The 54,766-nt window shown below is 72.7% G+C and carries 59 protein-coding genes (2 of these 59 running past the window's edge); 26 read left to right on the forward strand and 33 right to left on the reverse strand.

The genetic code is table 11. The features are described from left to right. From OP86_RS10015 to OP86_RS10025, 3 genes are all read right to left on the reverse strand, one after another. On the reverse strand, window positions 1-100 hold the 5' end (the start) of the coding sequence (locus OP86_RS10015) for a deoxyguanosinetriphosphate triphosphohydrolase (protein ID WP_030061189.1). It extends 1,208 nt beyond the left edge of the window; 100 of the gene's 1,308 nt are visible here — the first part of the coding sequence; its start codon is at window positions 98-100; its stop codon lies beyond the left edge, outside the window. A 139-nt stretch (window positions 101-239) separates the two neighbouring features. Beyond that, window positions 240-1,241, reverse strand: a complete 1,002-nt coding sequence (locus OP86_RS10020; protein ID WP_051829908.1) for an SGNH/GDSL hydrolase family protein — start codon at window positions 1,239-1,241, stop codon at window positions 240-242. Window positions 1,242-1,420: 179 nt separating this feature from the next. Beyond that, the gene (locus OP86_RS10025; RefSeq protein ID WP_030258298.1) at window positions 1,421-2,365 is read right to left on the reverse strand and encodes a PAC2 family protein; all 945 of its coding nucleotides are present in this window, start codon (window positions 2,363-2,365) and stop codon (window positions 1,421-1,423) included. 652 nt (window positions 2,366-3,017) lie between these two features. Here OP86_RS10025 and OP86_RS10030 point away from each other — a divergent pair. Beyond that, on the forward strand, window positions 3,018-3,752 hold the full coding sequence (locus tag OP86_RS10030) for a GNAT family N-acetyltransferase (protein WP_030061195.1): 735 nt from the start codon (window positions 3,018-3,020) through the stop codon (window positions 3,750-3,752). Window positions 3,753-3,759: 7 nt separating this feature from the next. Here the strand turns inward: OP86_RS10030 and OP86_RS10035 are convergent, their stop codons facing one another. Then, on the reverse strand, window positions 3,760-5,013 hold the full coding sequence (locus OP86_RS10035; protein ID WP_063832337.1) for an ADP-ribosylglycohydrolase family protein: 1,254 nt from the start codon (window positions 5,011-5,013) through the stop codon (window positions 3,760-3,762). Window positions 5,014-5,122: 109 nt separating this feature from the next. Between OP86_RS10035 and OP86_RS33445 the strand changes: the two genes are divergently transcribed. Beyond that, window positions 5,123-6,118: a hypothetical protein gene (locus OP86_RS33445; protein WP_051829909.1), complete on the forward strand. Its 996-nt coding sequence runs from the start codon at window positions 5,123-5,125 to the stop codon at window positions 6,116-6,118. Window positions 6,119-6,154: 36 nt separating this feature from the next. Here OP86_RS33445 and OP86_RS34265 read toward each other — a convergent pair whose 3' ends face one another. The 6 genes from OP86_RS34265 to OP86_RS10070 form a co-directional block, all read right to left on the reverse strand. Beyond that, on the reverse strand, window positions 6,155-6,655 hold the full coding sequence (locus OP86_RS34265) for a ribonuclease (RefSeq protein ID WP_030258291.1): 501 nt from the start codon (window positions 6,653-6,655) through the stop codon (window positions 6,155-6,157). A 222-nt stretch (window positions 6,656-6,877) separates the two neighbouring features. Further along, window positions 6,878-9,586, reverse strand: a complete 2,709-nt coding sequence (gene ppdK, locus OP86_RS10050; RefSeq protein ID WP_030258289.1) for a pyruvate, phosphate dikinase — start codon at window positions 9,584-9,586, stop codon at window positions 6,878-6,880. Window positions 9,587-10,150: 564 nt separating this feature from the next. Beyond that, on the reverse strand, window positions 10,151-11,320 hold the full coding sequence (dusB, locus tag OP86_RS10055; RefSeq protein ID WP_030061201.1) for a tRNA dihydrouridine synthase DusB: 1,170 nt from the start codon (window positions 11,318-11,320) through the stop codon (window positions 10,151-10,153). 65 nt (window positions 11,321-11,385) lie between these two features. Beyond that, window positions 11,386-12,168: a DUF4097 family beta strand repeat-containing protein gene (locus OP86_RS33455; RefSeq protein WP_051829910.1), complete on the reverse strand. Its 783-nt coding sequence runs from the start codon at window positions 12,166-12,168 to the stop codon at window positions 11,386-11,388. Beyond that, window positions 12,165-12,809 (reverse strand): response regulator, encoded by a 645-nt coding sequence (locus tag OP86_RS10065; RefSeq protein WP_030061203.1) that lies wholly within the window; start codon window positions 12,807-12,809, stop codon window positions 12,165-12,167. Before OP86_RS10065 ends, OP86_RS33455 begins: the two co-directional genes overlap by 4 nt. Continuing rightward, a complete protein-coding gene (locus tag OP86_RS10070) occupies window positions 12,797-14,020 on the reverse strand; it encodes a sensor histidine kinase (protein ID WP_030061204.1) in 1,224 nt (407 codons plus the stop codon). The genes OP86_RS10065 and OP86_RS10070 overlap by 13 nt, the downstream gene beginning before the upstream one ends. 135 nt (window positions 14,021-14,155) lie before the next feature. Between OP86_RS10070 and OP86_RS35740 the strand changes: the two genes are divergently transcribed. After that, on the forward strand, window positions 14,156-14,737 hold the full coding sequence (locus tag OP86_RS35740) for a hypothetical protein (protein ID WP_030258285.1): 582 nt from the start codon (window positions 14,156-14,158) through the stop codon (window positions 14,735-14,737). Further along, the gene (locus OP86_RS33460) at window positions 14,734-15,156 is read left to right on the forward strand and encodes a hypothetical protein (protein WP_051829911.1); all 423 of its coding nucleotides are present in this window, start codon (window positions 14,734-14,736) and stop codon (window positions 15,154-15,156) included. Before OP86_RS35740 ends, OP86_RS33460 begins: the two co-directional genes overlap by 4 nt. 44 nt (window positions 15,157-15,200) lie before the next feature. On the opposite strand, the gene OP86_RS10085 is transcribed toward OP86_RS33460, so the two are convergent. Beyond that, window positions 15,201-16,091, reverse strand: coding sequence for a helix-turn-helix transcriptional regulator (locus OP86_RS10085; RefSeq protein ID WP_030258282.1), 891 nt, complete (start codon window positions 16,089-16,091; stop codon window positions 15,201-15,203). 111 nt (window positions 16,092-16,202) lie between these two features. Here OP86_RS10085 and OP86_RS10090 point away from each other — a divergent pair, with 111 nt between their 5' ends. The 6 genes from OP86_RS10090 to OP86_RS10115 all read left to right on the forward strand — a co-directional run bounded on the left by OP86_RS10090 (window position 16,203) and on the right by OP86_RS10115 (window position 21,558). Beyond that, complete coding sequence (locus OP86_RS10090; RefSeq protein WP_078588931.1) at window positions 16,203-17,657, forward strand: MFS transporter; 1,455 nt, start codon at window positions 16,203-16,205, stop codon at window positions 17,655-17,657. Between the two features lie 177 nt (window positions 17,658-17,834). After that, window positions 17,835-18,341, forward strand: coding sequence for a hypothetical protein (locus OP86_RS37410; RefSeq protein ID WP_199815199.1), 507 nt, complete (start codon window positions 17,835-17,837; stop codon window positions 18,339-18,341). A 20-nt stretch (window positions 18,342-18,361) separates the two neighbouring features. Further along, window positions 18,362-19,990 (forward strand): hypothetical protein, encoded by a 1,629-nt coding sequence (locus tag OP86_RS10100; RefSeq protein ID WP_030061211.1) that lies wholly within the window; start codon window positions 18,362-18,364, stop codon window positions 19,988-19,990. A 292-nt stretch (window positions 19,991-20,282) separates the two neighbouring features. After that, window positions 20,283-20,765, forward strand: coding sequence for a MarR family winged helix-turn-helix transcriptional regulator (locus OP86_RS10105; RefSeq protein ID WP_030061212.1), 483 nt, complete (start codon window positions 20,283-20,285; stop codon window positions 20,763-20,765). Next, the gene (locus OP86_RS10110) at window positions 20,762-21,235 is read left to right on the forward strand and encodes a MarR family winged helix-turn-helix transcriptional regulator (protein WP_030061213.1); all 474 of its coding nucleotides are present in this window, start codon (window positions 20,762-20,764) and stop codon (window positions 21,233-21,235) included. The genes OP86_RS10105 and OP86_RS10110 overlap by 4 nt, the downstream gene beginning before the upstream one ends. Window positions 21,236-21,324: 89 nt before the next feature. Then, window positions 21,325-21,558, forward strand: a complete 234-nt coding sequence (locus tag OP86_RS10115) for a hypothetical protein (RefSeq protein WP_030061214.1) — start codon at window positions 21,325-21,327, stop codon at window positions 21,556-21,558. Between the two features lie 4 nt (window positions 21,559-21,562). Here the strand turns inward: OP86_RS10115 and OP86_RS10120 are convergent, their stop codons facing one another. Together OP86_RS10120 and OP86_RS10125 are read right to left on the reverse strand one after the other, a co-directional pair. Beyond that, the gene (locus OP86_RS10120; RefSeq protein ID WP_030061215.1) at window positions 21,563-22,672 is read right to left on the reverse strand and encodes a serine hydrolase domain-containing protein; all 1,110 of its coding nucleotides are present in this window, start codon (window positions 22,670-22,672) and stop codon (window positions 21,563-21,565) included. Window positions 22,673-22,852: 180 nt separating this feature from the next. Then, window positions 22,853-23,299, reverse strand: a complete 447-nt coding sequence (locus OP86_RS10125; RefSeq protein WP_030061216.1) for an Lrp/AsnC family transcriptional regulator — start codon at window positions 23,297-23,299, stop codon at window positions 22,853-22,855. Window positions 23,300-23,392: 93 nt separating this feature from the next. On the opposite strand from OP86_RS10125, the gene OP86_RS10130 reads away from it, so the two are divergent. After that, window positions 23,393-24,208 carry an LLM class flavin-dependent oxidoreductase gene (locus OP86_RS10130; RefSeq protein WP_030258272.1) on the forward strand — a complete coding sequence of 272 codons (816 nt, stop codon included), beginning with the start codon at window positions 23,393-23,395 and terminating at the stop codon, window positions 24,206-24,208. Further along, the gene (locus tag OP86_RS10135; protein WP_030061219.1) at window positions 24,205-24,642 is read left to right on the forward strand and encodes a nucleoside deaminase; all 438 of its coding nucleotides are present in this window, start codon (window positions 24,205-24,207) and stop codon (window positions 24,640-24,642) included. The genes OP86_RS10130 and OP86_RS10135 overlap by 4 nt, the downstream gene beginning before the upstream one ends. A 51-nt stretch (window positions 24,643-24,693) precedes the next feature. On the opposite strand, the gene OP86_RS10140 is transcribed toward OP86_RS10135, so the two are convergent. Then, a complete protein-coding gene (locus tag OP86_RS10140) occupies window positions 24,694-25,314 on the reverse strand; it encodes a TetR/AcrR family transcriptional regulator (RefSeq protein ID WP_051829912.1) in 621 nt (206 codons plus the stop codon). A gap of 74 nt (window positions 25,315-25,388) precedes the next feature. Here OP86_RS10140 and OP86_RS33465 point away from each other — a divergent pair, with 74 nt between their 5' ends. Beyond that, window positions 25,389-25,970: an RBBP9/YdeN family alpha/beta hydrolase gene (locus tag OP86_RS33465; protein ID WP_051829913.1), complete on the forward strand. Its 582-nt coding sequence runs from the start codon at window positions 25,389-25,391 to the stop codon at window positions 25,968-25,970. A gap of 118 nt (window positions 25,971-26,088) precedes the next feature. Here OP86_RS33465 and OP86_RS10150 read toward each other — a convergent pair whose 3' ends face one another. Beyond that, a complete protein-coding gene (locus OP86_RS10150; protein ID WP_234434978.1) occupies window positions 26,089-26,532 on the reverse strand; it encodes a MarR family winged helix-turn-helix transcriptional regulator in 444 nt (147 codons plus the stop codon). Window positions 26,533-26,681: 149 nt separating this feature from the next. Here OP86_RS10150 and OP86_RS10155 point away from each other — a divergent pair, with 149 nt between their 5' ends. The 7 genes from OP86_RS10155 (at window position 26,682) to OP86_RS10185 (ending at window position 32,959) form a co-directional block, all read left to right on the forward strand. Beyond that, a complete protein-coding gene (locus OP86_RS10155; RefSeq protein WP_030061223.1) occupies window positions 26,682-27,482 on the forward strand; it encodes an alpha/beta fold hydrolase in 801 nt (266 codons plus the stop codon). A gap of 81 nt (window positions 27,483-27,563) precedes the next feature. Further along, a complete protein-coding gene (locus OP86_RS10160; RefSeq protein WP_030061224.1) occupies window positions 27,564-27,974 on the forward strand; it encodes a VOC family protein in 411 nt (136 codons plus the stop codon). 108 nt (window positions 27,975-28,082) lie between these two features. Next, window positions 28,083-28,532 carry a DoxX family protein gene (locus tag OP86_RS10165; protein ID WP_030061225.1) on the forward strand — a complete coding sequence of 150 codons (450 nt, stop codon included), beginning with the start codon at window positions 28,083-28,085 and terminating at the stop codon, window positions 28,530-28,532. Window positions 28,533-28,575: 43 nt separating this feature from the next. Then, window positions 28,576-29,682: a threonine aldolase family protein gene (locus OP86_RS10170; RefSeq protein ID WP_030061226.1), complete on the forward strand. Its 1,107-nt coding sequence runs from the start codon at window positions 28,576-28,578 to the stop codon at window positions 29,680-29,682. Window positions 29,683-30,003: 321 nt separating this feature from the next. Further along, on the forward strand, window positions 30,004-30,582 hold the full coding sequence (locus OP86_RS10175; protein WP_078589525.1) for a riboflavin biosynthesis intermediates N-glycosidase: 579 nt from the start codon (window positions 30,004-30,006) through the stop codon (window positions 30,580-30,582). Then, window positions 30,579-31,730 carry a hypothetical protein gene (locus tag OP86_RS10180; protein ID WP_030061228.1) on the forward strand — a complete coding sequence of 384 codons (1,152 nt, stop codon included), beginning with the start codon at window positions 30,579-30,581 and terminating at the stop codon, window positions 31,728-31,730. The genes OP86_RS10175 and OP86_RS10180 overlap by 4 nt, the downstream gene beginning before the upstream one ends. 68 nt (window positions 31,731-31,798) lie before the next feature. Further along, window positions 31,799-32,959: a hypothetical protein gene (locus tag OP86_RS10185; RefSeq protein WP_157849709.1), complete on the forward strand. Its 1,161-nt coding sequence runs from the start codon at window positions 31,799-31,801 to the stop codon at window positions 32,957-32,959. A 122-nt stretch (window positions 32,960-33,081) separates the two neighbouring features. On the opposite strand, the gene OP86_RS10190 is transcribed toward OP86_RS10185, so the two are convergent. After that, on the reverse strand, window positions 33,082-34,464 hold the full coding sequence (locus OP86_RS10190; protein WP_030061233.1) for a glycine--tRNA ligase: 1,383 nt from the start codon (window positions 34,462-34,464) through the stop codon (window positions 33,082-33,084). A gap of 191 nt (window positions 34,465-34,655) precedes the next feature. Between OP86_RS10190 and OP86_RS10195 the strand changes: the two genes are divergently transcribed. The 4 genes from OP86_RS10195 to OP86_RS10210 are packed head-to-tail and all read left to right on the forward strand — an operon-like array spanning window position 34,656 to window position 37,853. Then, window positions 34,656-35,702: a metal ABC transporter substrate-binding protein gene (locus OP86_RS10195; RefSeq protein ID WP_234435115.1), complete on the forward strand. Its 1,047-nt coding sequence runs from the start codon at window positions 34,656-34,658 to the stop codon at window positions 35,700-35,702. Between the two features lie 11 nt (window positions 35,703-35,713). Further along, complete coding sequence (locus OP86_RS10200) at window positions 35,714-36,478, forward strand: metal ABC transporter ATP-binding protein (protein WP_030260807.1); 765 nt, start codon at window positions 35,714-35,716, stop codon at window positions 36,476-36,478. Then, window positions 36,475-37,407 carry a metal ABC transporter permease gene (locus OP86_RS10205; protein WP_033331513.1) on the forward strand — a complete coding sequence of 311 codons (933 nt, stop codon included), beginning with the start codon at window positions 36,475-36,477 and terminating at the stop codon, window positions 37,405-37,407. Before OP86_RS10200 ends, OP86_RS10205 begins: the two co-directional genes overlap by 4 nt. A 35-nt stretch (window positions 37,408-37,442) precedes the next feature. Continuing rightward, the gene (locus OP86_RS10210; protein WP_030061242.1) at window positions 37,443-37,853 is read left to right on the forward strand and encodes a Fur family transcriptional regulator; all 411 of its coding nucleotides are present in this window, start codon (window positions 37,443-37,445) and stop codon (window positions 37,851-37,853) included. A 73-nt stretch (window positions 37,854-37,926) separates the two neighbouring features. On the opposite strand, the gene OP86_RS10215 is transcribed toward OP86_RS10210, so the two are convergent. From OP86_RS10215 to leuA, 4 genes are all read right to left on the reverse strand, one after another. Continuing rightward, window positions 37,927-38,760, reverse strand: a complete 834-nt coding sequence (locus tag OP86_RS10215; protein WP_030061244.1) for an isoprenyl transferase — start codon at window positions 38,758-38,760, stop codon at window positions 37,927-37,929. A 4-nt stretch (window positions 38,761-38,764) separates the two neighbouring features. After that, on the reverse strand, window positions 38,765-39,511 hold the full coding sequence (recO, locus tag OP86_RS10220; RefSeq protein ID WP_030061246.1) for a DNA repair protein RecO: 747 nt from the start codon (window positions 39,509-39,511) through the stop codon (window positions 38,765-38,767). Between the two features lie 195 nt (window positions 39,512-39,706). Beyond that, complete coding sequence (locus OP86_RS10225) at window positions 39,707-40,369, reverse strand: hypothetical protein (RefSeq protein WP_078589528.1); 663 nt, start codon at window positions 40,367-40,369, stop codon at window positions 39,707-39,709. A 250-nt stretch (window positions 40,370-40,619) separates the two neighbouring features. Beyond that, window positions 40,620-42,416: a 2-isopropylmalate synthase gene (gene leuA, locus OP86_RS10230; protein ID WP_030061250.1), complete on the reverse strand. Its 1,797-nt coding sequence runs from the start codon at window positions 42,414-42,416 to the stop codon at window positions 40,620-40,622. Window positions 42,417-42,750: 334 nt separating this feature from the next. Here leuA and OP86_RS10240 point away from each other — a divergent pair, with 334 nt between their 5' ends. Both OP86_RS10240 and OP86_RS10245 read left to right on the forward strand, forming a co-directional pair. After that, window positions 42,751-43,773, forward strand: coding sequence for a M4 family metallopeptidase (locus OP86_RS10240; protein ID WP_030061253.1), 1,023 nt, complete (start codon window positions 42,751-42,753; stop codon window positions 43,771-43,773). A 125-nt stretch (window positions 43,774-43,898) separates the two neighbouring features. Continuing rightward, window positions 43,899-44,165, forward strand: a complete 267-nt coding sequence (locus OP86_RS10245; RefSeq protein WP_030061255.1) for a protealysin inhibitor emfourin — start codon at window positions 43,899-43,901, stop codon at window positions 44,163-44,165. A gap of 31 nt (window positions 44,166-44,196) precedes the next feature. Here the strand turns inward: OP86_RS10245 and OP86_RS10250 are convergent, their stop codons facing one another. The 13 genes from OP86_RS10250 to OP86_RS10305 form a co-directional block, all read right to left on the reverse strand. Then, entirely contained in the window at window positions 44,197-44,901 is a 705-nt protein-coding gene (locus tag OP86_RS10250; RefSeq protein ID WP_030061257.1) for an alpha/beta fold hydrolase, read from the reverse strand. 143 nt (window positions 44,902-45,044) lie between these two features. Further along, window positions 45,045-45,974, reverse strand: a complete 930-nt coding sequence (era, locus tag OP86_RS10255; protein WP_030061259.1) for a GTPase Era — start codon at window positions 45,972-45,974, stop codon at window positions 45,045-45,047. A gap of 100 nt (window positions 45,975-46,074) precedes the next feature. Beyond that, window positions 46,075-46,242 carry a hypothetical protein gene (locus OP86_RS36505; RefSeq protein ID WP_157849710.1) on the reverse strand — a complete coding sequence of 56 codons (168 nt, stop codon included), beginning with the start codon at window positions 46,240-46,242 and terminating at the stop codon, window positions 46,075-46,077. A 107-nt stretch (window positions 46,243-46,349) separates the two neighbouring features. Next, window positions 46,350-46,703 (reverse strand): cytidine/deoxycytidylate deaminase family protein, encoded by a 354-nt coding sequence (locus OP86_RS10260; RefSeq protein WP_030061260.1) that lies wholly within the window; start codon window positions 46,701-46,703, stop codon window positions 46,350-46,352. Window positions 46,704-46,852: 149 nt separating this feature from the next. Further along, on the reverse strand, window positions 46,853-47,398 hold the full coding sequence (locus OP86_RS10265) for a DUF4383 domain-containing protein (RefSeq protein ID WP_030061262.1): 546 nt from the start codon (window positions 47,396-47,398) through the stop codon (window positions 46,853-46,855). 37 nt (window positions 47,399-47,435) lie between these two features. Beyond that, the gene (locus OP86_RS10270) at window positions 47,436-47,672 is read right to left on the reverse strand and encodes a hypothetical protein (protein ID WP_030061264.1); all 237 of its coding nucleotides are present in this window, start codon (window positions 47,670-47,672) and stop codon (window positions 47,436-47,438) included. A gap of 33 nt (window positions 47,673-47,705) precedes the next feature. Further along, entirely contained in the window at window positions 47,706-49,031 is a 1,326-nt protein-coding gene (locus OP86_RS10275; RefSeq protein WP_030260815.1) for a hemolysin family protein, read from the reverse strand. 19 nt (window positions 49,032-49,050) lie between these two features. Next, window positions 49,051-49,545 carry an rRNA maturation RNase YbeY gene (gene ybeY, locus OP86_RS10280; RefSeq protein ID WP_030061268.1) on the reverse strand — a complete coding sequence of 165 codons (495 nt, stop codon included), beginning with the start codon at window positions 49,543-49,545 and terminating at the stop codon, window positions 49,051-49,053. A gap of 14 nt (window positions 49,546-49,559) precedes the next feature. Continuing rightward, window positions 49,560-50,600 (reverse strand): PhoH family protein, encoded by a 1,041-nt coding sequence (locus tag OP86_RS10285; protein ID WP_078589530.1) that lies wholly within the window; start codon window positions 50,598-50,600, stop codon window positions 49,560-49,562. Between the two features lie 309 nt (window positions 50,601-50,909). Further along, window positions 50,910-51,833 carry a ribonuclease Z gene (locus OP86_RS10290; protein ID WP_030260818.1) on the reverse strand — a complete coding sequence of 308 codons (924 nt, stop codon included), beginning with the start codon at window positions 51,831-51,833 and terminating at the stop codon, window positions 50,910-50,912. Between the two features lie 6 nt (window positions 51,834-51,839). Beyond that, complete coding sequence (locus OP86_RS10295) at window positions 51,840-52,193, reverse strand: histidine triad nucleotide-binding protein (protein WP_030061275.1); 354 nt, start codon at window positions 52,191-52,193, stop codon at window positions 51,840-51,842. A gap of 95 nt (window positions 52,194-52,288) precedes the next feature. Beyond that, entirely contained in the window at window positions 52,289-53,011 is a 723-nt protein-coding gene (locus OP86_RS10300) for an RDD family protein (RefSeq protein WP_030260820.1), read from the reverse strand. A gap of 130 nt (window positions 53,012-53,141) precedes the next feature. Then, window positions 53,142-54,766, reverse strand: the final stretch of a protein-coding gene (locus OP86_RS10305) for a S41 family peptidase (protein WP_030260822.1). The gene runs 1,633 nt beyond the window's last position; the window shows 1,625 of its 3,258 coding nt (coding positions 1,634-3,258); the start codon falls outside the window, past its right edge; it ends in the stop codon at window positions 53,142-53,144.

The following is a 54,766-nucleotide window of genomic DNA, read 5'->3' on the forward strand; positions in this document are numbered from 1 at the left end:
CCGTACGGCCGGGGCGCTTGTCGGGTTCGGGGACCCAGCGGGCCTCGGCGGCGTGGTCGTACGGGATCGGGGCGGCGAGGCGGTGCGTGGTGTCGTCCATATGACGTTCACGGTACGCCGGGCCTCCGACACGCGGGGTGTGCCGCGCACGAAGGGGCGCGGGCCGGGGCGTGAACGCTGCGCGGCGCGCGGGTGCCCGCCCCGGCGGGTGCGGGGTTCAGCCCCGGCGGGTGCGGGGTTCAGCCCCGGACCGCCTTGAGGACGACGCCGGCCACCGCCTCCTGCCCCTTGGCGTTGGGGTGGATCGGTGCCAGGCCGGGGGCCGGGAACGGCGGCTCGACCCAGCGCGTGTCCTCCCCCGCGCACATGTCGTGCCCGGCCGAGGGGCCCGCCGTGTCCACGAACACCGCGCCGGCGTCCTGCGCCCGCTTCCTGAGCATGCCGTTGAGCTGCTGCTCCTTCTCCGCGAGGAAGGCGAGGTCGCCGACGGCCACCGTCCCGCCGAGCACCGGCTGGCAGCTCGACGGGTCGGCCGGGAACAGCGTCGGGTACCCGATCACGTACACCCGGGCCTGCGGGGAGCGCCGCTTGACGTCCTGGAGCACCCGGCCGAGCCGGTCCCCGGCGGCGTCCACCCGGTGCTGGACCTCGTCGGTGCCGTCGCCGGAGGAGTAGTGGTCGCGGCAGGGCGAGGCGGCGCGGGTCTGCTTGACGACGCCCTTGACCGCGTCCACCAGGTTGTCCTTGGCGCACTCGATCACGACGTCCGTGAAACCGGCGTCGTTGCCGCCGATCCCGAGGGTGACCAGTTGGGTCTGCTCGGTCAGCGCGTCCAGCTGCGCCGGGTTGGTGCCGTTGCCGGTGTGCTGCGCCGAGGTGAGGTCCCCGGTCTGCGCGCCGGTGCAGCTGACGTCCCGGAACCGGTCCGCGGCCAGCCCGAGCCCCTTGGCCACCAGGGCCGGGTAGTTGACCCCGGAGCGGGCGCAGCCGCGCGGCTCGGCGGTCTGCGGGGGGATCTGCATGCCCGCCGTGTACGAGTCGCCCAGCGCGACGTACGGGCCGGTCGGCGGCGGGGTGGGGGTCGGCGACGCGGTCGCGCCGGCCTGCGCGCGGCCGGGCACCACGCCCGCGAAGCCCTTCCCCTGGCTGCTGTCCGAACCGCCGCCGCCGGTGCACCCGGCCAGCAGCAGCGCTGCCAGCCCGGCTGTCACGGCGACGGTCGGGCGTGCGGTCCTCGGCATGGCATCCCCCCGGGGGTACGACGAGTCATGGTCGGCTCCTCACGGCAGCCCGTCCCCCGGGCGCCTGCGCCTCCAACGAGCGGCCGGCGCCGATGGCTCCCGCCTGCGCGAAATCCTCGCAAGGGGAATCCGCGCCCCGCAGGAAGCCGTCGGCGGCGGCCGGCGCCCACTCCGTACGGCTACTCCGCGCCGCGCTCGTGCTCGGCCAGGAACTGCTCGAAGCGGCGGCCCAGTTCGTCCGCCGAGGGCAGGTCCACCGGCTCGGCCAGCAGGCTCTCCCGGCCCTCGGCGCCCGCCACCGCGTCGTACTGGCCCTCCATGCCGCGGATCGCCGAGCGCAACTCGCCGTCCCCCTGCGTCAGCTGCTCCTCGATGTCCGCGTAGACCTCGCCGACCCGCTCGCGCAGCCGGGTGCCGGGCAGCACCAGCCCGGTGGCGGACTGCACCGACTCCAGGATCAGCACGGCCGCGGCCGGGTAGGCCGAGCGGGCCACGTAGTGCGGGACGTGCACGGCGAAGCCCAGCACGTCGTGCCCGGCCTCGGCCAGCCGGTACTCCAGCAACGCCTGGGCGCTGCCCGGGACCTGCGCCTGCTCGAACCACTGCGGGAAGCCCGGCGCGAGGTCGAGCCGGTTGCCGTGCGGCGTCAGGCCGACCGGGCGGGTGTGCGGCACGCCCATCGGGATGCCGTGGAAGTCGATCGAGAGCCGGACCTCGAAGCGCTCCACCAGCTGGCGCACGGCGCCCGCGAAGCGCTCCCACTCGACGTCCGGCTCGGGGCCGGTGAGCAGCAGGAACGGCGCGCCGGCGGCGTCGTGGACGAGCTGGAGCAGGATCTCCGGCGGGTCGTAGGACGTCCAGCGGTCGCGGTCGAAGACCATCGCCGGGCGGCGCGCCCGGTAGTCGACCAGCCGGTCGTGGTCGAAACGGGCCACCACCTGCGGCGATCCCGTCTCCAGCAGGTGGTCCATCACCTGGCCGCCGGCCTCCCCGGCGTCCATGAAGCCCTCGAAGTGCTGGAGCAGCACCAGGCCGGCACCGGTGTCGCGCAACTGCGCGTTGGCCGTGGCCACCGCGGCCACGCCCTGCTGATCCAGCTCGTACAACGCCTGGAAGTCACGCACCGCGCACCCAACCCCGTTCTCTACTCGTCCCGGCCGACCGTCTTCTCGTCGTGTCCAGCGTGCCGGGCGCCGCCGGAATTCCCGCCGCGCCCGACGACTCCTCCGACGACCGCCTCCGCCCCCTCCGGACCATGATCGCACCCGACGGAAGAAGCCCTGGTCACAGGGGTGCGAGGGCCCGCTCCCGAGCCCCGCCGAACGGCCCGCGCGGCCATTCGCGTGCCGCGAAGTGACGCACCGCCTTCTGGCGGGTATCGTCCTCTCGCTGCCTCGCATCGTCGCGTCGTCGTCACGTCGTCCGTAACGCCGTCGACCACGTCCCGGTCCGATGCTCGGCCAGCCCCCACGACGCACCTTGCCTTCACCTGGCCGCCTGCTTCCCTTCGCGCTCTCGTTTCCTCTTCGGCCATTTCGCGGACGCACACTGTCCCCTCGCTCTTCCCGCCGGACCGGTCCGAGGACCCGTGTCCGTTCCGGCACCCCGCGCCGCCCGTTCCGGGCCGCCGCCCCCGCCCCGCCCGACCGGATCTCCTCCGGCGTACGCGGACACCCGGGCGGCCGGACCCGGGCCGGGGCGAAACCAGTCCACCGCACCCCGTGCCGTACCCCGGCGCGGGAGGCACCCTCCGACCGATGAAGGACCGAAGGTTCCGTGCCCGTACCTGTCATCCTCACCGGCCGCACCGTGCGGCTGGAGCCCCTCGCCGCGCACCACGCCGAGGCCATCGCCGAGGCCGGCGCCGAGGACCGTACGACCTACGCCTTCACCCCCGTCCCGCACGGCCTGGAAGCGGCCCGCGACTACATCGCGCGTGCGCTCGCCGACCAGGCCGCGGGACGGTCGCTGCCGTTCGCGACGGTGAACGTCGCCGACGGCCGGGTCGTCGGCTCCACCCGTTTCCTGGAACTCGACTACTGGCAGGGCCCGATGGTGTGGCCGCCGGCACCCGGCGTCCCGTTCGGCGATCCGGCCACGGCCGTCCCGGACGCCGCCGAGATCGGCAACACCTGGCTCTCGCCGCGCGCCCAGGGCACCGGCATCAACACCGAGGCCAAGCTGCTGATGCTGCGCCACGCCTTCGAGACCTGGGGCGTGCAGCGGATCTCGCTGCGCGCGGACGCCCGCAACCTGCGCTCGCGCGCCGCGATCGAGCGGCTCGGCGCGACCTCCGAGGGCGTGCGCCGGGCCCACTCGCGCGGGCTGGACGGGGTGGTCCGCTCCACCGCGTTCTACTCGATCCTCGACGCCGAGTGGCCGGCCGTCCGGGACATCATCGAGCTGCGGATCGCCGCCGCCACCTCGCCGAGCGCCCCGGATCCGGCGATCAACCAGGAGTGCCTTAGACAGGGCGGCAGCGGCGCCGGGCAGCTGATGATCACGGCGTGAGCGGGGGCTACGGTCGCCCGTAGTCCCCGGCCAGCAGGCGGAGGAGGGCCCGGGGGACCTCGGGCTCGCCCGTGTAGTGCTCGGGGTACGCCTCGACCAGCGCGGACACGGGCCGCCAGCCGCCGCCCTTCACCGGGGCCACCCGGACGTTCCAGATCGCCAGGCCCGTCCAGCTGCGGTGCAGGTGCAGGACGCCCTCCGAGGTGTAGAACTCCCACCGTCCGTCGAGGTCCCCGGGGATCCGCCCGGACCTCACCCGCTGCCACTGCTCGTCGGTCCAGACCAGGTCCGGCACCGGGCACGGGCGGGGCAGCAGCAGCGGCTTCAGCCGGGACTCGCCGGCCGGGGCGGGCCGGACGCTGCCCGGCTCGGTGAAGGTCCAGTCCGGCAGCGGTTCGCGGGCCGCCAGCCACGCGGCCGGGATGCCCCGGGCGCCGGTGTGCGCGGCGACCACTCCCCCGGTGATCGCGGCCACGGTGTCCATGTCGCCGCCGGGCGCGATCGCGTCCAGGACCGCGGCCCGGTAGTCGCTGAGGTGCCGGGCGGCGCACCACAGGGCGTACGGGACGGTGTCGGCGGCGGAGGTCCGGCTGCCGTTGCCGAGCACCTTCGCGGCGGCCGACGGGTCGGGCTCGGCGAGCAGGCCGATCGCCTCGGTCAGGCCGTCGCGGACGACGCCGTACGGGGTGAGGGCGGCCACCGCCGTCAGGAAGGCGTGCGGCGTCATGGCCTCGGTCCGCGCCCGGGCCGCGTACGCGGCCGCCACCGCGACGGCGATCGCGCCGTCCACCGCCTGCGGATGGGTGTGGGTGATCACGGCGGTGTCGGCGGCGGGCCGCACCACGGCCGCCGGGTCCTCGGCGTACGCGGCCCCGAGCGGGGCGACCCGCATCGCGGCGCCGTTGCCGTAGGAGCCCTGGCCGTCGAAGAGTTCGGCCGCCAGTGCCTCGGCGTCGCCGCCCTCGCGGATCAGCCGCAGCATCCGGTTGGCGGCCGGGCCGTAGCCGCGGTCGAAGTCGTGGCGGCGGGCGAAGGCGTGGGTGAGGTCGAAGGTGTCGATCGCGCCGCGTTCGGTGTGGGCGGCGTACACCGAGCAGGCCATCTCGGTGTCGTCGGTCCACGGCCAGGGGCCGGGCGGGTCGGTGCGGTCGGCGAGGTGGGCGCGGGCGGTTTCGGGGACGAAGAACTGGGCGCCGAGGGCGTCGCCGACGGAGAGGCCGAGGAGCGCGTCGAACGCGGGGCCGGTGCGTGGAGTCGTCATATGGACACCAGCTCAGCGGCCGGGCCGTCGCTTCGTCAACCTGTTTGCCGGGACGCCACCGACGGGGGATGTTTCGCATACCTCCGATCCGGGCGGGCAGCACCCAGGCATGACCCGCACGAACCCCCTCGACCCGGTCGCCCTGCTGGGCGCCGACCAGCAGCACATCGCCACCCGGGCGCAGCTGCGCCGGCTCGGCGTGCCCTCCGGCACCATCGCCCACCGGCTGCGGCCGGGCGGGCCCTGGCAGCAGGTGCTGCCCCGGGTGATCTGCCTGCAGAACGGCAGATTGACGCATCATCAGAAACTGCGGGCCGCCCTGGCGTACGCGAGCCCGAAGGGGCGCGAGCCGCAGGCCGGGGAGGTGCTGCTGACCGGCTTCGCGGTGCTGGCCGCCGCCGGGCTGCCGACCGCCGGACACCCGGCCGACCTCGGCGCGGTGGATGTCCTGATTCCGGGCCAACGCCGCGTCTGCGAGAGGGAGTTCGTCCGGATCCACCGGTCGCCGGGGGCGATGCCGGGCGGGTTCGAGCGGGACGACGGGCTGTGGAGCACCACGGTCGCGCGGGCGTTGGCCGACCTCGCGCCGCGGGAGACCGGGCAGCACCGGTTCCGGGCGCTGTGCGCGGAGGCCGTCCAGCGGCGGCACTGCGAACTCGGCGAACTGCTGGACCAGTTGCTGGCCAGGCCCGGCGCGCTGGGGCTTCCGCACGTGGCCCGGGTGGTGGAGGACCTGACCGCCGGGGTGCGCTCGGTGGTCGAGGGCGAGGCCCGCGAACTGCTGGCGCACGCGGGCCTGCCCGAACCGCTGTGGAACCCGGTGCTCTTCCTGGACGGCCGGTTCCTCGCAGTCCCGGACGCCTACTGGCCGCACGCCTGCGTGGCGTTGGAGATCGACTCCCGCGCCTGGCACCTGCGCCCGGCCGACCACGAACGCGGCCTGGCCCGCGCCAACCGCCTCACCGCCGCCGGCCTCCCGGTGGTCCGCACCACCCCGGTCCAGCTCCGCCGGGACGCGTCGCCGGTGCTGCACGAGCTGACCGCCCTGGTGACCACCGGCCCGCACGGTCCGCACCCCCGGATCACCTGGCGCCGGGCGAGGTGAGGCGGGGTGAGGCGGGGCGAGGGGGCGGAGGGCGCCTCAGCAGCGGGGGTCGATCTCCTGGAAGGTCGCGTAGTGGTCCGCGGACCAGTACTGCTCGCCGGAGTTGCCGGTGACGACCCGGCGGGTGCCGCGGTCGTTGGAGCCCGGGGTGACGACAGTGAACTCGTGGTAGTAGCCGTCGGCCTTCCTGGGCAGCCGGCTCTCGCGGTTCTCGAAGACGATGCCGTCGCGGTTGTACGGGTAGGGGCCGCCCTTGGCGATCAGGCCGAGGGTGTCCTGGGCCTGGCTGGGGAGCTTGGTGCGGCAGACGTCGGCCAGCGCCGGATCGGCGGGCGCCCAGGTGCCGGCCGGGGCGGGGGTGGCGCCGGAGGGCGGGGACGGCTTGGGGGCCGAGGGCTTGGGCGCGGCGGTGGTGGCGCTCGCGGCGGCCTTGGGGTGGCTGCTGCCGCCCTTGCCGGCGAGCAGGTAGCCGACTCCGGCGAGGACCGCCAGGATCAGGACGGCCACGACGACGAGCGGGCTCTTGCTTCTGGTCATGCGGACCAGCTTGGCAGGCACGGCCGCCCGGGCGGCCGTGTCACCCACGTGGCCGAGGCCACAGAGACATACGGCCGGGCGGGGACGGACGCCGTTGTCCGTCCCCGCCCGGCCGTGTTACGTACGCCGGTTCTCCTGCGCCGAGCTCCGGTGTACGCCCTCCCGACGGGAGGGGGAGCGGTCAGTCGTGCCCGCGCGTGAGGAGGGGATGCCTACCCTCTCTCAGCGCGAGTCGCTGCCCGCCGACTCGATGGCGGCGCGGCCTGCCTCCAGGCGCGCCACCGGGATCCGGAAGGGGGAGCAGGAGACGTAGTCCAGCCCCACCTCGTGGAAGAAGTGGACCGATTCCGGGTCGCCGCCGTGCTCGCCGCAGACGCCGAGCTTGAGGTCGGGGCGGGTGGCCCGGCCGGCCTCGACGGCGTGCTTGACCAGCGAGCCGACGCCGTCGCGGTCGATGGTCTCGAACGGGGAGACCCCGAAGATGCCCTTCTCCAGGTAGGCGGTGAAGAACGAGGCCTCCACGTCGTCCCGGGAGAAGCCCCAGACCGTCTGGGTCAGGTCGTTGGTGCCGAAGGAGAAGAACTCGGCGGCCTCGGCGATCTGGCCGGCGGTCACCGCGGCGCGCGGCAGCTCGATCATGGTGCCGAGCTTGATGTCCAGCTGGACGCCGGTGGACTGGGCGACCTCGGCGAGCACGCGCTCGCACTCGTCGCGGACCAGCTCCAGCTCCTGGACGGTGCCGACCAGCGGGATCATCACCTCGGGGCGAGGGTCCCCGCCGGCCAGCCTGCGCTCGGCGGCGGCCTCGGCGATGGCCCGGACCTGCATGCCGAACAGGCCGGGGATGACCAGGCCGAGGCGCACGCCGCGCAGGCCGAGCATCGGGTTCTGCTCGTGCAGCTTGTGCACCGCCTGGAGCAGGCGCAGGTCGTTCTCGTTCGGGTCCTTGCGGGCCTCGGCGAGGGCGACGCGCACCGACAACTCGGTGATGTCGGGGAGGAACTCGTGCAGCGGTGGGTCGAGCAGGCGGACGGTGACCGGCAGGCCGTCCATCGCCTGGAAGAGCTCCAGGAAGTCGCCCTTCTGCAGCGGCAGCAGGGTGGAGAGGGCGAGCTCGCGGTCCTTGTCGTTGTCCGCCAGGATCAGGTGCTCGACCTCCTTGCGGCGCTCCTCGCCGAGGAACATGTGCTCGGTGCGGCACAGGCCGATGCCCTGGGCGCCGTAGCGGCGGGCGCGCGAGCCGTCCTCGGCGTTGTCGGCGTTGGCGCGCACGGCGAGCCGGCGGCGGCCGTCGGCGTGCGACATCAGCCGGTGCACGGCCTGGACCAGACCGCCCTGGACGTCGGCGCCGGCGTGCAGGGTGCCCTCGAAGTACTCGACCACGGGGGACGGCAGGACGGGTACCTCGCCGAGGTAGACCTTGCCGGTGGCGCCGTCGATCGAGACGACGTCGCCCTCGTGGACGACCAGGCCGTCGGCGGTGGTGAACTTGCGGGCCTTGGTGTCGACCTCCAGCTCCTCGGCGCCGCAGACACAGGTCTTGCCCATGCCGCGGGCGACGACGGCGGCGTGCGAGGTCTTGCCGCCGCGCGAGGTGAGGATGCCCTCGGCGGCGATCATGCCGTCCAGGTCGTCCGGGTTGGTCTCGCGGCGGACCAGGATGACCTTCTCGCCGGAGCGGGACCACTTGACGGCGGTGTAGGAGTCGAAGACGACCTTGCCGATCGCGGCGCCCGGCGAGGCGGCGAGGCCCCAGGCGATCTGCTTGGACTCGGCGGTCGGGGCGAAGCGCGGGAACATCAGCTGGGCCAGCTGGCCGCCGGTGACCCGCATCAGGGCCTCGTCCAGGTCGATCAGGCCCTGGTCGACCAGCTGGACGGCGATCCGGAAGGCGGCCGCGGCGGTGCGCTTGCCGACGCGGGTCTGCAGCATCCAGAGCTTGCCGCGCTCGATGGTGAACTCGATGTCGCAGAGGTCCCGGTAGTGGTTCTCGAGCTTCTGCATGATCGCCATCAGCTCGTCGTACGACTTCTTGTCGAGCTTCTCCAGCTCGGACAGCTGCAGCGTGTTGCGGATGCCGGCGACGACGTCCTCGCCCTGGGCGTTGGACAGGTAGTCGCCGTAGACGCCCTGGGCGCCGGTGGAGGGGTCGCGGGTGAAGGCGACGCCGGTGCCGGAGTCCTCGCCGAGGTTGCCGAAGACCATGGTGCAGACGTTGACCGCGGTGCCGAGGTCGTTCGGGATGCGCTCCTGGCGGCGGTACAGCCGGGCGCGGTCGCCGTTCCAGGAGTGGAAGACGGCGTGGACGGCGAGGTCCATCTGCTCGCGCGGGTCCTGCGGGAAGGCCCGGCCGGTCTCGCGCTCGACGATGCCCTTGAACACCTCGACGAGTTCCCGGAGGTCGGAAGCGTCCAGGTCCAGGTCGTTGACGGTGCCCTTGGCGTGCTTGGCCTCGTCCAGGGCCTCCTCGAACAGCTCGCCGTCGACGCCCAGCACGGTCTTGCCGAACATCTGGACCAGGCGGCGGTAGGAGTCCCAGGCGAAGCGCTCGTTGCCGGACTGGGCGACGAGGCCGACCACCGAGGCGTCGGAGAGGCCGATGTTGAGGACGGTGTCCATCATGCCGGGCATGGAGAACTTCGCGCCGGAGCGCACCGAGACCAGGAGGGGGTTGTCGGCCTGGCCGAGCTTCTTGCCCATCTCCTGCTCAAGGGCCTCCAGGTGGGCGCTGATCTCCTCGTGCAGGGAGGAGGGCTCGCTGCCGGTCTCCAGGAAGACCTTGCAGGCCTCGGTGGTGATGGTGAACCCCGGAGGGACGGGGAGGCCCAGGTTGGTCATCTCGGCCAGGTTCGCGCCCTTGCCGCCAAGAAGATCCTTGAGGTCCTTGTTTCCTTCGGTGAAGGAGTAAACAAACTTCTGCTGGGACGGCACGGGTCGGTCTCCTCGTACGCGGTTGCCCTGACGCCGGAGAACATACCCATTTCGAAGGCACTTCTCTGCCCTGAATAGGCCACACGAGGCCGGTACCGAGGGGTAACCCGCTAGATCGAAAGCGCATAAAGGCGTTCACCTCTGTTGGTGAAATCGTCCGCCTGACGCGAGCAAGCGTTCAACTCTTGAAGCCAACGAAACCTGAAGATCGCACGATTCGGACGCTGGGTAGCCGGCTCGGGTCGGTCGCGTTGCCCCGGCTTGATTTCCTGCACCCGGATCGGCCGATCCCCGGCCGGGCGGCTTCGGGAAGCGATTCACGGCCGACCTGTCCATTTCGTCCACTGACCTACCGTCAGTCGCAACCCCGTGTGGCAAGCGTCACCAGCGCGTCTCGCCGGTCGAACGTAGACCGCCTCCGCCGATCGTCGCACAGCGTCCAGAAACGTGCCCGTTCCGTGACATCCGGACGCCGAAAAGGAGCCCTCCTGTCCAGAATGGACAAGAGGGCTGGGACCTAGTGGCAGCCGGGCCGAAAGGGCCAATTTCGACGGCCTGTACAGATCATCCGCCGGAGGTGTCCGATTCGGCATCCTCACCCGGTCGGGCGCAGTCGTACGGATCGTCCAACCACCCCTCCGGCAGGACCACCCGGTTGTTGCCGCTGGTGCGCCCGCGCGGGCCGTCCGCGCCGGCCGGCCAGCCCTGGGACTGCTCGACCTCGGAGAGGGTTCCGGCCAGTTCGGCCAGCGAGGAGGAGTTGGCGAGCCGCACCCGCAGCTCGGAGCCGACCGAGAAGCCCTTCGTGTACCAGGCGACGTGCTTGCGGAAGTCGATCACACCGCGCGCCTCGTCCCCGATCCACTCGCCGAGCAGCTGCGCGTGGCGCACCATCGCCCGCGCCACGTAGCCGAAGTCCGGGCGGGCGTAGTCGACGTCGCCCTCAAAGATCGCGACCAGGTCCTTGAACAGCCACGGCCGGCCCAGGCAGCCGCGGCCCACCACGACACCGTCGCAGCCGGTCTCGCGCATCATCCGCAGCGCGTCGTCGGCCGACCAGATGTCCCCGTTGCCCAGCACCGGGATGTGCGCCGGGACGGACTCGCGCAGCCGGGCGATCGCCGACCAGTCGGCCGTCCCGCCGTAGTGCTGGGCGGCGGTGCGCCCGTGCAGGGCGATCGCGGCCACGCCCTCCTCGGCGCCGATCCGGCCGGCGTCCAGGTAGGTGAGGTGGTCGTCGTCGATGCCCTTGCGCATCTTCATGGTCACCGGCAGGTCGCCCGCGTTGGCCACGGCCTCGCGCAGGATCTCCCGCAGCAGGTTGCGCTTGTACGGCAGCGCCGAGCCGCCGCCCTTGCGGGTCACCTTGGGGACGGGGCAGCCGAAGTTGAGGTCGATGTGGTCGGCCAGGCCCTCGTCCGCGATCATCCGGGCGGCCTTGCCGACGGTCACCGGGTCCACCCCGTACAGCTGGATCGAGCGCGGCTTCTCGCTCGGGTCGAACTTGATCAGCTGCATGGTCTTGGCGTTGCGCTCGACCAGCGCCCGGGTGGTGATCATCTCCGAGACGTACAGGCCCTTGCCGCCGCTCTGCTCGCGGCAGAGGGTGCGGAAGGGCGCGTTGGTGATGCCGGCCATCGGCGCCAGCACGACGGGCGGCCACACCTGGATCGGGCCGATGTCGAGCGGCGCGAACTCGGTGTCGGGCGCGGTGGGTGCGGACGTGGCTGTCATGCGCGGCTGACCTCGGGTAGGGGGACGGGACTCTCCATTGTCCCCCACCCGGGTGAGCGGCCCGGCTACTCCGGATCGGAGCGGTAGCCGATGTCCAGGGAGCCCGAGCCGACGTCGGCCTCCAGGCTCCTGCTGCTCGCGGCGTCGCCCAGGGCCGGGTTGATGGTGCGGCTGCCCGAACCCGTCCCGCCGTTGATCCGGTAGCGGCTGCCCTTCGGCACCATCACGGTCACCGAGCCGGAGCCGGTGCTCACCCGCACGTCCTGCGGCGCCGACCGGAAGGTCAGGTCCACCGACCCGGAGGTGCTGGACACCTCCGCCCGGTCCGAGGAGAGGTCCGTCCCCTGCGTCATCCCGGAGGTGGTGCGCGCGCGGACCGGGCCGGACAGCCGGCGCAGGATGATCGAGCCGGAGGCCCCGTCCACCCGCACCGCGCCGCTGAGGTCGGACACCTCGACCGCCCCCGAGGTCACCGTGCCGGAGACCTCGGTGTCCGCGGGCACCTCCAGCTCGATCTGGGCGCCGCAGTTGTAGAAGGGCAGCGAACGCCGGCACTCCACGCCGACGGTCATCGTGTCGCCGACGACATCGGCGCGCACCCGGGGCTCGGAGACCGTCCAGTCGAGGTTCTTGCGCACCACGACCCGGCCCTCCACACCCGGCTTGATCGACACCGCCGCGCTGCTCGTGGCGAGCTGCAGCTTGTGGACGGCGGCGACGTACGTCTGCTGCTCGGTCCGCGACTGCCGGGCCACCAGGGCCATGGTCTGCGCCCCGCCCATGACCACCACGAACACCACGGCGAGCACCCCGGTGATCCGCCACGCCTTGGTGGACCGCGCGCTCACGTGATCTCCAGGAACCGCAGCACCGCCATCACCCGGCGGTGGCTGGCGTCGGCCGGCGGGAGGTCCAGCTTGGTGAAGATCGAGTTGATGTGCTTGGCCACCGCGCTGTCGCTGACCACCAGCGACGCCGCTATCGCCGCGTTGGAACGGCCCTCCGCCATCAGCGAGAGCACGTCCTGCTCGCGCGGGGTCAGCTTCTCCAGCGGATCCCGGTGGCGGCGCACCAGCAGCTGGGCCACCACCTCCGGGTCCAGCGCGGTGCCGCCCTCGGCGACCCGCTGCAGCGCGTCCACGAAATCGTCCACATTGGCCACCCGCTGCTTCAGCAGGTAGCCGACGCCGCTGGTGTTGGTCGCCAGCAGGTCCGCGGCGTATCGCTCCTCCACGAACTGGGAGAGCAGCAGCACCGCGGTCTCCGGCCACTGCTGCCGGATCACCATCGCCGCCTTCACGCCCTCGTCGTGGAAGCCCGGCGGCATTCGGACGTCCGCGACCACCACCTTGGGGCGGTGCTCCTCGACGGCGGCCAGCAGTTCGACGGCGTCCCCGACGGCGGCCACCACCTCAAAGCCCACCGCCTCCAGGACCTTGACCAGGCCGACCCTCAGCAGGACCGAGTCCTCGGCGATCACAGCACGCACGGCAACTCCACGGTGATGGTGGTGGGGCCCCCGAGGGGGCTGAGAACGGACAGCGTGCCGTCGACCGAGGCGGCGCGCTTGCGCAGACCGGTGAGCCCGGTGCCGCGCGAGGCGTCCGCGCCGCCCACGCCGTCGTCACTGATGACCAGGCGCAGCCGGCCGCCGGCCGTCCGCACCGAGACGTCGACCTGCTTGGCCCGGGCGTGCTTGGCCACGTTGGTGAGCGCCTCGGAGACGGTGAAGTAGGCGACCGCCTCGACGGTCGGGGCGATCGGCTCGGACAGTCCGACGTCCAGGCGCACCGGCAGTGGGGCGCGGGCGGCGATGCCGGACAGCGCCGCGTCCAGGCCGCGGTCCTCCAGGACGGCCGGGTGCAGGCCGCGGACCAGGTCGCGCAGCTCGTCGATGGCCGCCTGAGCCTCCTCGTGCGCGGCCACGATCACCTGCATGGCCTCGGGCGGCAGCACGTCCTTGAGGGTGCGCCGGGCCAGGCCCAGGTTCATCGCGAGGGAGGTGAGGCGCTGCTGGGCGCCGTCGTGCAGGTCGCGCTCGATCCGGCGGCGCTCGGCGTCCACCGCGTCCACCAGACCGGCCCGGGACTCGGCGATCTCCTCGACCCGGCGCTCCAGCTTCTCCGCCCGGTTGGGCCCGAGCAGGACCTGCGCCGAGCGGACCTCCAGCGAGGCGGCCAGCGTCGTCGCCCAGGGCGCCGCCACCAGCAACAGCGCGCCGACCACCGTGAGCGCCACGTCCAGGCCGGCCAGCTCGCTGCGCAGCCCCACTCCGGGCGGCAGCAGCCAGACCCAGCCGTACAGGGTGGTCAGCACCAGGGCGATGCCCCAGAGATAGACCGCGGCGAGCGCGCACAACGCCAGGACCGGCCCGATCAGCAGGTGGTAGGCGATCTGACGCCAGGCCAGACCGAGCCGCAGCCGACCCAGCCGCAGGGCCGCGGGCGCGCCGGGAGGCGGCACCTCCACCCCGTGCAGGGCCCGCAGCCGTCCGCGCTGGAGGCGGGTGAGCCAGCGGGTGCAGACCAGCACCACCGCGAGGACCGGAAAGAGCAGGCGGGAATCGGTCACCGCCAGCCAGACCGGGGCGGCCACGGGTATTCCGGCGGCGATGAAGCGGGCGTCCCGCCAGGCCTCGGGCGACCACGGTGGGCGCCGGAGGCTCCTGACGAGCGCTCGGCGCAACGTGGTGGAGGGCATGCCGGACAGCGTAGGGCCCGGTGATCATCGGCCGCCATGAAGGGGGGTGCCCGGTAGGGGTGTAGCTAGGTACACCCCCGATTCGGTGTGGGACACCACCGACAGGAGGCGGTGCCGGACGGAAAGCTTGACGGCATGACGAGCACCGCATCGCACTCCGCCACTCCGCCGCACGGGCGGCGCCTCCCCGGGAACCACGGGGGTGCTCCCGGGGGCGCGCTCCGCCCGGCGCCGGAGCCGGAGGGGGCGCTGCCGGGCGGGGCTTCGCCGGAGGGCACGCTGCCCGCCGGGGCCGGGCCCTGGGCGGTCCGCGTCGTCGATCCGGGCCGCGGCCGGGCCGCGCTGGAGCTGTACCAGCACGGCGAGTTGGCCGACGTCCTGGTCGACGCCCGGCTCACCCCGCAGCTGCTGCGCGGGGCTCGGCGCAGCGCCGCCGCCGGGCGGGGCCGGCACGTGCTCGCCTGGGGGCGGCTGGCGGCCGACGGTACGGCGCCCTCGGTGGTGTTCACCGGGCGGTGGTCGCTCCGGCCGTCCCGGTCCGGTCTCGTCGCGCAGGTGGTCACGGTGGCCGGGCGGTTCTGGCTCGCCTGGGCCGAGGGGTCGTTCCGCGCGGTGCTGGTCGAGCACCCCGCGGGCGGGCCGGCCGAGCGGCTGCCGCTGGAGCGGGTGCGGGAGCGGGAGTGGGGTCAGGAGCGTCGGGTCGGGGGTGCGGCATGAGCACGGCCGTCCTCTCCTCGCGAACCGGCTCTTCGTTCGTCCCGTCGTTCGCTGCTTCGTTCGCCGCTTCGTTCGTCCTGCCCGAGCGGTTCGCCCGGGTGCCGGCCATGGCGGCGGTCGCGCTGCTGCCCTGGCTGGCGGTCCTCGCCGTCTGCCACGAGACGCCGTGGGTGGTGCTCGACCTGGTGGAGTTCTCCGCCCTGCTCTCGCTGGACGCTCTGCTGCGCCGGCGCAGCCCCGCCGCACTGTGGGCGGGGGCGGCGGTGGCCCTGCTGCTCACCGGGGACGCGCTCGCCGACATCGCCTGCGCCGGCCCGGGCCACGCGGTGCTCGCGGCGCTGGTCATGGCGTGCTGCATCGAGCTGCCGCTCGCCGTGGTGTGCCTGCTGCTCGGCCCGGACGCGGCCGTACGGGCCTGAGGACGTACGGGTCTGAGGGCGTACGGGTCTGAGGGCGTACGGGCTCAGGCCTTGGTCGGCAGCTTGTCCATCAGCGCGCGGGTCTGATCGTCCAGCGGGGTGTAGGTGATCATCCGGGTCCCGAGCCGGGGGCTGAGCCAGAAGTTGGTGTACTCGCAGCTCAGCAGCCCGACGCCGGGCACCTGGAAGCGCTTGATGCCGTTGCCCGGCCGCATCACGTCGTGCCGCTGCCAGAGCTCCGCGAAGTCCGGCGAGGCCTTGAGCATCCGGGCCAGCAGCGCCTTCCAGGCCGGCTCCGAGCTGTGCTCGGCCATCGCCGAGCGGAACCTGGCCACCATGCCGAGGCGTTCGGTGCGGTAGTCGACCAGCACCTCCCGGAAGTGCGACGGCGTGAACGCCATCCACATCACGTTGCGGTCCTCGGGCGGCATCGCGGCGAGGTCGCCGACGATCCCGGTGTACGGCGCGTTGTACGCCAGCACGTCGTAGCGGGAGTTGACCACCTGGGCCGGGTACGGGGCCAGCTGTTCCAGCATCAGCCGCACGCTCGGGGTCACCGAGGGGCACTCCAGCACCGGCGCCGGGTCGTCCGCGGCGGCCAGGGTGAACAGGTGCGCGCGCTCGCTCGGGTCCAGCAGCAGCGCCCGGGCCACCGCGTCCAGCACCTGGGTGGACACCTGGATGTCCCGCCCCTGCTCCAGCCACGTGTACCAGGTCACCCCGACCGCGGCGAGCTGCGCGACCTCCTCCCGGCGCAGCCCCGGCGTCCGGCGGCGGCCGGTCATCGGCAGGCCGACCTGCTCGGGCGCGATGCGCTCGCGGCGGCTGCGCAGGAACGCGGCCAGCTCGTGCCGGCGGGCGTCGCCGGGGGTGGTGGCCGTACGGGCTTGCGCGGCGGGCGCCGGAGCCGTACGGGCTTGCGCGGCGGGGGTCATCAGGCTCATGCTCCCCAGCATGCGCCACTCGTCAGCCTGTTGCCAGGTACTTCTCATACCCGGATAACCTCACTCTGGTACCCGGGTACGGCGCAGCGGATCGTATGACCCGTGACCCGACAGCTCGCCCCCGCCCCCGCGCCCATCCGCACCGCCACCACCCACCACAGCCCCTCCCCCGCCGGCCCCGCCCTCGGCACCGCCGGGCTGGTCACCGTCCTGCTCGGGGCCTTCCTGCCGATGCTCGACTTCTTCATCGTCAACGTCGCCCTGCCGACCATCGACAAGGACCTGGCCGCCGGGCCCGCCGTCCTCGAACTGGTCGCCGCCGGCTACGGCATCGCCTTCGCCGTGCTGCTCGTCCTCGGCGGGCGCCTCGGCGACATCTTCGGCCGCCGCCGACTGTTCGTGGTCGGCGCCGCCGCGTTCGCCCTCACCTCGCTGACCTGCGGCCTCGCCCCCGACGCGTGGTCCCTGGTCGCCGCCCGGGCCGCCCAGGGCGCCTCGGCCGCGCTGCTGATCCCGCAGGTGCTCGGCACCATCACCGCCACCACCGAGGGCGCCGCGCGCGGCCGCGCGCTCAGCATCTACGGCGCGGTCGGCGGCATCTCGGTCGTGATCGGCCAGGTGCTCGGCGGGATGCTGGTCGCCGCCGACCTGTTCGGCACCGGCTGGCGCTCGGTCTTCCTGCTCAACGTGCCGTTCGCACTGCTCGCCGTGGTGACGGCGCTCCGCCACGTCCCGGAGAGCCGTGCCGCCCGGGCCGCCCGGGTCGACGTGCCCGGCACCGTCCTGCTCACCGCCACCCTGCTCGCCCTGCTCATCCCGCTGATGGAGGGCCGCGCCGCCGGCTGGCCGCTCTGGTCCTGGGTGCTGCTCGGCCTGTTCCCCGTCCTGGCCGCCGCCTTCGCCGTCGTCGAGCGCCGCGCCGAGCAGCGCGGCGGCACCCCGCTGGTGCCGCCGACCCTGCTGCGCATCCCCGAGATGCGGCGCGGCCTGGGCATCGCCCTCCCCTACTTCGCGGGCTTCGGCGGCTTCATGTTCGTCATCGCCGTCGCCCTGCAGCAGGGCCTCGGGCTCGGCCCGGTCGCGGCCGGGTGGGCGCTCGTCCCGATGGCCGCCGGCTACTTCACCGCCTCGCTCTCCGGCCCCCGCCTGATCGGCCGCTGGGGCAGCCGGGTGCTCAGCATCGGCGCCGCCGTCCAGGCCCTCGGCCTCGCCACCCTGGCCCTGACCGCGCTCGCCGACTGGGCGCACTTCTCCCCGCTGCGGATGGCCCCGGGCGTCGCCCTCGCGGGCATCGGGCAGGGCCTGATCGGCACCCCGCTGTTCCGGGTCGTCCTCTCCAAGGTGCCCGCCGCCCGGGCCGGCGTCGGCAGCGGCGTCCTCGCCACCAGCCAGCAGTCCAGCCTCGCCCTCGGCGTCGCCACCCTCGGCACCCTCTACCTGTCGCTCTCGCCCAGCCTCGGCATGGGCCGCGCGTTCGCCCTCTGCCTGGGCATCCAGCTCCTCGGCTCGTTCACCATCCTGTACCTGACCACCCGCCTCCCCCGGTCCATCGGCTGACCGGCCGGGCCTGCGGGCCCGGCACGAACGCACCTCGGGCGGCGGCCCCGTACGACGACCGGAAATCGGCACGCTCCACGGACGGGCCACCTGGTTCAATGATCCGTCCGCTACCGGCGGGCAGCGCGCCACCCCGTCGATCGGGCGGGCGCCCTCACCCAGGGGGGAACCTTGTCGTTGTCCTGGTCCTTCAGACCTTCCGACCCCAACCGCCGTGGGAGACACCGCCGTTGGACGGCGGCCACCGCGCTGATCGGCCTCGTGCTGCTGTCCGGCACCACGGCCGGGACGACGGCCGCGGCTCCGACGCCGGCCCCGCCGACGGCTGCGGCTGCGGCCCCGGCGGCCGGTTCGCCGACGACCGCGGCACCGGCCGAGCAGAGCTCGAAGTCCGCGGCGGCGGCGAGCGCCACGCTCCCGGGCCAGCTGAGCCTGGCCGGCGCCTTCGTCCCGGCCGGCCCGACCCGGCTGCTGGACACCCGCGACGGCACCGGCGGCGTCGTACGGCCGATCGGGCAGAGCCCGCTGATCCTCGACGTCTCCCAGGTCCCCGGCAACCCGTCCGTCAAGCCCACCGCCGTGGTGCTGAACGTGACGGTGACCAATCCGACCGGCGACAGCTACCTGTCGGTCTACCCGACCGGCGGCAACCGGCCCGCGACGTCCAACCTGAACTTCACCTGAACTTCGCACCCCACCAGACCGTGCCCAACCTGGTCACCGTCCCCGTCGGCACCGACGGCAGCATCGCCTTCTTCAACCACCTCGGCACCACCGACGTCATCGCCGACCTCGCCGGCTACTACAGCGCCGGCGACCAGCTCGGCCTGTCCGCGCTGGCCTTCGCCAGCCCGACCGTCGACGCCTCGGCCGCCCCGGCCCCGGTCACCGTCACGTGGACCGTCACCGACTCCGACCCGGCCGCCACCCAGACCGGCGGCTCGATCGTGATCCGCCAACAGGGCGACGCACCGGACACCTACGTCGGCCAGAGCTACGTGGTCGACTTCCTGCAGGGCAGCCAGGGCTACGGCGGCGCCACCTTCGTGTCGGGCGACGCGGCGAGCGCGACGTACAGCTACACCTTCGTCGTGCCGCGCTACGCCGGCTCGGCCACCGCGAAGTGGGCGGTCTCCCTCGTCTCCGTCTACGAGATCAACACCCAGCAGCGCCTGGTGCTGTCCGGGGCCGCGCTCGACGGCTTCGGCAAGGTGGTCACCGCCACCGAGCAGCCGTCCACCGTCACCGCGATCCAGCCGTCCGTCGACCTGAACCTCAACGGCCGCCCGCCGTACGCCTACGTCGGCGACAACTACTACCTCAGCTACAACGTCGGCATCCAGGAGCAGCAGTCCGGCTTCTGGAAGGGCACGATCACGCTGGCCGGGCCCGGCGGCGCGACGCTGAAGGGCTCCTTCGAGAACTCCACGTACAACGGCCAGCTGGGCTACCCGTGCCAGCAGAACGTCAACTACCCGACCTGCACCGCCCTCGTCCTGCTCCCCGCCGGGACACCGGCTGGGACGTGGAGCATCTCGTCCGTCTCCCTCACCAACAACGCGGGCCAGACGAAGTCCTTCACCCCGCAGAACCCCCGGCCGGTCACGGTCACCTCGAACGCCGCCGTCAGCGCCGACCAGTTCGGCACCACCCCGAACGAGCTGAACAGCTGGCAGCAGCCGGCGCCGTTCAAGGTGCTGATGCGGGTCCAGGGCGCGCAGAACGGCGTCCGGTCCATCGAGCTCTACTGGCAGGACCTCGGACGGTGCACCCAGCGCTCGACCGCCCCGTCGGTCGAGCCGGACGGCCGGTACTCGGTGCCGGCCACCCTGAGCCAGTCCAACAACGGCTCGCCCAACGCCTGCACCCTGGCCGGGATCGCCGTCACCGACGGCGCCGGGAACCTCGCCCTGTACGGCTCGGCCTTCGCCGCGCCGGACCCGGGCCTGTCGGTCAGGAGCATCCCGGACACCACGCCGCCGACCGTCACCTCGGCCGCGCTGAACGTCACCAGCCTCCCGCAGAGCCAGGCCGGTTCGCGGTCCGTCAACGTGATCGCGCAGGTCGTCAGCCAGACGGCGCCGGTCAACGGATTCAGCACTTACGTGTACGACGCCTCGGGCAAGGTCGTCGGCCAGACCTCCGGCGGCACCAGCGCCTCCCCCGACGGGACAGTGTCACTCGGCCTCTACCTCCCGTACGGGACGGCCGTCGGCACCTACACCGTCGGCTTCCGGATCACCGACACCGGGTGGCTCGGCACCTCCTACGGGATGCCCGACAGCCAGCCGGTACCCGGCGGCCCGCTCGTCCTGACGATCACCCAGGGGTGACCGGACCCGGACCCCGGTGACCCCGACGCGGCGCCGGCACCAGCCTCCTCGGCCGGTGCCGGCGCCGTTTGCTTCTCGCTGCTACCGGTGGAGTTCGTCCAGCCAGCCGCCGGACAGCGCCCGGACCCGTCTCGGCGCGCTCGACCTGCGGGTTGTGGCCGACGCCGTCGAGGACGGTCGCCGATCGCGCCCGGTCAGCGGCCCGGCACCCGGTAGAGGCGCGCGACGCGGCTCATACCCGGCCGCCCCAAAACAGTAGCCATGGACATAGTAGCCATGTACGGTATCCAGCGTGAGTTCACCACCTGAGGGCGCAACGGCAGGGTTCCTGGTCTGGCGTCTGTCGATGAAGTGGCGGGTGGCCGTCGACCGGGCGGTCGCGCCGCTGGGCCTGACCCACGCGCAGTACGCGGTGATGGCGTCGCTGTACGGCATGTCGCGGTCCGGGCTGCGGCCCAGCCAGCGCCGGCTCGCCGACCACACGGGGCTGGAGGCGCTGTACGTCTCCAAGCTCGCCCGTGCCCTGGAGGCCGGCGGGCTCGTCGCCCGCACCCGGGACCCGGACGACCCGCGCGCCATGCAGCTGTCGCTCACCGAGCAGGGCCACGACGTCACCCGCCGTGCGATCACCGTGGTCCAGGGCCTCCTGGACCAGCTGCTGGCGCCGCTCGGGGGCCAGGACAGCCCGCGCGCACGCCAGTTCACCAGCGACCTGGCGGCCCTGCTCGACGCACCTCTTGATCCGCCCACCGAGAACGACGAGGAGCAACCATGACCACTCCCACCGCCCCCGCGCCCACTGCCGTCAACGGCCGGGTCGTCGCCCTGGCGCACTACGCGGCGCGTGCCCTCCTGGAGGACGTGCTGGACCGCCACGGAGTCACCTTCCAGCACAGCGTGACGCTCCGGGTCGTCGCCGTCGCGGGCGGCGCCGCCACCCGGGACGCGCTCGTCCGCGACGTCACCGGCTCGCTGAAGGTCGACGAGTCAGTGGTGTACGGCGTGGTCGGAGAGCTGACGGCCGCGCAGCTGCTGGAGGAGGACCCGGCGGAGGCGTCCCGGCTGCGGCTCACGGACGCCGGCCGGGAGCTGTACGAACGCACCACCGCCGAGACCGCCGAGATCACCGCCCGCCTCTACGCCGACATCCCGGCCGAGGACCTCGCCGTCGCGGGCCGCGTGCTGACGCTGGTCACGGAACGCGCGAACGCCGAACTGGCCACAGCCGGGGGCGCGAACGCCTGAGTCCGCGTTTCGACGCGCGTTCCGTTCCGCGTTCCGATGCCCGTTCGATTCCATGGTGGCTTCCTTCGTACCCGGGGAATGATGACCCCATGACCTTCGTCCTGGCGTTCCTGCTCGCACTCGTGGCCGCCATCGTCGGCATCACCGTCTTCCTGGTGCGCCGGGAGCGGGCGCGGCGGCTCCACTCGGACGATGCGGAGGGGGCACTGATCGAGCAGCATCGGACCGCCCAGGCCGCCTCCATGCGGGCGAGCTATTCGAGCCTCGCCGTCCACAACGGCACCGGCCTGATGATCGACGAGGTGCACCGGCAGCAGCCCTGACGGCTCAGCCGCAGAGCGCGGTGTCCACGACGCTCTCCAGGTGCCGGGTGACGTCGTAGTCGGTCGGGACGGTGGTCACCGCGATGTTGACGGCACGGCCGTCGTCGGTGGCGCCGCCACGGGTCTCGTACCCGGGGATGTCGCCGCCGTGGCCCCAGTAGACCCCGCCGCAGGACAGCGGCCTGCTGAGGATCCCCAGTCCGGCGCCCGCACCGGTGTCCCCGATCGGGACGGTGGTGCGCATCTGGGCGAGTTGGGCCGCCGGGAGGAGGCGTCCGGGGACGAGCAGTTCGGTGAGGAAGCGGTTGAGGTCGGAGTCGGTGGAGATCATCTGCCCGGCCGCCCAGCCCGCCGAGGGGTCCATCTCGGTGAAGTCGCGCAGCGGCCCGTCGGCGGAGTCCTTGCGGTAGCCCTTGGGGTGGGGTTCGCGGATGGTCCGGTCGCCGACGGCCGGGAAGTAGGTGTGCCGCAGCCCGATCTTCCGGACGATGCGCCGGTCGATCTCCTCGGCGAGCGGGCGGCCGGTGACCTTCTGGACGATCAGGCCGGCGAGCACGTAGTTGGTGCTGCTGTAGCTGAACGTGGCGCCGGGGGCGAGTTCGGACTTCTGCCCGAAGGCGAGGTCCAGGAGTTCGCGGGGCTCGAAGTATCGGTGGCGGAGGGAGGCTTCGTCGAGGAGCCCTTCGTAGTCGGGCAACCCGCTGGTGTGCTGGAGGAGTTGGCGGACGGTGATGAGCCGCCCGTCGATGCCCTCGCCGCGGACCAGGCCGGGCAGCAAGGTGTCGACCTTGGCGTCGAGGTCGACCTTCCCCTCCCCGGCCAGTTGCAGGACGACGACGGCGGTGAAGGTCTTGGTGTTGCTGCCGATCCGCACCTGCCCGTCGACCGGCACCTTCGCTCCGGTGGCCAGGTCCCCCGCTCCTGCCGTGTAGTGCCGGGCCCGGCCGTCCCGGCCCTGCACGGTTGCCAGCGCGGCGGGCACCCCGTCCGCCCGCACCAGCGCGTCGAGCCCCTGCTGGACGGGGCCCGACCCGGTGGCGGCCGAGGCCGCGGGGGCCGCCAGGACACCGCCGGAGACGGCGACGGAGACGGCGACGGCGGCCGAGAGCGCCATGTGGCGGATCTTCCTACGCACGAGTCAACTCCTCTGGGATCGTGGGGAGGAGGGCCTCCCTGGTCACGATCGCCAGTCTGGTCGCACGGTTCGCAGGCGACCTCCCCCGATCGAGGGAGCACCTTCGCATTCCCGATCAGGGCCCGGCGGACCCCCGATCAGGGCCCGGCAGGCCCCCGATCAGGGCCGGGCGGGCCCGCGCAGCGGCAGTGTCCGGCTGTAGACGACGCTCGTGGTGGTGCTGCCGAAGCCGGCCAGCTCGTCCATGAGGGTCTCCAGGTGCTCCATGGAGGTCGCCGCGACCTTCAGGGTGTAGCAGTCGTCGCCGGTGGTGCGCAGGCACTCCAGGATCTCCCGCCGCTCGGCGAGCATCCGGCGCAGCGGCTCGTGGCGGTTGCCCGGGTACTTGAGCCGGACGACGGCGAGCACGGGGTAGCCGACCTTGGCCAGGTCCACCACGGCGTGGTAGCCGGTGATGACGCCCAGCGACTCCAGGTTCCGCACCCGTTCGGTGGTGGCGGACGGGCTGAGGTTCACCCGCCGCCCCAGCTCGCTGAGGGAGATCCGGGCCTCCCGCTGCAGCTGCTCGATGATCGCCCAGTCGGTTTCGTCAAGATTCATGGCCATGGCGCGAATCTACCGGGAGAACCACGGGAGAAAACCCCTCACGGCGGGAAGATCCCGTTCCGTCCGCCATGATCACGGGGATAGCCTCGGCGTATGCAACTTGGCGTCAACGTACCGAACTTCGGGCCCGGGACGGATCCCGGCGTGCTGCGCGAGTGGGCGAGGACGGTGGAGGGGCTCGGCTTCGACCTGCTCATGGTCTCGGACCACGTGGCGGTGACCCCGGACGTGGCCCAGCGGTACCCGGAGCCGTTCCACGAGCCGTTCACCACGCTGTCCTGGCTGGCCGGGATCACCACCGGCCTGCGGCTGGGCACCACCGTGCTCGTCCTGCCGTACCGGAACCCGCTGCTGGCGGCCCGGATGGCCGGCACCCTCGACCGGCTCAGCGGCGGCCGGTTCGTCCTCGGCGTGGGGGTCGGCTGGGCCCGGCAGGAGTTCGACGCGCTCGGCGTGCCGTTCGGCGCGCGCGGCAGGCTGACCGACGAGTACCTGGGCACGCTGCGGGAGGCCTGGCGCACGGGCGGCGGAGGCGGGCCGGTGCCGGTCTGGGTCGGCGGCCACAGCGAGGCGGCGCTCCGGCGGACGGTCCGCTTCGGCGACGCCTGGCACCCCCTTCGGCTCCCGCTCGACCGGATGCGGTCGGTGCTGGCCGAGCACCCGATGCCCGGGTTCGCGCCCCGCATCGCCCTGCGGCTGACCGCCGCGCCGGTCGACGAACCCGAGCGGCCGGCGGGCGTGGGCAGCATCGAGCAAGTCCTCGACGATCTCCACCAGTTGCGCGCCCTCGGCGCCGAGACCGTCGTGTTCGACCCCTACCACGGGGATCCGGAGGAGACCCGCCGGCCGCAGGCGGCCTGGCAGGACCTCACCACCGTGGCCACTCACTGGAAGGCGGCAACACCGTGATCACCGAAGCCGACGAGATCCTCCTGCGCCGCGCCGTCGCCATCGCGGCCCGCGCCGTCGCCCAGGGCGACGCCCCGTACGGCTCCCTGCTGGCCGGCCCGGACGGCGAGATCCTCGTCGAGGCCCGCAACACGGTGCGCCGCGACAAGGACATCACCGCCCACCCGGAGCTGAAGCTGGCCCGCTGGGCGGCCCGCGAGCTCGACCCGGACACGGCCGCACGCACCACGATGTACACCAGCTGCCAGCCGTGCGGGATGTGCGGCGGCGGCATCGTCCGGTCGGGCATCGGCCGGGTCGTGTACGCGCTGTCGACGGAGCAACTCGTCGCCCTCAACCCGGAGTCGGGCGCCTGGCCGACGGTGGCGCAGGAGGGCCCGGCCCTGTACGACGAGGCCCGCCTCGCCATCGAGACGTACTACCGGGCGAGTTGAGGGTTACGGGGTTACGGGGTTACGGGGCTACGGGGCTACGGGGCTACGGGCCTACGGGTCGATCCGAGGGCTTGCGGGCCGCGCGAGGCCGTGCAGCAGCTGGTCGACGTGGTCGGCCGCCAGGACGGGGGCGAGCGGCTGGTGGTCGACCAGGAGGCGGTACCAGAAGAGCCCGAAGAAGTGGTCGGTGGCGGCCTGCAGGTCGGCGGCGGGCGGGAGTTCGCCGCGCTGGACGCCACGGGCGAGCAGGGCGAGCACGACGGCGCGGCGGCTCTCCACCCATTCCCGGAAGGGCCCGGCGAAGGCGGGGTCGAGTTGGGCCTCCGCCATGAGGCCGCGCAGGGTCCGCACCCGCAGCGGGTGTGCGGTGACGCCGTACAGGGCGGTGGCGAAGGCGGTCAGGTCGCCGGCGAGTGAACCGGTGTCGGGTTCGGGCATCCGCTGCTCGACGGCGGTGCGGTAGCCGTCCATGACGAGGACCGCCTTCGACTTCCACCAGCGGTAGATGGTGCTCTTGGCGACGTCGGCGCGGGCGGCGATGCGTTCGATGGTGACGGCCTGGTAGCCGAGTTCCTCGACGAGTTCGATCGCGGCGGCCAGGACTGCGTCGTGGGCGTCCTGGCTGCGGATCCGGCCGCCGGTGCGGCGACTGTGGGTTTCTCCGGAAGACACCTCCTCACGCTAGCAGCGTGCTACCGTAAATCGAAACGCGACGGATCGTTTGAATTCAGGGGAGTGGATCGATCATGAGCGAGATCGTGGTGGCGCACGGCTACGGCGCGAGCGACGACAGCGTCTGGTTCCCGTACCTGACCGAGCAGTTGGCGAAGGCCGGCCACCGGGTCACCGTGCCCCGACTGCCGGACACCGAGGCCCCGCGCCTGGAGCCGTGGCGCAAGGCCTACGGCGAGGCGGCGCTCGCCGTAGGCCCGGCCGGATCCACCGTCCTGGTCGGGCACAGCATCGGCGGGGTCAACGTGCTGCGCTTCCTGGAGCAGCACGACCCCGAGGCGAACGGGGTGTTCGCGGGCGTGCTGCTGGTGGCGGCCTCCGCCCACGAGGTCGGCTACGACGCACTCGCCTCCTTCTTCGAGGGCGAGTTCGACTGGGAGCACATCCGCCGCACGGCCCGACAGTTCCGGATCCTCCAAGCCATCGACGACCCGGTCAACCAGCCCGACCCGACCGAGCACGTCCGCCTGTTCGTGCAGGGCCTCGGCGCGACCGCCGTCGTGACACCCACCGGCGGCCACTTCGGAGCCGCCCCGGACGACCACGTCGAGGTGCCGGAGGCCGTCCGCCTGGTCACGGAGCTGCTCGCGGCCTGACCCCCGACAGCGTCCCGGCGTCCCGTACCGCCCCTCCCGGGGGCGCGATACGGGACGTTCGCATGCCCGGCACCGACGCGAGCCGGCCGGGGCGGCCCCGAAGTGGCCGGCCGGGGCGTCAGTCCTGCGGCGGCTCGGACGCCAGCAGACTCGACGCGCGGGCCAGCAGGTCGATCAGCAGGTCCCGCTCCTCGGGGCTGAAGCCGTCGGCGATCCGCCGCTCGATCGCGACGGCCTCCGCGTCGGCCCGGGCGAGCAGCCGGCGCCCGTCGTCGGTGAGGAGCACCTCGACCACCTTGCGGTGCCAGGGGTGCGGCCGGCGGGTGATCAGCCCCTTCGCCTCCAGGTTGGCGAGCACGGTGGCGATGGTCTGCGGAGTGACCAGGCAGGCGCGGGCCAGCGCGGCGGCGGAGAGCCCCGGCTGGTCTTCGAGCATGTACAGCGCGGCGTACTGCGGCACCGTCAGCCCGAGCGGCCGGAGCGCGGCGTGCTTGGCCGCCATCAGCTCCTGCTCCACCCGCTTGATGTGCAGCCCGAGGCGTTCCGTGACCGGCATCTCCATGGGTCGATCGTACGTCACCGGATCGAACCCTGATTGATGACAGGGTTCTGTTACATGCCAGGGCTCTGCTATGTTTTCGCCATCGCTCGGCACCCCGCACCCGGAGGCACCCCTTGACCCCCTTGACCCCCTCGGCCCCCTCGACCCCCTTGAGCTCTCCGGCCGGCCCCGAACCGCTCGATCACGTCGTCGCCGGATCCGGCCCCGGCCTGGTGCTGATCCACGGCACCGGCGCCGACGCGACCTCGAACTGGGGACCACTCATCGACACGCTGCGCGACCGGTACACCGTCGTCGCCCCCAACCTGCCCGGCGCCGGCGCCACCCCCGCCGACCCCGCACCGATCGACCTCGACTCCCTCGCCGACCGCATCCTCGCCACCGCCCGGACCGCCGGACTGGAACGGTTCCACCTGGTCGGCCACTCCGTGGGGGCCGTCCTCGCCACCGCCGTGGCCGCCCGGCACCCCGACGCCGTGACCTCGCTCGCCCTGCACGCCGGATGGGTCAGGACGACCCCGCGCGAAGCCTTCATGTTCGACCTGTGGGCACACCTGCTCCGCACCGACCCGGCCCTGCTGGCCCGCCACCTGGTCCTCACCGCGATGGGGCCCGGCCTCCTCGACACCCTCGACGAGGCCCAGTTCGCCGAACTGGCCGCGGGCTTCACCGCCATGCTCGACGAGCGCATCCTCGGCCAGATGGAACTCGACACCCGCATCGACCTGCGCGATGCGGTCGGCCGGATCACCGCCCCCACCCTCGTCCTGGCCAGCGCCGACGACCAGATCCTCCCGCCCCACCACCAGCGCCAACTGGCCGCCGCCATCCACCAGGCCGACTACCTGGAGGTCCCCGGCGGCCACGGCCTGCCGTTCGAGGACCCGGCCCGCTTCTTCTCGCTCATCACCGCGTACGTGGACGAGCGTCAGGCACAAGCCCGCCCCTGAAGTGCACCGGCAGCTCCGTCACATTCCCCCGCCGGGATCCGTCGGTGAAGCAGCACCGCCTACCGACGGAAGGACCACCCCATGCTGACGAACATCATGTACGTGACGATCCCGGTCACCGACCAGGACCGCGCGCTGCACTTCTACACGGAACAGCTCGGCCTGGAGAAGCGCATCGACCACCCCGGGCCCGACGGACGCTTCCTCACCCTGGGCGTCCCCGGCAGCCCGGTGGAGATCATCCTCTGGTCCCAGGCCCCCGCTTCCGAGCAGCCCGCCGAACCGAAGCCGGGCCCGGCGATCGGCCCGGTCTTCCTCGAATCGGACGACCTGCGGGCGGACTTCGAGGTGCTCCGCGACCGCGGGGTGACCTTCGACCAGCCCGAACCGGAGGACTACGGATTCGGGATCCGCATCGAAGCCCTGGACCCGGACGGCAACCGGATCTCCCTGCGCCAGCGCCCGGACCGGCAGAACGACACGACCGCCTGACCGCTCGACACGAAGACCGAAAACTTTTTCTCCCGGGACCGATGAGTCCAGGCGGTGGCGGCAGTCCAACCCGAGAAAGCAACGACAGCCGACCCGGGGAGACCTGAAATGTCCAGCACCGCCACCGCCGCCCCCTCCTCTGCCCCCTCCTCCGCCTCCACCTCCACCTCCGCCACGAAGTCCGGCAAGGCGCTGGTCCGGACCGTCTGGACCCTGCGGATCCTGCTCGCGCTCTTCTTCGCCCTGGCCAGCGCGCTGCCCAAGCTGCTCGCACTCCCCGCCGCCACGACCGTCTTCGACGCCATCGGCGTGGGCCACTGGTTCATGTACCTGACCGGACTGATCGAGCTCGCCGGAGCCGTCGGCCTGCTGGTCCGCCGACTGGCCGGGCCGGCCGCGACGGCACTGATCGTCTTCCTGGCGTTCGCGTTCGTCACCCAGCTCACCGCGATGCACGGCGAGAACGCCGGAACCCCGTTCATCTTCATGGCGCCACTGGCCGTCATCGCCTGGAACCAGCGCGCCGCGACCGCCGAACTGCTCAACCGCCGAAACTGAAAAGCACTTGGTCCGACCTCGTCATCAGTCCGACAATCGCCGGATGACCGATGACCAGAGCGAGTTCCAGCGGCGCCGCGCGGCCCGCATGTCCTGCCAGCGGTTCCTCTCCGGCGGCCGCGCCATCAGCATCCGCGAGCGCCTCACCCAACTCGCCGCCCTGGACGGCCTGGACACCTACCCCGACTTCTACGGAACGGACGGCCCGGTACGGCAACTGGAGGAGCGGACCGCCGCGCTGCTCGGAAAGGAAGACGCGGTCTTCTTCCCCACCGGCACCATGGCGCAGCAGGTCGCCCTCCGCTACCACGCGGAACGCACCGGCAACCCGGCCGTCGCCCTCCACCCGCTCAGCCACCTCGAACGCCACGAACGCCACGCCTACACCCAGCTCACCGGCCTGCGCGGCCTCTGGCCCACCACCGAGCGCCGCCACCCCACGGCCGACGAACTCCGCGCGCTCGGCGAACCGTTCGGCACCCTCACGGTCGAACTCCCGCTCCGCGACGCCGGCTACCTCCTCCCCACCTGGGACGAGCTGACCGAACTCGTCGCCGCGGCCCGCGAAACCGGCGCCCGGGTGCACGTCGACGGCGCCCGCCTCTGGACCACCACCGTCCACTTCGACAAGCAGCTCGACGAGATCGCCGCCCTCGCCGACAGCGTCTACGTCTCCTTCTACAAGGACCTGGGAGGCCTGAGCGGAGCCGCTCTCGCCGGCGACGCCGCCCTCACCGCCTACGCCCGCACCTGGCGCCACCGCTACGGCGGCCAGCTCTTCCAGCAGTGGCCGGCCGCCCTCGCCGCCCTCCACGGCCTGGACACCGTCCTCCCCCACATCCCTGCCTACACCCGCCACGCCGCCACCCTCGCCCCCGCCCTGGCCGCACTGCCGGGCGCCCGCCTCCACCCGGAGACCCCGGCGACCCACGAGTTCCAACTCTGGCTCCCCCACCCGGCAAAGGCCCTCAACGCCGCCCACCTGACGCTCGCCGAACAGGAAGGCACCTGGTTCGTCTCCCACTGGGAGGACGCCGCCCCCGGCCTCGCCATGGCCGAAGTCACCCTCAGCGCCCCGGCCCAGGCATGGACGGCGGAGGAAGTGACCGAGGTCGGCCTGCGCTTCCTGGAGCTCGCCGCTAAGGCCTGACCGCAGGGATCTCCCGCGGCAACCGGGGCGAGGGCTGCGCGGATCAGGTCCGCGACATCGGGGATGTCGAGGCCGAGTTCGCGCAGCCAGTGAGCCGTCTCGGCGAGGGGAAGGCGGGCCCGCCGGGCGATCGCCACAAGATCAGGCAGGAGACGGGGCTGCCGCTGACTTCGTTGTGGGTGCTGCGCCGTTCCATCCCCGCCCGTCCCGATGTCCCTGCCCGCGTGCCGGAAATCCTAGAAGCCGGGAGACGGCCGCGGAGGCGATACGAAGCAATCAAACGGTTCGCGACCACACCCCCCTTTGTGTCAGACTGACGATATGAGCGAGATGCACGTGGGGGACCCTGCCGCCGTCCGCAGCCGCGAGGAGCTGGCCGCGCTGATGGCCGATGGGGTGCACCCGAAGTGGGTGATGTTCTGGGGGCACACCGCGCGCAAGGGCGGCGGCACCCGGCAGGAGTGCCTGAGCCAGTGGTGGCCGGGCGAGTTCACCGTCGACGGCGTGACGTACGCGTCCGCCGAGCACTGGATGATGGCCGGCAAGGCCCGGATGTTCGGGGACGCGGCCGTCGAGCAGCAGGTGCTGGCGGCCCGGACGCCCGCCGAGGCGAAGAACCTGGGGCGGCTGGTCAAGGGCTTCGACGACGAGACGTGGGCCGCCGGGCGCTTCGAGCTGGTGGTGGCGGGCAACGTCGCGAAGTTCGGGCAGGACGAGTCGCTGCGCGCGTACCTGCTGGGCACGGGTGGCCGGGTGCTGGTCGAGGCCAGCCCGGTGGACCGGATCTGGGGCATCGGGCTCGCGGCCGACGACATCCGGGCGCAGCGGCCCGCCGAGTGGCGCGGGCTGAACCTGCTGGGCTTCGCGCTGATGGAGGCCCGGGCGCGGCTGGGCGCGTGAGCACGGTCGCGCCGCTGCTGGACGGGGCGGTGGTGGTCTCGGCCGCCGCCTCCCTGGCCCTGGTGCCACGGGTGCTGCGTGCCGGGCCCCGGCCCGGCCGCGGGGGAAGGAGCCGCGGGGGAAGGCTCGGCCCGGAGGCGGCCCTGGCCGCCGCCGTCGCGCTCGTCCACCTCAACCAGGTGCTGGTCGCCGTCTACGTGAACCGGGTGCACGGCGGGGACGCCTCGTTCGTCGCCCGCTACCTGCCGCCGGGCTGGTTCGACGTCCCCCGCCTCGACTCCCTCGCCGCCCGCTTCCCCGCGCCCGAGCTGCTGGCGCCCTCCGTCCTGCGGGTGCAGGCCTTCCTCGAACTGCCGCTGGTCCTGCTGGCGTTCGTGTCGGTCGTCCGACGGCTGGACCGGGCGCTGTACGTCCGGCTGGCCCGTTCGCCGCTGGTCCCGCTCGCCGCCGTCTCGTACACGGTGGCGTTCTGTGCGATCGAGTGGGCCTTGCGGAACCCGTACACCGTGGACGACCTGGTGCTGCGCGTGCTCTCGGCCGTCGCCGCGCCGCCGCTGATCTCCTGCCTCGCCGCGCGGGAGCCCACCACGCCGAGCGCACCGCGCCGCAACCCGTTCCTCTTCGCGCTCGACCTGTGGGCGTACGGCCAGCTGATGCTGGTGCTGTACGACACCGCGCTGCTCTACAACCTGGCCCGGCTGGGCGACCATCTCCTCGCCGCCGCGGCCGCGTTGGCGGTCCTCGTCACGACCCGCCTCGTCGACCGCTCCGCCGACCGCCCAGCCGACCGCTCCACAGCACCGCCGGCCGGCCCGTACGTCACGACGCTCACGGCGACCATCGGCCGGGCGCTGGCGCTCTTCCTGGTGCCCGCCCTCTCGATCCGCTACGCGCAGACCTTCGCCTCGCCCCGACTCGCGGCGCTGGCAGGCCTGGTGGTGATCGGCGCGGCCGCCCGGCGGGACGTCCTGCGGCTGCTCCTGCCCGCCCTCGCAGGCGCTGCCGTCGGCTACGCCGTCGCCGTCCTCGCCCCGGGCCCGTACTACGAGGCGACCCTCCTCCGGAGCGCGACCGGCGCACTTCTTGCCACGACCGCCCTCTGCGCGCTCCTTGACACCAGTCGGGCACGACTGGTCGTGCGCTCTTAACTCCCCAGCCACATACCGACGCCAGGATGTCCTGCAGTCAGGGTCTGGATGGACAGGTTGGGGCGATCATGCGCATGCGCTCGACGGCACAATCCGTAGGCCAGCAGCCGGAGGGCGAGCAACAGGCCGCCGAACTCCGCGCCGAGCTGGACGAGTTACTCCGCGCGAGCCGCTACGCGAGCCAGCGTGAACGGCGGCTGAACGAGGCGATCAGAGCGACCCCGGGCCGCCAGCGGCCGGACGCGGACCTCCTGCGGCAGCTCGCCCAGGCCCGCACCCTCCGCGAGGGACTGGGCGCCCGCTGCCTCCAACTCAGCGACCAGCTGCAGGCGTTGGAGACCGGCCTCAGACACCGACAACAGCAGCAGCAACACCAGCCCCGGCAGCAGGACCCGCACCACCCGGAGCCGGCCCCCGAGCCGGAGCCGCTACCGGCACCGCCGCCCCGGCCCGAGCCGCAGCAGACCCCACCGCCCCCCGCCCGCCCCGACCTCGGCGCCCTCACCGAGCGGATCACCGCCCTCCACCGCAACGGCGCCCTCCCCGAGGCCACCGAGCTGCTGGACCAGGCCGCCGCCCGCCTCACTCCCGCCGACGCGGCCCTGCTGGTCGGCATGCTGGCCCGGTACGGGCCGACCGGCGCCTCCCTCCACCTCGCCCGCGCCGCCGCGCGGTCCGCCCCCGAGCACGCCGTCGCCGTCCTGGCGGAGCTGCGCGAACTGGGCCTGGCCGAGGAGGCCGCCGAGCTGTTCCACGCCTTCTGGGCCTACCCGGCGACGGCCGTCCCCGGGCTCCTCTCGGCCTTGGAGCGGGCCGGGCAGAACGCCGACGGTGCGACGCTGCTCTGGGAGTGGGGCTCGGCGCCGACGCCCGAGCTGACCTCCCTCGCCGCCTGCCTCCAGCAGCACGGCCGGCCCGCCGATGTCCGGACCCTGCTGCGCCAGGCCGCCGGGCGGCCGACGGCCGACCTCGCCGACCTCGCCGCCGCCCTGCCGCCCGCGCTCGCCACCGCCCTGCTGCACGAGCTGGTGGCGCTCCGCCCGCCGGTCGAACTCGTCCGCCTGGCAGCCGCGTTGGACGTCGCCGGCAGCCGGGAGCTGTACGGGCAGCTGCTCGGCGGCCTGCTCGCCGAGGAGGCCCGCCACCGCACCACCCTCGCCGCCCTCCGTACCGCCGGCCTGCCGACCGCCCCGCCCTCCGCACCCCGCTCCCGCTGGGGACGGCGCTGACAACTCGCCCGCCCCGGTCGCAGCCCCCGTCCACACGCCCCCGGAACAGCAGCCCCCGGAACAGCAGGGAGCCCCCGCCCGCCCCGGACAGGGCGGACGGGGGCTCCCCGGAAGAACCGGACTCAGCAGCCGATCAGGCGCGCCGCGAGGTACGCCTTGACCTGGTCCAGCGAGACGCGCTCCTGCGACATGGTGTCGCGGTCGCGGACGGTCACCGCGTTGTCCTCAAGGGTGTCGAAGTCGACGGTGACGCAGAACGGCGTGCCGATCTCGTCCTGGCGGCGGTAGCGCTTGCCGATGGCGCCGGCGTCGTCGAACTCGACGTTCCACGCGGTGCGCAGGTCGGCGGCCAGGCCGCGGGCCTTCGGGGAGAGGTCGGCGTTGCGCGACAGCGGCAGGACGGCGACCTTGACCGGGGCCAGGCGCGGGTCGAGCCGCATGCCGACGCGCTTCTCCATGACGCCCTTGGCGTTGGGCGCCTCGTCCTCGAAGTAGGCGTCGATCAGGAAGGCCAGCATGGCGCGGTTGAGGCCGGCCGCCGGCTCGATGACGTACGGGAAGTAGCGCTCGCCGGACTCCTGGTCGAAGTACTTCAGGTCCTGGCCGGAGGCCTCGCTGTGCACCCGCAGGTCGTAGTCGGTGCGGTTGGCGACGCCCTCCAGCTCGGAGAACTCGCTGCCGCCGAAGTTGAAGCGGTACTCGATGTCGACCGTGCGCTTGGCGTAGTGGGAGAGCTTCTCCTTCGGGTGCTCGAAGAAGCGCATGTTCTCGGTGCGCAGGCCGAGGCCGACGTACCAGTCCCAGCGCTGCTGGAGCCAGTACTCGTGCCACTGCTCGTCCTCGCCGGGCTTGACGAAGAACTCCATCTCCATCTGCTCGAACTCGCGGGTCCGGAAGATGAAGTTGCCGGGGGTGATCTCGTTGCGGAAGCTCTTGCCGGTCTGGGCGATGCCGAACGGCGGCTTCTTGCGCGAAGTGGTCTGGACGGCCTTGAAGTTGGTGAAGATGCCCTGGGCGGTCTCGGGGCGCAGGAACGCCAGGCCGCTGGCCTCCTCGGTGACGCCGAGGTGGGTCTTCAGCATGCCCGAGAAGTCCTTGGGCTCGGTGAACTGGCCCTTGGTGCCGCAGTCGGGGCAGTTGACGTCCTTGAGGCCGTTCGGCGGCGGGAAGCCGTGCTTGGCCTCGTACTTCTCCTCCAGGTGGTCGGCCCGGTGGCGCTTGTGGCAGGAGAGGCACTCGGTCAGCGGGTCGTTGAAGGTGGCGACGTGGCCGGAGGCCTCCCAGACCTCGCGGGCGAGGATCACCGACGAGTCGAGTCCGACGACGTCCTCACGCGCCTGGACCATCGCGCGCCACCACTGGCGCTTGATGTTCTCCTTGAGCTCGACACCCAGCGGCCCGTAGTCCCAGGCGGCACGCGTGCCGCCGTAGATCTCGCTGCAGGGGTAGACGAAGCCACGGCGCTTGCTCAGGCTGACGATCGTGTCGATCTTGTCGGCGGCCACAGTGCTCTCTTCAGTACGTACGGCACGGTCAGGGCACGGCTGGTTGCGCGTACCCGAATACCTCAGGTTACCGGCCATATGGGTACGTGATTCAAATCGGTATCGTCCGGCCGCTCCCACCCACCGTCACCCGCCGTTCACCCATTCGAGTGAGTTGACAATCATTTCCATGTGAGATGAGAATGATTGTCATGATGATCGGACTGCCCCGCCGCCGGACCCGCAACTCCATAGCCCTCGCCGCCACCGCCCTCACCGCCTCCCTCGTCCTCACCGCCTGCGGAGGCAGCAGCAGCGCCGACAGCGGCAACGGTCGGCTGAAGGTCGTCGCCTCCTTCTACCCGATGGAGTTCCTGGCCCAGCAGATCGGCAAGGAGCACGTCGCGGTCACGGATCTCACCGCCGCCGGCGTCGAGCCGCACGACCTGGAGCTCACCGCCAAGCAGGTCGGCACCGTCCAGAAGGCCGACGCGATCATCTACCTCAAGGGTCTGCAGCCCACCGTCGACCAGGCCGTCGCGCAGTCCGCGAGCAAGCACAAGATCGACGCCACCGCCGCCAGCCCGCTGGTCGACCACCACCTCGACGAGGGCACCGAAGGCGGGGGCGCCGAGGCCGACGGCCACAAGCACGAGGGCCCGGTCGGCGACCCGCACATCTGGCTCGACCCGACCCGCTACGCGGCGATCGCCAAGAGCGTCGGCGACGAGTTCGCCAAGGCCGACCCGGCCCACGCCGAGGACTACCGGAAGAACACCGACGCGCTGGTCACCAAGCTCACCGCGCTCGACCAGGAGTTCCGGGCCGGGCTGCAGGACGCCAAGACCAAGACCTTCGTCACCAGCCACGCCGCCTTCGGCTACCTCGCCGACCACTACGGCCTCACCCAGGTCGCCATCAACGGCGTCGACCCGGAGTCCGAGCCCACCCCGGCCCGCCTCGCCCAGGTGCAGAAGGCCGCCAAGGACAACGGCGTCACCACGATCTTCTTCGAGACCCTGGTCAGCCCCAAGCTCGCCGACACCGTCGCCAAGGACCTCGGCCTCAAGACGGCCGTGCTGGACCCGCTGGAGGGCGTCAAGGACCCGTCCACGAACGACTACCTCACCGTCATGCGGCAGAACCTGGCCAACCTCCAGGCCGCCCTCGGCACCCCGGCCACCTCCGCTGAAACCGGCGCCCCCGCCACCCCGGCCGCCCCGGACGCCAACGCCACCACCCCTGCCGCGACCAGCTGACGGGAAGCACCATGACCCACCCGATACCCCCGGCCGTCCGCCTCCGTGACGCCGTCGCCTCGCGCGGCGGCCGGCCGGTGCTGCGCGGCGTCGACCTCACCGTCCAGCCCGGCGAGGTCGTCGCCCTGCTGGGCGCCAACGGCTCCGGCAAGTCGACCACCGTCAAGGCCGTGATCGGCTCCGTCCCGCTGGAGCAGGGCGACTTGGAGCTGTTCGGCATCCCGTACGGCTCCTTCCGCGCCTGGCACCGGATCGGGTACGTCCCGCAGCGCACCACCGCCGCCTCCGGCGTCCCGGCCACCGTGCGCGAGGTGGTCTCCACCGGGCGGCTGCCGCAGCACCGGCTGCTGCCGTTCCGCCGCAAGGACCGCGAGGCGGTGGACCGCGCGCTGGCCGCCGTCGGCATGCTGGAGCGGGCCGGGGACGGCGTCGCCGACCTGTCCGGCGGCCAGCAGCAGCGGGTGCTGATCGCCCGCGCCCTGGTCGGCTCCCCCGACCTGCTGATCATGGACGAGCCGATGGCCGGGGTGGACGCCGCCAGCCAGCAGGTGCTCGCCGACACGCTGCGCGCCGAGGTCGGCCGCGGCGCCGCCGTCCTCCTCGTGCTGCACGAACTCGGGCCGCTGGAGCCGCTGATCGACCGCGCCGTAGTGCTGCGGGACGGCTGCGTCGCCCACGACGGCCCGCCCGTGCCCAACACCGGCCTGCACGCGCTGCCCGGCCACGACCACGTCCACCCGCACGCCGACCTGACCCCACCGAGGCTGCTCGCATGACCGAGATGCTGTCCTACGACTTCATGCAGCGCGCCCTGCTCGCCGCCGTCCTGGTCGGGATCACCGCCCCGGCCGTCGGCATCTACCTGGTGCAGCGCCGGCAGGCCCTGATGGGCGACGGCATGGGCCACGTCGCGATGACCGGCGTCGGCCTCGGCTTCATCTTCCAGACCAGCCCGGTCTGGATGGCCGTGCTGGTCTGCGTGCTCGGCGCCGTCACCATGGAGCTGGTCCGCTCGCGCGGCAACCAGCGCGGCGACATCGCCCTGGCGATGCTCTTCTACGGCGGCATGGCCTGCGGCAAGCTGCTCGTCTCGCTCTCCGCCGAGGCCGGCGCCGGCTCGCTGGAGAGCTACCTGTGGGGCTCGATCCTCACCGTCGCCCCCGCCGACCTGGCCGCCATCGCGGTGCTCGGCGCGGTGGTCGTCGCGGTCACCGTCGGCCTGCGCCGCCAGCTGTTCGCGATCTGCCAGGACGAGGACTTCGCCCGGGTCACCGGCCTGCCGGTGCGCACCCTCAACCTGCTGCTCGCGGTGATGGCCGCGGTCACCGTCACCGTCGCCATGCGGGTGGTCGGGCTGCTGCTGGTCAGCGCCCTGATGGTGGTTCCGGTGGTCGCCGCCCAGCAGCTCACCCGCTCCTTCGCCGCCACCCAGGCCGCCTCGATCGCGCTCGGCGTGGTCGTCTCGCTGGCCGGCGTCACCGGCTCGTACCACCTCGACGTGCCCTCCGGCCCGGCCATCGTGCTGCTGGCCATCGCGGTGTTCGCGGTGTTCAGCGTGCTCGCCGCACCGCTCGCCCGGCGCCGGCACCGCACCGACACCGAACAGGGGCCCAAGATCTGCGACGTCGAGATCCCGGCCCGGTCTGCGGGGCAGACTTCCTCCGACTCCTCCACCCTTGAGCCGCGGGCCGGGCTGGCACAATGATGTGCGAGACGCCCACGACCCCAGGAGGACCCACGGTGACCACCGCAGGCCCGTCGCCGCGCGCACGATCGACCCGGCAGCGTGCCGCCGTCTCGGCTGCCCTGGACGAGATCGCGGACTTCCGCAGCGCGCAGGAGCTCCACGACCTGCTCAAGCACCGCGGGGACTCCGTCGGTCTGACCACGGTCTACCGCACCCTGCAGTCCCTGGCGGACGCCGGTGAGGTGGACGTGCTGCGCACCGCGGACGGCGAGGCGGTCTACCGCCGCTGCAGCAGCGGGCATCACCACCACCTGGTCTGCCGGCACTGCGGCGCCACCGTCGAGGTGGAGGGCCCCGCGGTGGAGCGCTGGGCCAACTCGGTCGCCGCCGAGCACGGTTTCAGCGACATCGCGCACACGCTGGAGATCTTCGGCACCTGCGCGGAGTGCGCCAAGCAGGCCTGAGGCCGGTACGACGGAAGGACCCGCCGGGATCACCCGGCGGGTCCTTCCGTCGTACCGAGTCCTCGTACCGGCCTCAGCGCTGGGACGGCACCCCCGCGGGGACCTCGTTCGGGATCGCCCCGCCGAAGCGCCGGTCGCGCATCGCGTACTGCTCGCAGGCGCGCCACAGGTCCCGGCGGTCGAAGTCCGGCCAGAGCACGTCCTGGAACACGAACTCGGCGTAAGCCGACTGCCAGAGCAGGAAGTTGGAGGTGCGCTGCTCGCCGCTGGGGCGCAGGAAGAGGTCCACGTCCGGCATGTCCGGGTGGTACATGTACCTGGACAGGGTCTTCTCGTTGACCTTCTTCGGGTCCAGCTTCCCGGCCGCGACGTCCTGCGCGATCGCCTGCGCCGCGTCCGCCAGCTCGGCCCGGCCACCGTAGTTGACGCACATGTAGAGCGTGACGGCGTCGTTGCCCTTGGTCTGCTCCTCGGCGACCTGCAGCTCCTGGACGACGCTCTTCCACAGCTTGGGCATCCGGCCGGCCCAGCGGATCCGCACGCCCATCGCGTCCATCTCGTCGCGGCGGCGGCGGATGACGTCCCGGTTGAAGTTCATCAGGAACTTCACCTCGTCGGGCGAGCGCTTCCAGTTCTCGGTGGAGAACGCGTACAGCGAGATGTTCTTGACCCCGAGCTCGATGGCGCCCCTGAGGACGTCCAGCACGACGGCCTCGCCGACCTTGTGGCCCTCGGTGCGGGGCAGCCCGCGCTCCTTGGCCCAGCGGCCGTTGCCGTCCATCACGATGGCGACGTGGTCGGGGACCAGCTCGCCGGGGATCTTCGGGGGCTGTGCGCCGCTGGGGTGCGGGGTCGGAGGAGCGTACTCCTTGTGCTTGCCACCGCCGAAGAGCCGTCGCGCTGCCATGTGCTCACTTCTCCACGTATCTCATCGAGCGGATGCCCCGCTCCAGGTGCCACTGCAGATAGGCCGCGACCAGGCCGCTGCCCTCCCGCCAGTACCGCGGCTCGCAGGTGTCGGCCGTCTGCCAGTCCCCTGACAGCAGCGCCCCGAGCAGTACCAGTGTCTCAGGGGAGGGTACGGCACATCCGGGCACTCGGCAGTCCGCGCAGAGCACCCCGCCCGCGGGGAGCGAGAAGAAACGGTTCGGCCCCTCCAGGCCGCACTTGGCGCAGTCGGTGAAGCTCGCGCCGTACCCGTTCACCGCGAGCGAGCGCAGCAGGAAGGCGTCCAGCACCAGGTGCGACTCGTGCAGCCCGGCCGCCAGCGTGCGCAGCCCGCCCACCAGCAACAGGTACTGCTGGACGGCGGGCTCGCCCTCGTTCTCGGCGAAGCGCTCGGCCGTCTCCAGCATCGCGGTGCCGGCGGTGTAGCGGCCGTAGTCGGTGACGATCGAGCCGCCGTACGGCGCGATGGTCTCCACCTGGGTGCACAGCGGCAACCCGCGGCCGACCAGCTCACTCCCCCGGCTGAAGAACTGCACGTCCACGTGCGAGAACGGCTCCAGGCGGGCGCCGAACTTGGACTTGGTCTTCCGCACCCCGCGCGCCACCGCCCGCACCTTGCCGTGCTGGCGGGTCAACAGGGTGATGATCCGATCGGCCTCGCCGAGCTTCTGCGCCCGCAACACGACGCCGTCGTCCCGGAAAAGACTCATGCAGACATTCTCCCCCAGCGACCGACAGCCACCGACAGCCGTGTTGCCCGCACCGGGTCCGTGGGGGAGGACCGTCCGGTGCGGGTCACGGCGGGCCCGGAGTGGGGGGTGCCTCCCGGCCGAAGGCTGGGGAGGGTGCGGGCCCGTTCTGTGGGGGATGGAGGTGGCTCGGAGAACGTGGCAGGGACGGCAGGTCTAGTACGGAGCGCGGGTCGCCGCCTCCAGCAGCGCCCCGACCCGCGGCTGCGGCAGGTCCAGGCAGCGCCCGACCGCGGCCAGCGCCTCGCGCTCCTGCGGCAGGTAGCGCCCGTCGGCCAGCGCGATCGCCGCGCCCTGCAGCAGCAGCCGCTCGCGGCCCTGGTGGGCGAGGTGGGGGGTGAGCGGTTCGAGCACCGCGTGCAGTTCCACGGCCAGGCCCCCGGACATCCCGTGGGCGTCGTGGAGTTCGCCGCCGAGCCCGGAGAGCGCGGCGAGCGCGGCCAGCACCTGGGCCTCGCCGCAGTCCTCGAACCCGGCCTCGCGCACCGCCGTGCAGGCCGCCTCGCGGGCCGCCCGGTGGGCGGTTCCGCCGGCCGCGAGCAGGGCCAGCGCGATGGTGTACTGGGCGTCCCGCAGCATCGCGCCGAGGCGCACGCAGGTCGGCTGCTCCAGGCTCTCGACGCCGTACCGGCCGTGGCAGCTGGTGCACTGCACGCTGCCGATCACCGGCCCGAGCGGGACCACCGGGGTCCCGAGCAACCGCAGCCACCGCCGGCCGTGCTGCCGGCGGTAGTTGCGGTCGCCGCCGCAGCCCGGGCAGAAGAAGTCACCGAGAACGTCAGTCCGCCACCGCGGGCGAACACCCCACAACCTGGTCACGGCGCCACTCCCCAGACATGGCAGGCGGCCTGCTCGACGATGGGCAGGTCACGCGACCGGACACCGAGCCGTCCCACCGACCCGGCTTCCCGGTGGATCGATGTTGCCATGGTTACCGGCACGTGTCAGTACCTCGAACGGCTTCCGATTCCAAAAAATGTGGCGCAGGACACAGCGCCCCGGCCGGTGCCCGCGGGCACGGCGAAGGGCCGCCCCGAAGGACGGCCCCGCCGGATGCCACTCGTACGAACTACCCGCGCTGCGACCGATTGACGGCGCTGATCATCGCCTTCAGCGAGGCCAGCACGGTGTTGCCGTCGATGCCCACGCCCCACAGCACCTTGCCGTCCACGGCGCACTCGACGTACGCGGCGGCCTGGGCGTCGCCGCCCTCGCTCAGCGCGTGCTCGGCGTAGTCCAGGACGCGGACGTCCACGCCGATCCGGGCCAGCGCGTCCGCGAAGGCGGAGACCGGGCCGTTGCCGGTACCGGTCAGGGTCACCGGCTCGCCGTCCACCAGCGCCTCGGCGGTCAGCGCGTCCCGGCCGTCCTCGGTGGTCAGGGTGCGCGAACCGCTCAGCGAGATCCGGCCCCACGGGTTGGCGGTGGTCGGCAGGTACTCGTCCTCGAAGACCGCCCAGATGTCGGCCGGGGTGACCTCGCCGCCCTCGGCGTCGGTCTTGGCCTGGATGATCCGGGAGAACTCGATCTGCATCCGGCGCGGCAGGTCCAGCTTGTGGTCGTTCTTCAGCACGTACGCCACGCCGCCCTTGCCGGACTGGCTGTTGACCCGGATGACCGCCTCGTAGGTGCGGCCGACGTCCTTCGGGTCGATCGGCAGGTACGGCACGCCCCAGGGGTGCTCCTCCACCGGTACGCCGGCCGCCTTGGCGTCCGCCTCCAGGGCGTCGAACCCCTTCTTGATGGCGTCCTGGTGGGAGCCGGAGAAGGAGGTGTACACCAGGTCGCCGGCGTACGGGTGGCGCGGGTGCACCTCCATCTGGTTGCAGTACTCGGCGGTGCGGCGCACCTCGTCGATGTCGGAGAAGTCGATCTGCGGGTCGATGCCCTGCGAGAACAGGTTCATCCCCAGCGTCACCAGGTCGACGTTGCCGGTCCGCTCGCCCTGCCCGAACAGGCAGCCCTCGATGCGGTCCGCGCCCGCCATGTAGGCCAGTTCGGCGGAGGCGACGGCGGTGCCGCGGTCGTTGTGCGGGTGCACCGACAGGCAGACGAACTCGCGGCGCGACAGGTGGCGCGACATCCACTCGAACTGGTCGGCCTGGACGTTCGGGGTGGCCCGCTCGATGGTGGCCGGCAGGTTCAGGATGATCTCGCGGCCCTCGCCCGGCTGCCAGACGTCCATCACCGCCTCGCAGACCTCCAGCGCGAAGTCCAGCTCGGTGTCGACGAAGATCTCCGGCGAGTACTGGTAGCCGAAGACGGTGTCCTCGCCCAGCAGCTTCTCGGCGTACTCCATCACCAGCCGGGTGCCGTCGGTGGCGATCGCCTTGGTGGCGGCCATGTCGTTGCGGAACACCACCCGGCGGAACAGCGGCGCCGTCGCGTTGTACAGGTGGACGGTCGCGCGCGGGGCGCCGACCAGCGACTCGACGGTCTTCTCGATCAGCTCCTCGCGGGCCTGCGTCAGGACCGAGATGGTGACGTCCTCGGGGATCGCCCCCTCCTCGATCAGCGACCGTACGAAGGCGTGGTCGGTGGCGCCGGAGGAGGGGAAGCCGACCTCGATCTCCTTGTAGCCCATGGCGACCAGCAGGTCGAACATCTTGCGCTTGCGGGCCGGGGACATCGGGTCGATCAGCGCCTGGTTGCCGTCCCGCAGGTCGGTCGAGAGCCAGCGCGGCGCCTTGCTGATCACCGCGTTCGGCCAGGTGCGGTCCGGCAGGTCCACGGTGCCGAACGGCAGGTAGCGCCCGTACCGCATGCCGGAGGGCTGCTGGCGCACGGAGGCGGCGGTGATCGGGGTGGGCCGGTCGACGAAGGCGCGGGCGGCGGAGATGGACGCGGCGGAGGTCTGCTCGGTCATGGAGGTGACTCTCGGCTTCCTGTGGATGCGTGGTGCGGGCTGGTCGGGTGGGTTCGACACCGACTGGCCGGCCTCTGCTGCCGCTCGCGGCCCGCCGTTGGACCGCCGGTTGCGCGCACAGCTCGTTCCCCGCGGCGAGGGAGCCGGCCCCAGTGGACTACAGGCCCTCGACGCGGCAGCTAAGAAGAAGCAGCCCGTTGCGCATGATGGCCCCAGCGTAACCCAGCGCCGCGCGCCCCCGAAGTGATCCGGGCTTCCGTTCCACTCCTTGAGACGTCGACCGGTCATGCCAAAGGTCGTGACATATGGTCACCGATGCCTCACTCTGGGCTACATGACTGCAGCAATACCGATCTGCACGATCGTCCCGCCGTACGTCCTGGACCGCCTCGTCGAGGCCGGTCACGAAGCCGCCGTCCACACCCTCACGCTCGACGCCGCGCACCGCGCGGCCCGCCTCTCCCCGCCCCCGCCCACCGGCGGCGCCCCGGGCCTCGACCGGGTGATCTCCGACTCGGGGCACGGCCGGCGGCTGCCCGGGCGCACCGTGCGCACCGAGGGCCAGGCCGCGGCCTCCGACCCCTCCGTCAACCACGCCTACGACGGCCTCGGCGCCACCTTCGCGCTCTACGCCGACGCCTTCGGCCGCCACTCGATCGACGACCAGGGCCTGCGGCTGGACGCCAGCGTCCACTACGGCCGCGACTACGACAACGCCTTCTGGAACGGCCACCAGATGGTCTTCGGCGACGGCGACGGCCGGATCTTCGGCGACTTCACCGCCTGCATCGACGTCATCGGCCACGAACTCACCCACGGCGTCACCCAGTTCACCGCCGGCCTGGACTACCAGGACCAGCCCGGCGCGCTCAACGAGTCGGTCTCCGACGTCTTCGGCTCGCTGGTCAAGCAGTACGCGCTGCACCAGAGCGCCGCCGACGCCGACTGGCTGATCGGCGCCGGACTGCTCGCCCCCGGCATCCAGGGCGTGGCGCTGCGCTCGATGAAGGCCCCCGGCACCGCCTACGACGACCCGCAGCTCGGCAAGGACCCGCAGCCCGCGCACATGCGGGACTACGTGAACACCTCCGAGGACAACGGCGGGGTGCACATCAACTCCGGCATCCCCAACCACGCGTTCTACCTGCTGGCCACCGCCCTCGGCGGCTCGTCCTGGGAGCGCGCCGGACGGATCTGGTACGACGCGCTGACCGGGCACGCGGTGCCCGCGGACGCCGACTTCACCGCCTTCGCCCAGGCCACCGTGGCCGCCGCCAAGGCCCGCTACCCCGACCAGCCCTCGGTCGCGGACACCGTGACGGCCTCCTGGGCGCAGGTCGGCGTCAGCCCGGGGTGACCGCAGGGCCGCACCGCGGATCCCGGGCCCGGACGGCGGCGGTTGAGACCGGGTTGAGCCGGGCTCAAGGTCACGGTCCGGGAAAAGAGCGGCGAACCCCTTCCCTGCGTAGCACCATGGGCACCATGCGTATCCAGGTGACCCGGACCGGCGGCTTCGCGGGAATCGTCCGCCACGCGGAGCTCGACACCGCCGACCGCACGGACGCCCCGCACGTGCACGCACTCGCCCGCGAGGCCGTCGCGGGCGGGCTGCGCGCCCCCTCGTACGGCGTGCCGGACGGCTTCCACTACGAGATCACCGTGGACGGCCGGACGGTGTACTGCGCCGACCCGAAGCTCACCGACTCGCAGCGGGAGCTGGTCTCCCTGGTGCTGCGCGAGGGCGCGTAGCACCGGAGAGGCCAGCCGGCCCGGGGCTGCCTCAGATCCAGCCGTCGAGGGCCGCCAGGAAGCCCTCGTGGTCGTCCCGGTGCACGTTGTGCCCGGCACCGGCGACGGTGCGCACCTCGAAGCCGCGGGCGCGCAGCGCCTCGGTGTCCTCGGCGCGCACCACGGTGCTGTCGTCCGCCCGCACGACCAGCGAGGGCACGGCGGGAGCGGCCGGCAGGTCCGACCCCTGGGCCGCCAGGGCCACCGCCGTGTCGGTGTCCCAGTGGGCCAGGGCGTCGAGCTTGACCTCGACGTCGGCGGCCGACCAGTGCGGGTTCTTCGCGACGAGCCCCTCGCGGGTGTCCTCCCGCTCCGCGACCCAGGCGGTCGGGTCCAGCCCCCACTGCCGGAACCGCCAGCCCGGGTCCACGTAGACCGCGCGGGCCGGCTTGAGCCGCTCGACGGCGTCCGCGAGGACGATCCCGCCGAGCGAGTGGCCGATCGCCAGCTCCGGCCCGGTCGGCAGGGTCTCCAGCAGGTCCTCGGTGTACGCGGCCAGTGGGTAGCGCTCCAGCGGGCTGCCCCCGGTGCCGCGCGGGCTCAGCCCGTGCCCGCGCAGGTCGACGGCGACCACCCGGTAGCCGCGCTCGGCCAGCTCCGGGCCGACCCGCCGCCAGGTGCGGTGGTCGAAGGTGATGCCGTGCACCAGCAGGGCCGTCCGCTCCCCGCTGCCCCACTCCCGGGTGTGCAACTTCATTGCGCCTGCCCCCTTCTGACGTCGCGTGAGGCCCGACCGACGGGTCGGGCCCGGTCGGACGCGCAACGTCCGGCCGGGCCCTCGGTATTCCCGCTGGGGTGAATTCCCCTGTCAGAAACCCAGGTTGTCAGAAACGCAGGTTGTCAGAAGCCCAGCTTGCGCAGCTGCTTCGGGTCGCGCTGCCAGTCCTTGGCGACCTTGACGTGCAGGTCCAGGTAGACCGGCGTGCCGAGCAGCGCCTCGATGTGCTTGCGGGCGGTGGTGCCGACGTGCTTGAGCCGCGCGCCCTTGGCGCCGATCACGATCGCCTTCTGGCTCTGCCGCTCGATGTAGACGTTGGCGTGGATGTCCAGCAGCGGGCGGTCCGCCGGGCGGCCCTCGCGCGGGAGCATCTCCTCGACCACGACGGCCAGCGAGTGCGGCAGTTCGTCCCGCACGCCCTCCAGGGCGGCCTCGCGGATCAGCTCGGCGACCATGATCTGCTCGGGCTCGTCGGTGAGGTCGCCCTCCGGGTAGAGCTGGTCGCCCTCCGGCAGCAGCTTGGTGAGCAGGTCGGCGACCAGCTCCACCTGCTTGTCGCCGACGGCGGAGACCGGGATGATCTCGGCCCACTCGAAGCCCAGCTCGATGCCGAGCTGGTGGATGGCGATCAGCTGCTCGGCCAGGCGCTTGGAGTCGACCAGGTCGGTCTTGGTGACGATGGCGACCTTCGGGGTCTTCTTGATCCCGGCGATCTCCTTGGCGATGAACTTGTCGCCGGGGCCGATCTTCTGGTCGGCGGGCAGGCAGAAGCCGATCACGTCGACCTCGGCCCAGGTGGTGCGGACGAGGTCATTGAGGCGCTCGCCGAGCAGCGTGCGCGGCTTGTGCAGGCCGGGGGTGTCGACCAGCACGAGCTGGGCGTCCGGGCGGTGCACGATGCCGCGCACGGTGTGCCGGGTGGTCTGCGGGCGGTCGGAGGTGATCGCGACCTTCGTCCCCACCAGGGCGTTGGTCAGGGTCGACTTGCCCGCATTCGGCCGGCCGACGAAGCACGCGAACCCGGAGCGGTACGAGGAGGAAGGGGCATTCATGGGCTCCATTCTCCCTGATCACCGGAGCCCCGCCGTCCGGGGGCGTCCCCGGGGTGCCCGCGGGGGCTCCCACGGCCCCCGGCGCGCCCCCGCGGGGGGCTCAGCCCTTCCGGCCGCCCTTGCCGCCGCCGGGGATCAGCGCGATCACCACCAGCACCAGCAGGAAGCCCAGCGAGCCGTACAGCCAGAACGGCGAACCGGTCTCCTGCCACTTGCCCAGCCCCATCACGAACAGCAGCAGCCCGGCGAAGAACGCCACCGCCCCCATGCCCCAGTCCCCTCACCGTGTCCACTCCCCCCGGTGAGATTATCTGCAGAAGCAAGGGGGTAACCACCGCCGGACCACCCCGACCGGGAGAGGCCCCCGGGCAGGCGTCAGCGCGCCTCGGCGGCCACCCGCAGCACCCCGTCCGGACCGGCCAGCAGCACCGGCGTCCCGGCCCCGCCCAGGTCCCGCACCGCCGCCAGGTCCGCCTCGGCCGGCTGCTCCGCCTCGCTGACCACGGCCGCCGCCTCCAGCGACTTCGCGCCGCTGGCCACCGCCATCGCCACCGCCGTCTGCAGCGCGCTCAGCCGCAGCGACTCCAGCGCGACCGTCCCGGCCACGTAGGTGCGGCCGGTCTCGTCACGCACCGCGGCCCCCTCGGCAACGCCGTTGCGGGCGCGGGCCGAGCGGGCCAGGGTGATGATCTTCTTGTCTTCGGGGTCGAGCTCGACGATGTCACTCATGCCGCCGAGCATATGTGCCCGCCCCGAGCCGAAGGGGCGCGCCGGTGCCGAAAGGGAGAAGCGACAAGCGAGGCACGAGCGCCGGAGCGCCGACCGTCGGCACCGGGTCAGAGCGCCCCGGAGGCGAGCGGGCGAGTAGCAGCCCTCCCTCAGTGGCCGACCGGGTGGGTCCGGCCCGGGTTCGGGTTGAGGACCTTGACGAAGGTCTTCGGCCCCGAGGGCAGCGGCTCCTCGTGCTCGGTGCGCTCGCGCCAGAACGGGTTGTCGTGCGGCAGGTGGCTGCTCACCCGGCCGTACATCCCGAAGGTGGTCAGGACGACCCCGAAGACGAACGCGAACAGCACGTTCGACATCCGGAAGTTGAGGATGTTGGCGTCCGGCCGGCCGAGCACCGTCAGACCGTAGAAGCCGGACAGGACAAACAGCACGCCCGCCGTCATGTTGAGGTTCGACGCGAAGTTCCCGCCGATCACCGCCCCGAGCACCAGGATCGCGCCCACCACGATGGACAGGATGCTCAGCGCACCGTTGGTCGACAGCCCGGCGATCCGGTCGCCGTGGGTGGCCAGGAAGCCGGGGTGGTCGGTCAGTCCCAGGCACCCGAACACGATCAGGAAGATCCCCCCGAGCCCCGCCCCGATCCGCCACACCACGGCGAGCCGGTTGTCGACGGGCAGTTCGTCTTGCAGCTTCATGGCGACCTCCAGAGCCGGGCCACGGCCCGGCCACGGCCTAGCTGTAGGGATGGCTCCCCTGCATGTGCGGCGTCTCGTGCATGTAGAGCGAGCCGCACTGCTGGCAGCAGCGCAGCCCCGTCCCCCACTCCTGCTCGGGCCGCGTCTCGGCGTCGTCGGGCATGGTCCGGCCGCAGAGCGCCGTCGACGGATCCTCGTCCCGCACCACGTGCCAGGACTTGACTCCGCCGGCCGCCCCCTGCGGGCCGTACTCCGCGCGAAGTTTGTGCGTCATGCCCTCCATGGTCGCTCGGCGACCCCGCACCCGCTACTCGCCGGGAACACCCTCCGGCTCGTCCGTCCCGCGGACCGGGGAGGCGACCATCGAACCGATCCGGTTGCGGCGCCCGGCCGAGGACTCGGCGGTCAGCAGGATGCCGGTCAGGCCGCCCGCGGCCGCCTCCGGCAGCGGGATCTCGCAGGCGGAGCCGGGGATCGGCACCCGGCCGAGGTGCTTGGCCAGCAGGCCGCCGACGGTCTCGACGTCCTCGTCCTCCAGCTCGATGCCGAACAGCTCGCCCAGGTCCTCCACCAGCAGGCGGGCGGTGATCCGGTACGAGCCGTCGCCGAGGTCCTCCACCGGCGCGACCTCCCGGTCGTACTCGTCGGTGATCTCGCCGACGATCTCCTCCAGGACGTCCTCGATGGTGACCAGGCCGGCCGTGCCGCCGTACTCGTCGATCACGATCGCCACGTGCGAGCGGCGCTGCTGCATCTCGCGCAGCAGGTCGCCGGCCGGCTTGGAGTCCGGGACGAAGACCGCCGGGCGCATCACCGCGCCGACCTCCTCGGCCTCCGCCTCCCGGTTGATGTGGGTGCGCCGCACCAGGTCCTTGAGGTAGACGATGCCGACCACGTCGTCCTCGTTGTCCCCGACCACCGGGATCCGCGAGAAGCCCGAGCGCAGCGCCAGGGTGAGCGCCTGCCGGACGGTCTTGTGCCGCTCGATCATCACCAGGTCGGTGCGCGGCACCATCACCTCGCGCACGATGGTGTCGCCCAGTTCGAAGACCGAGTGCACCATCCGGCGCTCCTCGTCCTCGATCAGGTCGTCCTTCTCGGCGAGGTCCACCAGGGCCCGCAGCTCCGCCTCGGAGGCGAACGGCCCCTCCCGGTAGCCCTTGCCCGGGGTCAGCGCGTTGCCGAGCAGGATCAGCAGCCGCGGGATCGGGCCGAGCACCGCGGCCAGCGGCAGCAGCACGAAGGAGGCCGCGGTCGCGGTGCTGAGCGGGTGCTGGCGCCCGATCGTGCGCGGCGAGACCCCCACCGCGACGAAGGACACCAGCACCATCACGCCGAACGCCAGCAGCACGGCCTGCCAGGTCGGGGTCACGTTGCGCACGCACACAACGGTGACCAGGACCGCCGCCGCCATCTCGCTGGCCACCCGGATCAGGGTCGCCAGGTTGAGGTAGCGGATCGGGTCGGAGGCGAGGGTCAGCAGCCGCGCCGAGCCCCGCCGTCCGACCCGCACGGCCTCCTCCGCCCGGAACCGGGAGACCCGGGAGATGCCCGCCTCGGCGCACGCGGCCAGCCAGCCGAGCACGACGAGCAGCACGGCACCCAGGATGAAGCTCGTACTCTCACCACTCACAGGGGTTCGGGCTCCGCGCTCAGTGGGTGGTGGGGGCCGGGGAGATGCCGCCGAGGCCGCGGCCCGCCCGCCAGTCGTCCAGGATGCGCTTCTGGAGGGCGAACATCTCCTCCTCCTCCTCGGGCTCCTCGTGGTCGTAGCCGAGGACGTGCAGCACACCGTGCACGGTGAGCAGCTGCAGCTCCTCGTCCATCGAGTGCTTCGAGGGGGCCGCCTTGCCCTGCTGCTCGGCGACCTCGGGGCAGAGCACGATGTCGCCGAGCAGACCCTGCGGCAGCTCCTCGCCCTCCTTGCCCGGGCGCAGCTCGTCCATCGGGAACGACATCACGTCGGTCGGGCCGGGCAGGTCCATCCACTGGATGTGCAGCTCCTCCATCGCCGCACCGTCCACCAGGATCACGGACAGTTCGGACTGCGGGTGGATCCGCATCTTGTCCAGTGCGAAGCGGGCGACGTCGAGGATGGCTTCCTCATCGGCGTCCCAACCGGACTCGTTGGCGATGTCGATCGACATGACGGGCTGTGTGCTCAGCTTTCGGTGCGATGGGACTGTCGGGGTGCGCGCGGTGCGCGGGGCGCGGCCGCCTTGCCCGGGCGCCGCTGGGCGGGCTTGCGGGCGGTCGGGGAGGCCTCCTCGGCCTCCTGGCGGGCGTCCCAGCGCTCGTACGCGTCCACGATCCGGCCGACCAGCTTGTGGCGGACCACGTCGGTGCTGGTGAGGACGGAGAAGTGGATGTCGGGCACGTCGGCCAGGATCTCCTGGACGACCTTGAGGCCGCTCCTGGTCCCACTCGGGAGGTCGATCTGGGTGGTGTCACCGGTGACGACGACCCGGGAGTTGAACCCGAGGCGGGTGAGGAACATCTTGATCTGCTCGGGCGAGGTGTTCTGGGCCTCGTCGAGGATGATGAAGGCGTCGTTGAGGGTGCGGCCGCGCATGTACGCGAGCGGCGCGACCTCGATGGTGCCGGCCGCCATCAGCCGCGGGATGGAGTCCGGGTCGATCATGTCGTGCAGCGCGTCGTAGAGCGGGCGCAGGTACGGGTCGATCTTCTCGTACAGGGTGCCGGGCAGGAAGCCCAGCCGCTCCCCCGCCTCGACCGCCGGGCGGGTCAGGATGATCCGGTTGACCTCCTTGGCCTGCAGGGCCTGGACGGCCTTGGCCATCGCCAGGTAGGTCTTGCCGGTGCCGGCCGGGCCGAGGCCGAAGGTGATCGTGTGCTTGTCGATCGCCTCGACGTAGCGCTGCTGGTTGAGGGTCTTGGGGCGGATCGTGCGGCCGCGGTTGGACAGGATGTTCGCGGTGAACACCTGGGACGGCGCCGGGCTGTCCGGGTCCTGCTCCTGGCTGCGGAGCATGGCGATGGAACGCTCCACGGAGTCCTCCGTCAGGGGCTGGCCGGTGCGCAGCACCAGCATCATCTCGCTGAAGAGCTTCTGGACGAGGGCGACCTCGGCACGCGTCCCGGTGGCGGTCACCTCGTTGCCGCGGACGTGGATGTCGGCGGCGGGGAAGCCCTGCTCGATCACGCGCAGCAGCGAGTCCGCGGTGCCGAGCAGGGTGACCATCGGGTGCTTCTCGGGGATGACGATCCGGGCGCTGACGCGGCCGTCGTCGGCCGGTTCGGGGCGCGACTGTCCGTTCGTACGGGTCTGCGATGTGTCACTCATAGGTCGGCGCTGGGGCCTGCCTCATCCCATCCGTGGTCTCGTGTGCCGCTCGGTCTCCGGGGCACCAGGGTACGCCGCGCGCGTGATCGCCGCGGCGGGCGGCGGGGCCGCACCCGTCGATGCTGCGGCAGTTCCGGGGCCGGCGCGAGCCCTTTTTCGTCCGCGCGCGCCCCGGGCCCGCCGCGCCGGTGCCCCGCAGGCCCCCGGTCACGGCTGGCGGCGGGCCGGCACGGGCACCCGGACGAGGTCGGTGGCGAGCACCAGTTCCCCGTCGAAGTGCTTGCGGGCGTCGGCCAGGTGCTGGCCCAGGTCCGGGTAGCGCTGGGAGAAGTGGGTCAGCACCAGGGTGCGCGCGCCGGCCTCGGCGGCGACCTTGGCGGCCTGCCCGGCGGTGAGGTGGCCGTGCTCCTCGGCGAGCCGGGAGTCGGCGTCGGTGAAGGTGGCCTCGACCACCAGCAGGTCGGCGCCCTCGGCGAGAGCGTGCACGCCCTCGCAGAGCCGGGTGTCCATCACGAAGGCGAACCGCTGGCCCGGCCGCGGCTCGCTGACCTCGTCCAGGGTCACCTTGCGGCCGTCCACCTCGATCGCGCCCTCGTGCTGCAGCCGGCCCACCGCCGGGCCGGCCACGCCGAGCGCGGCGAGCCGCCCGGGCACCAGCCGGCGGCCGTCCGGCTCGGACAGCCGGTAGCCGAAGGACTCCACGGGGTGGTCCAGGCGCACGGCGTCCAGCGCGAAGCGGGCGCCGGGCGCGGGCAGCGGGCCCGGCTCGTCGATCGGCCGGGGCCGCAGCACGGCGGTCTCGTGGTAGGCGGTGGCGTGCCGCAGCCGCTCGAAGTAGACCTCGCCGGAGGCCGGGAAGTAGACGTCCACCGGGTGCGGGACGCGGTCCAGGTTGATCCGCTGGATCACCCCGGCGAGGCCCAGGCAGTGGTCGCCGTGGAAGTGGGTCACCGCGATCCGGGTGATCTGGGTGGCCGTGACCCCGGCGTGCAGCATCTGGCGCTGGGTGCCCTCGCCGGGGTCGAACAGCAGGCCCTCGCCGTCCCAGCGCAGCAGGTAGCCGTTGTGGTTGCGGTGCCGGGTGGGCACCTGGCTGGCGGTGCCGAGGACGACGAGTTCGCGCTGGGACACCTGGGATCAGACCATGCTCTCGGTCATGTGGGTGCCGCCGAGCACGTGGACGTGCGCGTGGAAGATCGTCTGACCGGCGCCCGCACCGGTGTTGAAGATCAGCCGGTAGTCCGCGAGGCCCTCGTCCTCGGCCACCCGGCCCGCCTCGGCGAGCAGCTCGCCGGCGATCTCCGGCTCGGCGGCGGCCAGCGTGGCGGCGTTCGGGTAGTGGACGTGCGGGATGACCAGGACGTGCACGGGGGCCTTGGGGGCGATGTCGCGGAAGGCGAGGGTGCGCTCGGTCTTGCGCACCACCGTCGCCGGGATCTCGCCCGCCACGATCTTGCAGAACAGGCAGTCGGGCTGCGGCTCGCCGGCCATGGCGTCTCCTCGGTTCGGTTCGTCGTCGGTCGCGTGCTGCGGTCGCGTGCGTCGGTCGCGTGCTGCGGGTCGTGCGGGCGCCGTACGGGCGCAGCCTAGCCGAGCCCGGCCACGGCCTGCCGGTACTCCTGCAGGTGCTTCCAACGCACCGCGCGCATCCCGACGACGTCGCCGTCGTCGAGGTCGAAGTCCTCGGACAGGAACGCCACCGCGAGGAAGACGAAACCGAGCAGCCAGCGCCTGGTGAGCCGCCAGGTGTTCGGGTGCATCACGCGCTTGGTGCGCACCACCCGCATCGCCAGCACCCCCTTGCCGACGCTGAAGCCGACCAGCCGGGCGAGCACGACCTGGTTGAGGAAGGACGCGAGGAGGCCGACGACGACCAGCGCCACGAAGTACGGCACGGCCGGGCCGCCGGTCTGCACGGCGTGGCCGGCCACGTGCTTGACCTTCGGCCGGCTCGCGGCGTTGGCGGCGACGAAGCCGAGCCCGACCGCGAAGGCGCAGTCGAGCACGATCGCCAGGAAGCGCCGCCCGCCGCCCGCCTCCTTGGGGCAGGGCGGCAGCGCCGCGGCGGGCCGCGGCTGCTGCGGGTAGGGGTTCGCGTACGGCTGCGGCTGCGGCTGCGGCTGCGGCTGGCCGTACTGCTGCGGCGGCTGCGGCGCGTACCCCTGCTGCGGGTAGGGCTGCGGTTGCTGCTGGTACTGCGGTGGGTACGGCTGCGGCGGCTGCTGGTACTGCGGCTGCTGCGGATACCCCTGCTGCGGCTGTGCGTAAGGGTTCTGGCCGTACTGCGGCGGCGGGTAGCCCTGCGCCATCTGATTCCCCCGAGAGCTGTGGATCAAGAAACAGCCCCGCATCCTACCCACGCCCCGGAGCGGGAAGTCGGCCCGTCCGACTTCCCGCTCTGTGACTCGCCCGCTCGACTCCGGGGCGGGCACTCGCCCGCTACTCCCAGGGCAGCGGCGGCGCCGTGCGGGCCGGGGTCGCGGCGAGCGCGGCCAGGGCGAGCCGGACGCCCTCGGCCAGCTGCGGGTCCTCGCCGGCCGCCCACTGGTGCGGGGCGATCGGTACCTCGACGTCCGGGTCGACGCCGTGGTTCTCCACGCCCCAGCCGTAGTTCTCCAGCCAGAACGCGTACTTGGGCTGGGTGACGAGGGTGCCGTCGACCAGCCGGTAGCGGCTGTCGATGCCGATCACCCCGCCCCAGGTGCGGGTGCCGACGACCGGGCCGATCCCCAGCGCCTGGATGGCGGCGTTGACGATGTCGCCGTCCGAGCCGGAGTCCTGGTCGGCGAGCGCGACGACCGGCCCGCGCGGGGCGTCGCCCGGGTACGGGACGGGGTTGTCGGTGTCCCGGCTGACGTTCCAGCCGACGATCCGGCGGGCGAGCTTCTCGATCACCAGCTGCGAGGTGTGGCCGCCGCGGTTCTCCCGGATGTCGACGATCACGCCCTCCTTGGCCATCTCCGAGCGCAGGTCGCGGTGGATCTGGGCCCAGCCGGTGGTCTGCATGTCGGGGACGTGCAGGTAGCCGAGGCGCCCGCCGGAGAGCTCGCGCACCGCGGCCCGCCGCCCGGCCACCCAGTCGTGGTAGCGCAGCGCCTCCTCGTCGGCGAGCGGGACGACCACCGGGTGGCGCTGGTCGGTGCCGTCCTTGCCGGCCACGGTCAGCTCGACGGGCTGCCCGGCGGTGCCGGCCAGCAGCGGGGCCGGGCCGGTGACCGGGTCCACCGGGCGGCCGTTGACCGCCAGGATCGCGTCGCCCGGGCGGATCGCGGCGCCGGGCGCGGCCAGCGGCGAGCGGGCCCGCGGGTCGGAGGACTCGCCGGGCAGGATCCGGGCGATCCGCCACTGCCCGCCGTCCCTCACCAGGTCCGCGCCGAGCAGGCCCTGGCGCCGGGCGGGCTCGGTGTGCGCGCCGTACGGGAGCACGTAGGCGTGCGAGGTGCCGAGTTCGCCGTGCACCTCCCAGAGCAGGTCGACCAGGTCGTCGTGCGAGCCGACCCGCTCCACCAGCGGCCGGTAGCGTTCCAGGACGCCGGCCCAGTCGACGCCGGAGAGGTCGGGGCGCCAGAAGTTGTCGCGCATCAGCCGGCCGTTCTCGGCGTACATCTGCCGCCACTCGGCGGCCGGGTCGACGGTGACCCGCAGCCGGGCGAGGTCGACGGCGGTCTCGTCGTCCTCGCCGCCCGCCTTGTGGTCGGCCGGGACGATCCGCAGCTCGCCCTCGTCCAGCACGGCGACCCGGCTGCCGTCCCCGCTGACCGCGAAGCCGTCGACGTCGTGCACCAGCTGCTCGACCCGGCGCTTCTTCAGGTCGAAGCGCTCCAGCACCGGCCGGGGCCGCTCGTCCTCCAACGAGGCGGCCTCGTCGCCGAGTTCGCCGAGCAGCGGGACCCTGGTCCACAGCACGCCGTCCTTGGCGGCCCGCAGGGTGCCGAACAGCCCGCCCTCGACCGGGAACGGGACGATCCGGTCGGCGATGCCGTCCAGGTCCACCCTGGTCGCCGGCGCGGCCTCGCCGCCCTCCTCGCCGTCCGCCTTCTTGGCCCGCGGCTCGTCCTCCTCCC

Origin of the sequence: Streptomyces novaecaesareae, assembly GCF_000716875.1 — a bacterium.
Lineage (GTDB): Bacteria > Actinomycetota > Actinomycetes > Streptomycetales > Streptomycetaceae > Kitasatospora > Kitasatospora novaecaesareae.

What these genes read in the sequence shown, in the direction of transcription:
- OP86_RS10165 (WP_030061225.1), top strand. Translation starts at nt 28,083, where the DNA reads ATGTCCAGCACCGCCACCGCCGCCCCCTCCTCTGCCCCCTCCTCCGCC.
- recO (WP_030061246.1), bottom strand. Translation starts at nt 39,511, where the DNA reads ATGAGTCTTTTCCGGGACGACGGCGTCGTGTTGCGGGCGCAGAAGCTC.
- OP86_RS10175 (WP_078589525.1), top strand. Translation starts at nt 30,004, where the DNA reads ATGAGCGAGATGCACGTGGGGGACCCTGCCGCCGTCCGCAGCCGCGAG.
- OP86_RS10160 (WP_030061224.1), top strand. Translation starts at nt 27,564, where the DNA reads ATGCTGACGAACATCATGTACGTGACGATCCCGGTCACCGACCAGGAC.
- OP86_RS10070 (WP_030061204.1), bottom strand. Translation starts at nt 14,020, where the DNA reads ATGCCCTCCACCACGTTGCGCCGAGCGCTCGTCAGGAGCCTCCGGCGC.
- era (WP_030061259.1), bottom strand. Translation starts at nt 45,974, where the DNA reads ATGAATGCCCCTTCCTCCTCGTACCGCTCCGGGTTCGCGTGCTTCGTC.
- dusB (WP_030061201.1), bottom strand. Translation starts at nt 11,320, where the DNA reads ATGACAGCCACGTCCGCACCCACCGCGCCCGACACCGAGTTCGCGCCG.
- OP86_RS33465 (WP_051829913.1), top strand. Translation starts at nt 25,389, where the DNA reads ATGAGCGAGATCGTGGTGGCGCACGGCTACGGCGCGAGCGACGACAGC.
- OP86_RS10130 (WP_030258272.1), top strand. Translation starts at nt 23,393, where the DNA reads ATGCAACTTGGCGTCAACGTACCGAACTTCGGGCCCGGGACGGATCCC.
- OP86_RS10110 (WP_030061213.1), top strand. Translation starts at nt 20,762, where the DNA reads ATGACCACTCCCACCGCCCCCGCGCCCACTGCCGTCAACGGCCGGGTC.
- OP86_RS10020 (WP_051829908.1), bottom strand. Translation starts at nt 1,241, where the DNA reads ATGCCGAGGACCGCACGCCCGACCGTCGCCGTGACAGCCGGGCTGGCA.
- OP86_RS10295 (WP_030061275.1), bottom strand. Translation starts at nt 52,193, where the DNA reads ATGGCCGGCGAGCCGCAGCCCGACTGCCTGTTCTGCAAGATCGTGGCG.
- OP86_RS10205 (WP_033331513.1), top strand. Translation starts at nt 36,475, where the DNA reads ATGACCGAGATGCTGTCCTACGACTTCATGCAGCGCGCCCTGCTCGCC.
- ybeY (WP_030061268.1), bottom strand. Translation starts at nt 49,545, where the DNA reads ATGTCGATCGACATCGCCAACGAGTCCGGTTGGGACGCCGATGAGGAA.
- OP86_RS10120 (WP_030061215.1), bottom strand. Translation starts at nt 22,672, where the DNA reads ATGGCGCTCTCGGCCGCCGTCGCCGTCTCCGTCGCCGTCTCCGGCGGT.
- OP86_RS34265 (WP_030258291.1), bottom strand. Translation starts at nt 6,655, where the DNA reads ATGACCAGAAGCAAGAGCCCGCTCGTCGTCGTGGCCGTCCTGATCCTG.
- OP86_RS10215 (WP_030061244.1), bottom strand. Translation starts at nt 38,760, where the DNA reads ATGGCAGCGCGACGGCTCTTCGGCGGTGGCAAGCACAAGGAGTACGCT.
- OP86_RS10035 (WP_063832337.1), bottom strand. Translation starts at nt 5,013, where the DNA reads ATGACGACTCCACGCACCGGCCCCGCGTTCGACGCGCTCCTCGGCCTC.
- OP86_RS10150 (WP_234434978.1), bottom strand. Translation starts at nt 26,532, where the DNA reads ATGGAGATGCCGGTCACGGAACGCCTCGGGCTGCACATCAAGCGGGTG.
- OP86_RS10265 (WP_030061262.1), bottom strand. Translation starts at nt 47,398, where the DNA reads ATGAAGCTGCAAGACGAACTGCCCGTCGACAACCGGCTCGCCGTGGTG.
- OP86_RS10115 (WP_030061214.1), top strand. Translation starts at nt 21,325, where the DNA reads ATGACCTTCGTCCTGGCGTTCCTGCTCGCACTCGTGGCCGCCATCGTC.
- OP86_RS10185 (WP_157849709.1), top strand. Translation starts at nt 31,799, where the DNA reads ATGCGCATGCGCTCGACGGCACAATCCGTAGGCCAGCAGCCGGAGGGC.
- OP86_RS10260 (WP_030061260.1), bottom strand. Translation starts at nt 46,703, where the DNA reads ATGAGTGACATCGTCGAGCTCGACCCCGAAGACAAGAAGATCATCACC.
- OP86_RS10250 (WP_030061257.1), bottom strand. Translation starts at nt 44,901, where the DNA reads ATGAAGTTGCACACCCGGGAGTGGGGCAGCGGGGAGCGGACGGCCCTG.
- OP86_RS10085 (WP_030258282.1), bottom strand. Translation starts at nt 16,091, where the DNA reads ATGACCCCCGCCGCGCAAGCCCGTACGGCTCCGGCGCCCGCCGCGCAA.
- OP86_RS10170 (WP_030061226.1), top strand. Translation starts at nt 28,576, where the DNA reads ATGACCGATGACCAGAGCGAGTTCCAGCGGCGCCGCGCGGCCCGCATG.
- OP86_RS10270 (WP_030061264.1), bottom strand. Translation starts at nt 47,672, where the DNA reads ATGACGCACAAACTTCGCGCGGAGTACGGCCCGCAGGGGGCGGCCGGC.
- OP86_RS36505 (WP_157849710.1), bottom strand. Translation starts at nt 46,242, where the DNA reads ATGGGGGCGGTGGCGTTCTTCGCCGGGCTGCTGCTGTTCGTGATGGGG.
- OP86_RS10240 (WP_030061253.1), top strand. Translation starts at nt 42,751, where the DNA reads ATGACTGCAGCAATACCGATCTGCACGATCGTCCCGCCGTACGTCCTG.
- OP86_RS10245 (WP_030061255.1), top strand. Translation starts at nt 43,899, where the DNA reads ATGCGTATCCAGGTGACCCGGACCGGCGGCTTCGCGGGAATCGTCCGC.
- OP86_RS10285 (WP_078589530.1), bottom strand. Translation starts at nt 50,600, where the DNA reads ATGGTCACCCTGCTCGGCACCGCGGACTCGCTGCTGCGCGTGATCGAG.
- OP86_RS10200 (WP_030260807.1), top strand. Translation starts at nt 35,714, where the DNA reads ATGACCCACCCGATACCCCCGGCCGTCCGCCTCCGTGACGCCGTCGCC.
- OP86_RS10300 (WP_030260820.1), bottom strand. Translation starts at nt 53,011, where the DNA reads ATGGCGCAGGGCTACCCGCCGCCGCAGTACGGCCAGAACCCTTACGCA.
- OP86_RS33460 (WP_051829911.1), top strand. Translation starts at nt 14,734, where the DNA reads ATGAGCACGGCCGTCCTCTCCTCGCGAACCGGCTCTTCGTTCGTCCCG.
- OP86_RS10125 (WP_030061216.1), bottom strand. Translation starts at nt 23,299, where the DNA reads ATGGCCATGAATCTTGACGAAACCGACTGGGCGATCATCGAGCAGCTG.
- OP86_RS10195 (WP_234435115.1), top strand. Translation starts at nt 34,656, where the DNA reads ATGATGATCGGACTGCCCCGCCGCCGGACCCGCAACTCCATAGCCCTC.
- OP86_RS33445 (WP_051829909.1), top strand. Translation starts at nt 5,123, where the DNA reads ATGACCCGCACGAACCCCCTCGACCCGGTCGCCCTGCTGGGCGCCGAC.
- leuA (WP_030061250.1), bottom strand. Translation starts at nt 42,416, where the DNA reads ATGACCGAGCAGACCTCCGCCGCGTCCATCTCCGCCGCCCGCGCCTTC.
- OP86_RS35740 (WP_030258285.1), top strand. Translation starts at nt 14,156, where the DNA reads ATGACGAGCACCGCATCGCACTCCGCCACTCCGCCGCACGGGCGGCGC.